Origin of the sequence: Ruminococcus sp. FMBCY1 (assembly GCF_023921805.1) — a bacterium.
Classification (GTDB): domain Bacteria; phylum Bacillota; class Clostridia; order Oscillospirales; family Acutalibacteraceae; genus Ruminococcoides; species Ruminococcoides intestinale_A.
Genome location: NZ_CP074197.1, coordinates 2,129,690 through 2,187,360 on the forward strand (window position 1 = coordinate 2,129,690; position 57,671 = coordinate 2,187,360).

The following is a 57,671-nucleotide window of genomic DNA, read 5'->3' on the forward strand; positions in this document are numbered from 1 at the left end:
ACGGTGTACTCTCCAATTATGATTTCAAGGCGAATATCAGTGGTGTAACATTTTCCACAAGCGGAAACAAACTTACGGTGTCAATGGATAAAGCACCGAGTAAGGAATTTACTATTACCGCAAGTAAGAAAAACGGTGTCCGCAGAGGTGTCATCGTATGGTCTGAGGGAAAGCACGGTCAAAATTCAAGTGTGCAGGATGTTGTTACTTACGCACAGGAAGTCAGCGACCCTGTAAGCGGATATGTAAAGATGAAAGTCAGCTACGGTTCTTGTCAGATTGTGAAAACATCTGAGGACGGAAAGGTTGACGGTATCAATTTCACTATTTCAGGCAACGGAGTAAATCAGACAGTTACCACAGCAAACGGTGGTAAGTTCCAGATTGACAACCTTATGCCGGGCGTATATACGGTAACAGAGCAATCTATCGACAAATATGTACCGCAAGAGGTTCACAGAGTAACCGTTGTTGCCGGTCAGGTAGCAACAGTAAACTTCAATAATGTTCTCAAAAGAGGTAATCTTCAGGTCATTAAATCATCGGAAGATAATCTTGTTGAGGGTGTGAAATTCCACCTTTACGGTACTTCCCTTGCAGGTATTGCTGTTGATGAATATGCGGTTACTGACAAAAATGGTGTAGCAACATTCAAAGATGTGCTTATCAGCGGAAGCACACCATATACGCTCGAAGAAGTGGACACAGAAATCCGTTATGTCGTTCCTGAAAAGCAGACTGCACCGATTAAATGGAACGAGGTTACAAATCGAGACTTTACCAATATTCTTAAAAAGTTCAGCGTTACAGTAACAAAGAGTGACCGAGAAAAAGGCACTGCTCAGGGCGACGCAAAACTCTCCGGTGCTGTTTACGGAATTTATAAAGGCGACACACTTGTGGATAAGTATGTGACAGACAGCGAGGGGCAGTTCACAACAAAGGAATATGTCTGCGACATCGATTGGACAATCAGAGAAATCACACCGAGCGAGGGTTATCTCCTTGATAAGACAATCCACAAGGTGGGTGCAGAGCCAAAACTCTTTACGATTGAACACAATCTTGTGGCAAATGACGTGACAGAGCAGGTTATGAAAGGCAATATCGCTATCATCAAACATGCCGATGATGGGGAAACCAAGATTGAGACACCGGAAAACGGTGCTGAATTTGAAGTGTATCTGAAATCTTCTGGCTCATTTGAAAAAGCCGACAAAGATGAAAGAGATACTATTGTTTGCGATGAAAACGGATTTGCTCAGACAAAGGATATGCCGTATGGTGTATATACCGTTCATCAGACCAAAGGTTGGGAAGGTCGTGAGCTTATGAAAGACTTTGATGTTTTCATTTCTCAGGACGGTCAGACTTACCGTTATCTCATCAACAATGCCAACTTTGAGTCATATATCAAGGTCGTAAAGGTTGATGCAGAAACAGGCAAGACAATTCCGTATGCAGGTGCAGGCTTCCAAATCTATGACCCTGCCGGTAACAAAGTAAGTATGACATTTACTTATCCTACACCGACAACCATCGACACATTCTATACCGACGCAGACGGTCAGCTTGTTACACCTGAAAAACTGGACTATGGCAAGGGATATTCACTTGTTGAGGTTCAGGCTCCGTATGGATATGTACTCGACAGTACTCCTGTTTCTTTTGATGTGACAGAAGAAAATTCCACACAGGAAGGCGGTATCACATTGATTAAGGTGGATAAGCCGAATATGGCACAGAAAGGTACGATTTCCGTTGAGAAAACCGGCGAAGTATTCTTTGGTGTCAATGTATCCGGCGAGGAAGATAAAGATGTGATTTATCAGCCGGTGTATAAGGTCAAAGGACTTGCAGGTGCGGTTTATGAAATCACTGCCGACGAAGATGTTATCACACCGGACGGTACACTTCGTTATCACAAGGGCGATGTAGTAGATACTGTAACAACCGATGAGGACGGAACAGCTAAAAGTAAGGAACTCTATCTCGGTAAATATACGGTAGTAGAAACCAAAGCACCGACAGGTATGGTCATCAACAAAGAAAAGCATTCGGTGGAACTCACTTATGCCGGACAGGATGTAGCGGTAACTGAAACTGCAACCAGCTTCGTAAACGAGCGACAGAAAGTGAAGATTTCTCTTGAAAAAATCTTAGAGCAGGACGAAACCTTTGGTATCGGCAAGAATGATGAAATCAAAAACATCAGTTTCGGACTCTATGCAAAAGAAGATGTTGTATCTTCAAGCGGCACAGTTATTCCGGCTGACGGATTGATTGAGATTATCACGCTTGATGAAAACGGAGCAGCGACTGCAAATACAGACCTTCCATTTGGCAGCTACTATGTCAAGGAAATTGCTACGGACGAACATTATATCCTCTCCGACACACAGTATCCGTTCACATTCGAGTATGCCGGTCAGGACACCGAAACGGTTGAAATCAAGGTAAATGACGGTAAGCCGATTGAGAACAAACTCATTTACGGTTCTGTATCTGGTAAGAAGATTGACGAGAACGGAGAAGCACTGGGCGGTGCTTTAATCGGCATTTTCAAAGCAGATGAAACCGAGTATACAAAAGAACACGCTATTATGACTGCCACATCTGAAAAGGACGGCAGTTTTTCTTTTGCCAAAGTTCCTTACGGAAAATGGATTGTAAGAGAGATTGAAGCTCCTGAAGGCTTTGTGCTTGATGATACTTCTTACGAAGTAAATATCGGGGAGAATGAGCAGGTCATCGAAGTGGAAATTACCGACGAGTATATTTACGGTAATATTGAACTTACCAAAGTGGACGCTGATTATCCGGATAACAAACTGACAGGTGCAACTTTTGATGTGTATAAGGATGTTAATGGCGACGGTAAACTGGACGATGGCGATGAACTTATCGGAAATCTTGAAGAAACCGCAACCGGTATCTATGAGATGAAAGAAATTCTCTACGGTAAATATCTTGTACAAGAAACCAAAGCACCGGAGGGATTTGTGCTTGATAAGGGCGTTTACTCCGTATTCATTGAAAAAGATGAAACCACCTACAAGGTAGAAAACAAAGCGGGAGTCGGCTTTATCAACGAAGCGATGAAAGGCAGCCTGAAAATCAAAAAGACATCTTCCGACGGTAATGTGGAAGGATTTACTTTCAGAGTGACAGGTGTAAACGGTTATGACAGCACCTTTACAACCGATAAGAATGGCGAAATCTCCATAGATGGACTTCGTATCGGAGAATACACAGTGTCCGAGGTCAGCGACAATGTATCTGCCGGATATATTTTACCTGCCGATAAGAAAGTGACCGTAAAGGTCGGCGAAACGGTAGAAATCGAGATGCATAACGAACTTCGTGACACACCGAAAACCGGTGATGACAAAAAGACCGGTCTTTGGGTAGCACTTGCAGGTGCTTCTGCACTCGGTATTGTTGCAACGGTTGTTGCTTCCAAGAGAAAGAAGAAAAAGGAGGGCAATGAATAATGGACGCAAAGACAATCGTAGCAGTTGTTTTGGTCGCCTTTATTATCGGCGGCTTTATCTTCTTACAGATTAAAAACAGAAAGAAATAAGAAACAAAATGGTGGGCGGAGCGTAAAAAACTCCGTCCATTTACTTTATGGAGGTGCTTTATGAATAAGCAGAGAACGGTTGACAGCAAGGTGCTTGCAATCCTCAGAGAATGCCCTGAAACAAGGTATGACGATATGCAGCTTATCCTCTGCTATTACAACCGATACAGTTATTTGAAAGTCGGCGACTTATCTCTTGAGAATATAGTCAACAACTATAAGGGCTACGGTTTACCGTGCTTTGAAACTATCCGCAGGTCAAGACAGAGGGTGCAGTCTTTGTTCCCGGAACTTTCCAGACAGTGCAGTGGCTGCGACAGCAGTATTCGTGTAGTCATAAAAATTGAATAAGGAGGACGGAAAGATGAGCAAACCGACATTTCAACAGAAAACAAAGCTAATGGCGAAATTGTTTGATTCCGGCTGTAATACAGAAAAGAAACTACAACAGCTTGATATGGAGAGTATTTTGAAGATTCCGGGTATCACGATACCGGATATGGCACTCATCATCGAACTTCAGAAAGAAACCAAAGCCAACAAGTTGTTCTCGTATTTGGGAGGTGGAACGGATGAGCAGTCAGGAACATAAAGAAAACAGTATCCGCTTTATTGACAGTGGATACAACGAAAAATTTCGTGTAAATGACGGAGAGAAAATCCTGATTCACACAAGAAACGGAACAACACTGGAGCGTGAGTGTAAATATATCGACGACTATCACACACAAATCGGCTCGGATGTTTTCCATATCTGTGAATTTGCAGAGCTGTGTGAAAGAAACGGTCATACCGTTGAACCAGCCGGAAAGGAAAAGATAAAACCGGCAAAAAGCAAAGAAAAAGAACGATAAGGAGGTGCAAAGTAGTGTCAAGAAAATATGAACTCATATCCGAACTCTATGACAGAACCTGTAAGACGGTTGTTTCCAATCCGCAGAACTGGCAGAATTTCTTGCGGTCTGCGTGCAGAAACTACAAGCTGCGATATGATGAGCAGTTGCTTATCTATGCACAGCGACCGGACGCTACGGCGGTTCTTGAAATCGAGCGTTGGAACAGGAGTTTTGGACGATGGGTAAATAAAGGTGCAAGAGGCATTGCGGTATTTGCCGATGAAAACAGAGCAAGACAAAGACTTACCCACTACTTCGATATTTCCGATACTCACGAGAGCAGATATTCCCGTCCTGTTCCGCTTTGGGATATGAGGGACGAATACACTGACGATGTTATTGAAACGCTTGCAAGCACATTCGGAGAACTGGATAACAAAGTCACTTTGGGCGAAGCAGTTATGAGTGCCGCACAAAATGCCGCCGAAGATAATTTGCCGGATTATCTTAATGACCTCATCTATGCTTCCGAGGACAGTTTCCTTGAAGGACTTGACGAAACGATGATTGCAAGTCTGTATAAAAAAGTTGTAACAAACAGCGTGGCATATATGATGATGACAAGGCTTGGAATTGATACCGGCGAATATTTTGAAGCCGATGATTTTCGAGATGTTACCAATTTCAATACGCAGGATACGATGAACGCTCTGGGATTTGCCACAAGCGATATTGCAGAGATGGGGCTTTCGGAAATCTCAAAAACAGTGATGGCACTGAACCGTCAAAATCGCATAATTGAAGCAAACAGGCAACCGGAATACAATAAAGACATCAAAGACGAAAGGAGCAGCGATTATGAACGAGATAACATACACGATGGTCGGGGATTACAATCTTCCGAACCTGACTCTGCCCGAACAGCCGGAGGTCATTCAGGGCAAATGGTCGCAGATGAGGAGAACTTATCTGAAAGAACACCACAAGGTTCAGTATTACAATCTCCTGACGAAAGGGATACTGAGCAGTCATCTGTCGGAAGTCCAGCAGAGGGCGACCGAGTTGGAGGAGACGCTTATCAGGCAGATGGCACAGCAAGAGGGGCTGACGGAGCAGATGAAAGCGGACGATATGATGAATTGGATTCGCTTGATGAACAACATCAGGAACTCGGCACAGGAAGTCGTGAAAGCACAGGTAATATTCATTTAGAGTATTATGACAGAAGCAACGAGGACAAGAGCCTGCCGTTTTTCGGCAGAGATGATACTATAAGAGAAATACTCGGTACTACACCGCATTTGTTGGCTTCTCTCGAAGATATTAAAGACTTCTATGAGAGAAATACCGATAGCGATACCCGTACCGAATATATCAAGAGCATCTTCAATAACGACTATACGGAACTCACATTAGAGGATGGCAGAACCGTAGGTTACAAGACATTTCAAAATGTTTTGCACCTTTGGGAAGGTCATTATGACAGCAGAACTGCACAGAGTTTCTATAACTGGAGCGTGATTGCACAGCACTTTGAAGCAATGCGTCTTTTGGGAGAATTAAATGATAGAATGAAACCACTACCGTCGGCAGACGGACAGATGAGCTTCATATTAGACGGTCAGGCAGAGGAAAACAAAACCTCTGCCTTTACTTTTTCTCAGGAGATTATCGACGCAGTTTTGACTCGTGGAAGCGGTATTCACGAAGGTAAAATGCGTATCTACGAGCAGTTTCAAAAGAGTTTATCTTCAAAAGAAAATGCAGACTTTCTCAAAAACGAATACGGTTGGGGAGGTTCATATCCTGTCATTATCGGTGCAGGTATTGATGAAAACCACGATGGGAAAGGCATAACTCTTTCAAGAGGATTTGGAAACGACGCACCGAAACTCACTCTTAAATGGACACAGGTGGAAAAGCGTATCGGGGAGCTTATCCGTGCAGATAGATACTTAAATCCAAAGGAAAAGGAGCAGTATCCGCAGTGGCTTGAGAAGCAGGAAGCAAGACGGGCAGAAATCGAGGAGCAGAAAAGAAATCGGGAAATTCTTTCTACTGCACCACCGGAAGAAGCTGAGCAGGCAAATGATGACGATATTATCGGTAAGAAAATTGTGATTGATGACCGCCGATTTGTTATTGAAAGCGTCGGTAAAATCAGTGGCGATGTTTCTATGCGTGATGTCACTTTTGAGGACAGCGTAGGCTTACCGATTAACCGTGTGGAGAAGATTGATTATGTCCGCAGTCTGCTTGCAGTGCAAACACAGGAACAGCAATTACCTGATACCCGATATGAATATCATCTTGGAGACACGGTATATATCGGTGCAGCGGAGTATGAAATCTTATCTTTTGATGATGAGAGAGTAATGCTTTATGATACCGAAATGCCATTGTTCAACAAGGAGTTTGAGCGTGCTGAATTTGACCGTAAGGTGCAGGAAAATCCGCTTAATGACCATTTGAGAGTAACGGTATTACCAGCAGCAGAAAAAGCCGATACAGACGAAAATATCACGCATAGTGATACCGAAACCGAACAGAAAACAGATTATGAGGATGCGTTTTTCATTAACAGAGAACAGGAAAGCGTTACTTGGATGTACTTTAATCCGGACAGTAATGCCGGCGGTCAGTATGTTACAAATACGCTTTCTTTTGATGAAATCAGAAAAGCGGCACAAGACAATAAGTCGGCAGATGAGTTCTTTGATTACCTCGGCAGTATCGCAAATCAAACTCTTGCCGATGTAGGTACAGAATGGTTTGAAGAAGCAGATAATGCTTTTAGACAGACACCGGATTTTACCGACTGTACTTCAGCCACAATGGAAGCACTCATTGAAAATGCCGAAAGAAGTGATATGGTAGTAACCAATATCGGCAATGTTCCGATTGAGGATTACAGAGAAATCATTGCAAATCAGAATGGCTTCGACAGCTACGTTGAAATGTATAACGAGGGCATTCGTATCGGCAACGGCTATGATAAAGAGCCTGAACCGATAAAACCGCAGTGGGAGAATAAAAAGAGCAAGGTCAAGAGTTTTGATTTGCACCCGGATATTCCGATGGCAGAGAGAAATACTTTTGATTTGCGTTCCAATCCGGTAGAACCGGCAGGCAAGAAAGAACGCTTCCGCAGAAATATGGAAGCGATAAAAGTTTTGAAAGAGTGTGAGTTTGAAAACAGATTTGCCACACCGGAAGAACAACTTATCTTGTCTAAATATGTCGGCTGGGGAGGTTTGTCCGAAGCCTTTGACGAGAACAATTCTGCTTGGGCAGATGAATTTGTTGAGCTATATACAGCACTGTCTTCCGATGAATATGCCGCCGCAAGAGAAAGCACATTAACCGCCTTTTATACTCCACCCGAAGTTATCGACGCTATATACAAGGCAATGGAACAGATGGGCTTTCGTGAGGGCAATCTGTTAGAACCGTCCTGCGGTATCGGTAATTTTATCGGTATGCTGCCGAATTCAATGGAAAACACAAAGATTTACGGCGTGGAACTTGATAAGATTTCGGCAGGGATTGCTCAGCAACTTTATCAGAAATCATCCATAGCAGCACAGGGATTTGAAGAAGTCAATGTGCCGGATAGTTTCTTTGACGGAGTTGTGGGGAATGTTCCGTTTGGCGATTTCAAGGTGCTTGATAAGAGGTACGATAAGTATAACTTCCTTATTCACGATTATTTCTTTGCCAAGTCTTTGGATAAATTAAGACCCGGCGGTGTGATGGCACTTGTTACGAGCAAAGGCACGATGGATAAAACCAATTCGTCGGTCAGAAAATATATCGCACAAAGAGCCGACCTGTTGGGAGCAATTAGACTTCCAAATGATACTTTCAAAGGCAATGCCGGTACAGAGGTTGTATCGGATATTTTGTTCCTGCAAAAGCGTGACAGGCTCATAGATATAGAGCCTAATTGGGTACAACTTGGCACAACCGATGACGGTATCACGATGAACTCGTACTTTGTGGAACATTCCGAAATGATACTGGGCGAGATGAAAACAGTAAGTGGACGCTTTGGAGAAGAAGTAACTTGTGTACCGTTTGAAAATGCCGATTTATCCGAATTGTTATCGGAAGCGGTAGCAAATATCCACGGAGAAATAAACGATTACGAAGTAACCGACGAGTTGGAGGAAGAAGATAATTCTATCTCTGCCGACCCTACGGTAAGGAATTTTTCTTACACAGTGGTGGACGATAAAATCTATTTCCGTGAGAATTCTCGTATGACTCCGGTGGAGGTGTCGGCAACCGCCGAGAACAGAATCAAGGGTATGATTGCGGTTCGTGACAGCGTTCGCAATCTGATTGAACTTCAAACCGAGGACTATCCGGACGAAGAAATCAAAGCCGAGCAGTCAAAACTCAACAGTCTTTATGACAGTTATACCAAGAAATATGGACTGATTAACAGCAGAGCAAATATCTCTGCTTTCAGTGATGACAGTTCCTTTGCCTTGCTTTCTGCACTTGAAGTCATTAACGAAAACGGAGAACTGGAACGCAAGGCAGATATGTTCTTCAAGCGTACAATTAAGCCGCATAAGCCGGTAGAAAAGGTAGATACCGCCAGTGAAGCACTTGCTGTTTCTATGGGAGAAAAAGCCGGAATTGATATGGAATATATGTCAAAGCTCACAGGTAAAAATGAAGAAACACTCTATCAGGATTTGAAAGGTGTTATCTTCTTAAATCCTCTTCACGGGTACGGGAATGTAACCGAGGCAAAGTATTTGATGGCAGATGAATATCTATCTGGTAATGTCAGGGAGAAACTTATCACAGCAAAAAAATCTGCCGAGGTGTATCCTGAAGATTATAAAATCAATGTGGAAGCATTGGAAAAGGTTCAGCCGAAAGACTTGACTGCAAGTGAAATATCTGTAAGGCTCGGTGCTACTTGGCTACCGCAGGAAGTAATCCAGCAGTTTATGTTTGAGTTCCTTGATACACCGAGATATGCACAGTGGAATATAAAAGTTCACTTCTCTCCCTATACGGGCGAGTGGAATATCGAGGGTAAATCCTATGACCGTTCCAATGTCAAAGCATATAGCACATACGGCACAGGTCGTATCAATGCCTACAAGATAATTGAGGAAACGCTGAACCTGAAAGATGTCCGTATCTTTGACTATATCGAAGATGATGAGGGCAGGAAAAAGGCTGTCCTTAATAAAAAGGAGACGGCAATCGCACAGGCAAAGCAGGAACTTATCAAGCAAGGTTTTCAGGATTGGATATGGGCAGACCCTGACCGCAGAGAAAAGCTGACAAAGATGTATAACGAAAAATTCAACAGCATAAGACCTCGTGAGTATGACGGAAGTCACATCACATTTAGTGGTATGAATCCGGAAATCACATTAAGGGAACACCAGAGAAATGCTGTAGCTCACATTCTTTATGGTGGAAATACCTTACTTGCACACGCAGTCGGGGCAGGCAAGACGTTCGAGATGGTAGCGGCATCGCAGGAGTCGAAAAGACTCGGACTATGTAATAAATCGCTGTTTGTTGTACCGAATCATCTGACGGAACAGTGGGCGGCGGAATACTTGCAACTTTATCCGTCGGCAAATATACTGGTTGCAACGAAGAAAGATTTTGAAACAAAGAACCGTAAAAAGTTCTGTGGCAGAATTGCAACAGGAGATTATGACGCAGTTATCATCGGGCATTCTCAATTTGAGAAAATTCCGATGTCCATTGAAAGGCAGAGGGCAATTCTTGAACAGCAGTTGAATGAATTGACGGAAGGAATTGCAGAACTAAAGCGTAATCGAGGGGAAAACTTCTCTGTCAAACAGCTTGAAAAATCAAGAAAATCCGTCAAGCAAAAGCTACAAAAACTCAACGACCAAAGCAGAAAGGATGATGTTGTAACCTTTGAAGAATTAGGTGTGGACAGGCTTTTTATTGACGAAAGCCATTACTACAAGAACCTTTATCTTTACACAAAAATGCGTAATGTAGGAGGTATCGCACAGACGGAAGCACAGAAATCTTCCGACCTCTTTATGAAGTGCCGATACCTTGATGAGATTACCGGCGGGCGAGGAACTGTATTTGCGACAGGTACGCCTATCTCAAACAGTATGGTAGAACTTTATACCATTCAGCGATACTTGCAATATAATACCCTTGTAAAAAATGGATTACAGCACTTCGATGCTTGGGCTTCCACATTTGGAGAAACGGTAACAGCAATAGAACTTACGCCGGAAGGAACGGGTTACAGAGCGAAAACACGCTTTGCTAAATTCTATAATCTGCCCGAACTTATGGCGATGTTCAAAGAGGTTGCAGACATTAAAACAGCCGATATGCTTAATCTTCCTGTGCCGGAAGCAGAGTATCATAATGTGTCGGTAGAACCGTCCGAAATGCAGAAAGAAATGGTTGCCTCCCTTGCAGAGCGAGCCGAGAAAGTTCGTGGCGGAGGTGTAGATTCAAGCGTAGATAATATGCTTAAAATCACAAACGATGGAAGAAAACTTGCACTTGACCAGCGTATGCTAAATGCTATGCTGCCGGACTTCGAGAACAGCAAAATCAATGCCTGCGTTGATAATGTGTACCGCATATGGGAGGAAAACAAAAATAAAAAGTCAGCACAATTAGTGTTCTGCGACTTATCGACACCAAAGAATGACGGAACATTTTCTGTCTACAATGACATCAGAAAGAAGCTCATAGAGCGAGGTGTTCCCGAAAGCGAAGTCCGATTTATCCACGAAGCAGAAACCGATGTGAAAAAGAAGGAACTGTTTCAGAAAGTTCGTAAAGGAGAGGTCAGAGTGCTAATGGGTTCAACACAAAAGATGGGTGCCGGTACGAATGTTCAGGACAGGCTTATCGCACTTCACGATGTTGATTGTCCTTGGCGACCGGCAGACTTGGAGCAACGCAGTGGTAGAATTATCCGTCAGGGCAATTCAAATCCAAAGGTGGAAATCTATCGTTATGTTACAAAGCAGACCTTTGACGCATATTTGTATCAGCTTGTTGAGGGTAAGCAGAAGTTTGCAAGTCAGATTATGACGAGCAAATCTCCTGTTAGGAGTGCAGAAGATATTGATGAAACCGCACTGTCTTATGCCGAGATTAAAATGCTTGCAACAGGCAATCCATATATCAAGGAAAAGATGGATTTGGACATTCAGGTACAGAAATTGAAGCTTTTAAAATCCAATTTCTTATCTGAAAAGTACAGCCTTGAGGACAAGATAATTAAATATTATCCGCAGCGTATCACTTCTCTTGAAAACCGAATTAACGGTTTGACGGCAGATGTGGAAACTGCAAAACAACACCCGAAACCAACAGATGACCGCTTTGTCGGGATGGAGGTTAAGGGTGTTTTTTATTCCGAAAAAGCAGAAGCCGGCAAAGCAATCATTGCAGCCTGCAAGGAGATGACAAGTCCTGCACCTGTTCCTCTGGGCAGGTATAGAGGATTTGAAACAGAACTTTCTTTTGATACGACGGAGCGTTTTTATTGCGTAACAGTCAAAGGAGAAACCGGCAAACAGGTATCGCTTGGCGATGATGTTTTCGGTAATATCACTCGTATTGATAATGCGGTTGAGCGTTTTGCAGACGACCTTGAAAAAGCAAAGGACAGTCTTGCTGATACGAAAAATCAGTTTGAAACTGCACAAAAAGAAGTCCAAAAACCGTTTGTGCAGGAAGAAGAATTGAAGTCAAAACTTGCCCGTTTGGACGAATTGAATATCTTGCTCAATATGGATAAAAAGGAAAATGAAATTGTGGGCGGCGAGCCTGATGAGGGCGAATCCACCGAGAAGCGAAAGGAGAAGTCGTATGAAAGATAAGAAAGAAATGTGAGGTGGTCAGTATGCCATATATAGCACCGGAAGTCATAACCGAAGCAAAGAGAATGGATTTGCTGACCTATCTTCGCACCTATGAACCGGGCGAACTTGTCCGTTACAGCGGTAACACTTACTGTACCAGAGAACACGACAGTTTGAAGATTTCAAACGGGAAATGGATGTGGTGGTCGAGAGGTATCGGTGGTAAGTCTGCCCTTGACTATCTTATCAAAGTCAAAGGACTTGATTTTGTAGAAGCGGTTGAAACCATTATGGGACAGTGTGCTGTTTCTACTCCGGTCTATGAAAAAGAAAGCCGGAGTTATGAAAATCAGCCGCTTCTTTTACCGCATAAAAGTCCGAGTAACGATGTGGTTACGCAGTATCTCTTCAGTCGGGGGATTGATTATGAAATCATAAATTACTGCCTTGATAAGGAACTTATCATTGAATCACTGCCATATCACAATGTTGTTTTTATTGGTTATGACGAGAAAAAAGAAGCAAAGTATGCCGCATTTCGGGCAACAAACAGCAGTCGTATTATGGGCGACTGCACCGGTAGCAAGAAGCAGTTTTCTTTCAGGCTGACAAATGAAGAAAGCACAGAGGTACACCTGTTTGAATGTGCTATCGACCTGCTATCCTATGCCACATTAGCGAAGATGGCGGGCAGGGATTGGCACAAATTAAACCTTGTTTCTCTCTCCGGCGTGTATTCGCCTAACAGAGAAACAGAGAAATCCAAAGTGCCGGTTACACTTAAAAATCTGCTTGAAGAGAATAAGAACATTAACCGTATCGTGCTTCATTTTGACAATGATATTGCCGGAAGAAAGGCGGCAAATGCACTGAAAATAAAATTAAAAGACAGATACGAAGTCGTTGACGATCCGCCCAAGTGCGGGAAAGATGTCAACGACTTTTTGTGTATCAAATTAGGAATTTCCAAGAAAAATGAAAGGAGTTTTGAGAGATGAGCGAAAAAATAAATGTACTTCTCATTGAACCGGGCAAGTATCCGAAACAGATTGAGATTGAGGATACGCTGGAAGCAATGCAGGAAACCGTAGGCGGGTATATTGAGGAATATATGCCTTTTGACGATGAGATTGCAATCGTATGTAACGAGGAAGGGAAGATGAACGGTGCTGAGTTAAACCGTGCAATTTACTCCGATGATAAAGAAATCCTCGACATTATTGCAGGAAAATTCTTTATCGCATACGCACCGATTGAGTCGGAGAGTTTTCTCAGTATGCCAAAGGATTTGATGAAAAAATATGAGGATAAGTTCCGGTATCCGGAGCGTTTTTATCAGACGGACAAGGGCATTGAAGCGAAAGCATATAAGCCAATTTCAAAAGATATGGAGCGATAAAAAGACAGACGATGGGGCAACCCGGAGAGTCTGTATATTCTTAGCGAGCAGTGTATTTGGATAGCACACTACCAAATACCTCGTTAGGGGTTGCCCCTAATACCCCAAGAGAAAGGAGAACGCTATGCGTGAGATAGCATTGGTAGCCGTCGGTGTAATTGCCGGCGGCTTTACAGGAGTTACTTTTATGTGTCTGTTCCAGATAAATAAGGACAGACATTATATCATCACAAGAAAGGATGGCACAGAAAATGAGGAAAAGAAACATTCAGAAGATTGTTAGGTTCAGTAGAGACGAAGCACAGGATTTGCAGAAGAAGGCAAAAAAGGCTTGCCTGAGTGAAGCGGGACTTATCCGTTTGCTTCTTCGAGGATATGAGCCGAGGGAAAAGCCGGATGAAAGATTTTATGATGTGATGCGTGAGCTTTCTTCTATCGGCAACAACATCAATCAACTTGCAGTTAAAGCAAACGCTCTTGGCTTTGTTGACGCACCGCAGCTTAAAAAGGAAGCGGAGCGTTGGCATAAGTTTCAGGCAGATATTGAGCGTACTTATTTAAGACCCGATAAGAGTGAAATGAAATGGCAGTAAGCAAGTTGTGGGCAGTCAATTCAAGGCTTGGTCAGGTTATTGATTATGCCGCTAATCCTGAAAAGACAGCGGCAGATATTTATACCGAGGAACAATATCAGGCACTTGCAGATGTTCTCTCCTATGCAAAGGACGAAGAAAAAACCGAACGAGAATATTTCGTGGAAGGTATCAACTGTAATCCGACCACTGCCCGTGACCAATTTGTTTCAGTCAAGCAGGCATATGGGAAAGAGGACGGCATACAAGCCTATCACGGATATTTGAGTTTTAAGGAACAAAATATCACACCGGAGCTTGCACAGAAAATCGGAATGGAGTTTGCAAACGAAGTGTGGGGGAAAAGATTTCAAGTTGTTGTTACAACACACCTGAACACCAAACACCTGCATTGCCACTATGTAATTAACTCTGTTTCATTCAAAGACGGCAAGCGATGTCAAGATACCTCGTGGTTTAAGTTCAGAAAAGTTGCCGACCGTATTTGTGAGAAATATGGATTATATTACAATCCGAATCCGAATCGCAGTAAGCAATCCTCTTACTACTATAAGCAGGAACAGGCGGGAATGCCGACCAGATATTCTATGGTGCGAGAAGCCATAGATGAAGCGATTGCCCACAGCACAAATATCAGAAGTCTTGACTACGCACTTACGCAGATGGGACATGAGCATTGTCTAAGCGAGAGCCGGAAGTACTGGACGATTGTACCGAAAGGGTACACGAAACCCATACGACTTAAAAATCTCGGAGAAGATTATACCGAGGAAGCAATCAGGCGTAGGCTTATGGAAAATCAGAGAGTACGCATAGTTCCGTTTGCAAAGCAGACGGTGGTTATCAGGCAGTACCGATTGTCTACAAGAAAAAATAAAATCAAGAAAGTGGGCGGACTGTATGGCTTGTATCTGCATTACTGTTACAGGCTCGGTTATCTGCCAAAATATAAAAAACAGAATACAGCAAGGCTTCACTATCTTTTGAAAGAGGATTTATTGAAGCTGGATAAAATCACAGCAGAGACAAGGCTGCTCGGACGAGAAAATATTTCTACGGACGAGCAGCTTTTCTCATATAAAGAGTCGCTGAAAGGTCAAATTAAAACTTTGAATGACGACAGAACGCACCTGCGAAAAAAAGCAAGAACAAAGATGAGTGACGATGAGCTGTCTAAGGTCAAAGAACAGATTTCGACAGTAAGCGACAAAATTCGGGAACTGAACAAAGAGGTTCGACTCTGTAACGACATTGCCGAGAGGTCAAAGGGTATGGAGCAGAACCTTGAAACAATCAGAGCCGAAGAAGAAAAACAACAGCGAAAGGAGCAAAAGCGAAATGACAAATTCAGGTGACGCAGCCGAACAGGTCGTCAGGTTATCCCTTGAAGGCTTTGAAGTTGCTGCAAGACTTACCGGTTCAGCCGCAAAGAATATCGCAATTCTTCTTGCTTCCGTATTAAAACAGGAAGCAACGCAGGCGAACAAGACCAGAGGAAAAGCCCGTCTTACCAATATGATTAAATCGGGCAAAGAATTGAAAGTGTTTTCTATTCCGAATAAGGACTTGAAGAAATTCACCGAACAGGCAAAACGCTACGGTGTTCTCTATTGTGTTCTCCGAGATAAGAATACAAGGGGAGATAATGTCCCGATTGATATTATCGCACGTGCGGAGGACGCTTCTAAAATTCAGAGAATCGTTGAGAGATTTGAACTCGGTAAGGTGGATAAGGCGGCAATCGTAACAGAATCGCAGAAGGCGGTTGAAAAACGAGAAGCCGTGGAAAAAGATAAGCCGACAAAATCCAAGAATGAAATCATCACGGAGGAAGCTGTACGAAAACCACTTCAGAAAGAGGAAAACGCACAGTCAAACCCCACAACCGCCAAAACGGACAAAAACCCTCCGTCAAGGCAAAACTCAGAGCCGGAAGATATGCAAACTGATAAGGGTATTGCTGTTGACAGACAGAAGAAGCCATCGGTTAAAGAGAAACTTGACCGCTATAAGGCTCAGGCAAAACAGCAAAAAGAAGCAGAACGCAAAGAGCCGGAAACAGATAAGGCAAAGCATCCTTCTGTACCGAAGCAGACGGTACACCAACAGCCAAAAACAAAATCCAAGAAACCGAAAGAGAGGTAATTACAATGACAGAAAATTTTACTCCTGTAAAAGCAGGCGGTCAGCGACCGAGACTTTCCAAAGAGGAATATGCTGAGAAGAAACGAGCCGAGAAAGACGCTGTGTATCAACTTGCGGATGAAGCGGCGAAAGAGATTGTATCTTCGCCGGAAAAATTCAAAGCGTTCCTTGATACACAGAGCCGACTTGACAGATATTCGGCAGTCAACGCACTTCTGATTTACAAGCAATATCCGCAGGCAGTACAGCTTAAAGATTTTGATGACTGGAGCAAAGACAACATTAAAATTACAAAAGGTGCTAAGAGCATATCCATTCTTGAACCGGTGGAATATGCAAAGCGTGACGGTACAACAGGCATTTCCTACAATGTGAAGAAAGTGTTTGATGTGGCACAGACCAATGGGAAACGACCGCCGGCACCGACAGCTAATCGTGACCCGAAAGCACTGATTACCACAATGCTTGATTCCTCGCCTGTGAATGTGGAAGCGACAAACGACCTGCCCTATCCGAATATGGCAGCGTTTTACAACAATGAGGAGCAAACCTTGTATGTAAAACGTGATGTCGGAGACAGCGTAGCGGTTGCTCAGTGCGTAGCACAGGAACTTGGACACGCACAGCTTTCCATCAACAGCGACAGTTACAGTCGTTCCGATATGGGCTTTCAGGCGGTATGTATCGGATATATGCTTTGCAAAAAGTACGGTATTGATACACAAAATTTTGCCATCAACCGTATTCCGGATAAGTTGGCAAACAAAGAGCCGAAGGACATTCGTTTTGAACTATCCAAGACGAGAAATGCGATGACAGATATTCATTCCCGTGTGTCAGATGAACTGTATAAGAAAAAGCAGGCACGCTCAAAAGATTATGAAAGATAAGAGGTACTGATATGGCAAAAGAAGAACTTTACCATATAGCGTTGGATGATTATGAACACGGTATCGTTATCCGTTCTCTTAATGATGAGAAAACAGATTTAATGAACGAGGGGAAATCAACCGATGCTGTGGACGACCTGATTATCAAGGTCGGGACTGCCCCAAAGAAAAAATTCAAGGTTATCGAAAAGGAACGCTCCGGCGATGCGAGATAACGAAAGACAGTCTGCGATTATTCTTTCTGTCATCGGTATTGTTCCGGTTGTGTGGCTGGCACTTCTCTTAGCTCCGTCAGTTAAAGGCGGATTGCCGGAGATATTGCCGAGCCTGATGAATGTATTTAACAATCCGTTTCATATAGAAGTTTGTGAGGACAGTGTGAAAACTGTCCTCATTTTGCTTTTGTGCTATGGAATGGGTATCGGGATATATTTCTCCACACAGAGAAACTACCGCAGGCGGGAGGAACACGGTTCTGCAAAATGGGGCAATGCAAGAGCCGTGGATAAGAAGTACAGACAGTCTCCGTATTCCGATAACAAGCTGATGACGCAGAATGTCCGTATCGGATTGAATGCGAAAAAGCACAGACGAAATCTGAATACACTGGTATGCGGCGGTTCCGGTGCAGGTAAAACAAGATTTTACTGTAAGCCCAACCTTATGCAGTGCAATACCTCTTTTGTAATCCTTGACCCGAAAGGCGAAATCTTGAGAGATACGGGAAAACTTCTTGAGAAAAAAGGATATGAGGTCAGAGTTCTTGACCTTATCTCTATGGAAAAGAGCCACTGTTACAATCCTTTTGTGTATCTTCAGAACGACAACGATGTGCAGAAACTTGTAACTAACTTATTCAAAAGCACCACACCAAAGGGCAGTCAGTCCCAAGACCCGTTTTGGGACACTTCAGCTTCTATGCTCCTTTTGGCGTTGGTGTTTTATTTACGCTATGAAGCACCGGAGGAAGAACAGAACTTTGCAATGGTTATGGAAATGCTCAGAGCCGGTTCGATTGAGGATGAGGAAGATACAAGACCATCTCCTCTCGATGAATTATTTGCAGAGCTTGAGATGAACAATCCCGACCATATTGCTCTCAAGTATTACCGTTCCTATCATTCCGGTTCGGCAAAGACACTGAAATCCATTCAGATAACGCTTGCCGCAAGGCTTGAGAAATTCAATCTTGAAAGTCTTGCTTCTTTAACTTCGGCAGACGAGTTAGACCTGCCCTCTATGGGCGAGAAAAAAGTCGCCTTGTTTGCCCTGATACCCGATAACGACTCCAGTTTCAATTTTCTGGTGTCGATTTTATATACCCAACTGTTTCAGCAGTTATTCTATGCCGCCGACCATATCCACGGAGGTTCGCTTCCCGTTCCCGTCCATTTTCTGATGGACGAATTTGCCAATGTTTCATTGCCGGATGACTTTGACAAGATACTTTCGGTAATGCGTTCCAGAGGTGTGTCAGTCAGTATCATATTACAGAACTTGGCACAGCTTAAAGCCTTGTTTGAAAAGCAATGGGAAAGTATCGTGGGCAACTGCGATGAATTTCTGTATCTTGGCGGCAACGAGCAAAGTACACACAAATATGTGTCGGAACTGCTCGGCAAAGAAACTATCGACACGAACACTTACGGTAAGAGTTCCGGTCGAAGCGGTAACTACTCCACCAACTATCAGATAAGCGGTCGAGAACTTCTCACACCGGATGAAGTGCGTATGCTGGATAACCGATATGCGATTTTATTTATCCGAGGGGAGCGACCAATTATGGATTTTAAGTACGACATCTTGAAGCACCCGAATGTGGCACTGACCACAGACGGAAAAGAGAAACCGTACAAGCACGGAGAAGTAACGATACCGCACTCATCTATTTCCGTTCTTGCCATTGACCCTGATGAGGTTGAGGAAAGCAATTACGGAGAAACCACTTATGAACTTCTGTCCGATGAGGATTTTGAAGTAGATAACAATTTTTAATCACAGGAGGAAATGACAATGAGATTTTTTAAGAGAAACACAGAAAACAAAGCAACCTCTAAACTGCCTATGACCGGAAAGGTTAAGAAAGGCTACCGTGCATATTGTGTGGCGGTACTGGCAATGACCATTGTACTCGGCACAGGTGTTACCGCATTTGCGGCAAACGACCCTATCACGGTTGTAAACAATCTGTCCGATTTCATTTTCGGACTTATCCGTGCAATCGGACTTATCCTGCTCGGCTTCGGTATCGTGCAGGTCGGACTTTCTTTGAAGTCCCACGACCCGTCCCAGAGAGCAAACGGTTTTCTTACTCTTGCCGGAGGTATCATCATTACTTTCGCAAAAGAAATCCTTACTCTTATCACAGGCTAAGAAGCAACAGTTATCACGGGGCATACTCGGCAAAACGGGTATGCTCCCATTTTTACAAGGAGGTGCGAATGAATGAGCGATAACTGGGTAGTTCAAAACCTCGAAAACGCTCTTGAAACTTGGAACGATAAATTAAGCGAGATATGGCAGCTTTTAACCACAACACCGCAGGATTTCAAAGGCGGAAGCATATGGAATGTGATGGTAACAATTAACGGAGCAGTTCAGGCAATCGGGCTTGCACTATTAGTGCTGTTCTTTGTGGTAGGCGTTGTCCGTACCTGTGGCAGCTTTACCGATGTAAAAAAGCCGGAACACGCATTGAAATTGTTTGTTCGCTTTGCCATTGCCAAAGGTGTCATAACCTACGGTATGGAGCTTATGCTTGCTTTATTCAATATCGTTCAAGGTATCATTTCAACCATTATGACATCATCGGGATTTGGGACACCGAATCAAACGACGCTCCCATCCGAAATGGTAACAACCATTGAGGACTGCGGATTCTTTGAAAGCATTCCGCTATGGGCAGTGACTCTGATAGGCGGTCTTTTTATTACGGTGTTGTCATTCATTCTGATAATGACGGTTTACGGCAGATTTTTCAAACTGTATATGTATACGGCATTAGCACCGATACCGCTATCTACCTTTGCCGGAGAACCAACGCAGAATGTGGGCAAGAGTTTTATTAAAAGTTACTGTGCGGTACTGCTTGAGGGTGCGGTTATCGTACTTGCCTGCATAATCTTCTCACTGTTTGCGTCAAGTCCGCCGGTGGTAAACCCGGACGCTGCGGCAGTCACACAGGTATGGTCATATATCGGAGAACTTGTATTTAATATGCTTGTTCTTGTCGGTGCAGTAAAGATGAGTGACCGTATTATCAGAGAAATGATGGGCTTATAACGGAGGTTCAAGAAAATGAAAAACACAAACAGGACAGGTCGGCAGAAATATTTCTCTGCTGACCGTAGATGTAAAGCCTGCGTGTATAACGGCGGTAAAAGAAGGGGCGAGCGTATTTGTCTTACGGATATTTGTGTCGTGCCTTCTAAAATTCGACCGATTCGCAGAGAAAGGAAAAACAAATGAAAACAGTACAGATATATAACTTACACCTCGTTACCGGCGAGGTTGTTCAGGCGGCTGAAGATTTTGAACTTAAAGGGAAGAAAACAATCGTCAGCCTTTTTCAAAGAGCAGATGATGAGGATATTTTTCTCATTACCGATTTGCTCTTAGGTTCTTGCTATATTCCGAAAAAGAATATTGCGTATATTGCAACCGGAGATGTCAGAGTTGATGCCGAACCTGACCGATTTAAAACAAATACTTGCTTGTTAAGGAGAGTGAAGAACTGTGGAAGTGAAGATTAACAGAGAAATACGAAATTACACAGAATCAATGTTTTTCGGACTGTCGCTCAGACAGTTCATTTTTTCTGTACTTGCGTGTGGTGTGGCAGTAGGGTTGTACTTCTTACTCAAACCGCATCTTGGAACAGAAACAGTATCGTGGGTGTGTATTTTGGGAGCAGCACCATTTGCAGCTCTCGGTTTTGTGAAATACAACGGAATGACAGCAGAGAAATTTATCTGGGCGTGGATTAAGTCCGAATTTCTTATGCCCAAGAAGTTGGTCTTTCACTCCACAAACACCTATTTAGAGTTGATGAAACCGAGCATTGAGAAAAAGACAAAGGAGGCTTACAAAAATAATGATTAAGACATTAAACAACATCTTTAAGCAGGATAAGGAAAAATTCGTTGTGCCGAAGGGTGTGCAGGACTGTATTCCGGTTACTGCCATCTATGACGACGGTGTTTTCAGAGTGGGCAAAGATAAGTATTCCAAATCTTTTAAGTTTACGGATATTAACTATGCGGTTGCCAGCCGAGAAGATAAGGAAGCGATGTTCCTTGAGTATTCGGAACTGCTTAACTCTCTTGACAGTGGAGCAACAACAAAGCTCACTATCAACAACAGACGACTGAACCGTTTGGACTTTGAGAAAACAATCCTTATTCCTGAAACCGGAGATGAACTTGATGAGTATCGAGAGGAATACAATAAAATGCTTCTTGATAAGGCGACGGGAGCAAATTCAACGGTGCAGGATAAGTATGTGACCATCTCCATCAACAAAAAGAATGTAGACGACGCAAGAACTTATTTTGCCCGTGTAGGTGCGGATTTGATTTCACACTTTTCACGACTTGGCAGTAAGTGCGTGGAACTTGAAACAGATGAGCGACTTCGCATTATTCACGATTTCTTCCGTGTGGGAGAGGAAACCTCGTATCACTTTGATGTTAAGGAAACCCGAAAGAAAGGACACGATTTCAAGGACTATATTTGTCCGGACTCTTTAGAATTTGAAAGTGATTATTTCAAAATCGGCAATCGTTATGGCAGAGTTATCTTTTTACGTGAATATGCGTCCTATATCAAGGACAGTATGGTGGCGGAACTTACGGATATGAACCGAAATCTGATGATGTCCATTGATATTGTACCTGTTCCTACCGATGAAGCAGTCAGAGAAGCCGAAAACAGATTGCTCGGTGTAGAAACCAACATCACGAACTGGCAGAGAAAGCAGAATATGAACAACAACTTTTCGGCTACCGTTCCCTATGATATGGAACAGCAGAAAAAGGAAATGAAGGAATTCCTTGACGACCTTACTACTCGTGACCAGAGAATGATGTTTGCTGTGCTTACGATGGTGCATACGGCGGATAGTAAAGAACAACTTGATAATGATACAGAAGCGTTGCTCACAACAGCGAGAAAGCATCTTTGTCAGTTTGCGGTTCTTAAATTTCAGCAGATGGACGGACTCAATACCGTTATGCCATACGGTACAAGGAAAATTGATACCTTCAGAACCCTTACAACCGAGAGCCTTGCAGTGTTTATTCCGTTCAGAGTTCAGGATATTTACCACGAGAACGGTATTTACTACGGTCAGAATATTATCAGTAAAAATATGATAATTGCCGACCGAAAACAGCTTCTTAACGGTAATTCCTTTATCCTCGGTGTATCCGGTGGTGGTAAGTCCTTTGCGGCTAAGGGGGAGATTGAAAATATTATCCTTTCTTCTGACGCCGATGTAATCATCATCGACCCTGAGAGGGAGTATTCCCATCTTGTAAATGCACTTGGTGGCGAGATTATCAATATCTCCGCAACATCGAATAACCATATCAATGCAATGGATATGAACAAGGACTATGGCGACGGAGCAAATCCTGTTATCTTGAAATCCGAGTTTATTATGTCCCTTTGCGAACAGCTTATCGGCGGTACAAATCTCGGAGCAAAGCAGAAGTCCATTATTGACCGTTGCACTGCAAGCGTTTACCGCACATATCAGCAGAATGATTACACCGGTCAGGTTCCGACCTTGCAGGATTTCAGAGATGAACTTCTCAAACAGGATGAGCCGGAAGCAAAGGAAATCGCTCTTGCTATTGAGTTGTTTACCCACGGTTCGCTGAACACATTTGCAAAGCAGACAAATGTAGACACTCACAATCGACTTATCTGTTATGACATTCTCGACCTTGGTAAGCAGCTTATGCCAATCGGTATGCTTGTCGTCCTCGATAGCATTTTGAACCGAATCACACAGAACCGAGCAAAGGGTAAGCATACCTTTATCTTCATTGATGAGATTTACCTCTTGTTCCAGCACGAGTATTCTGCAAACTTCCTCTTTACACTCTGGAAGCGTGTAAGAAAGTACGGTGCATACGCAACCGGTATCACGCAGAATGTGGACGACCTTTTGCAGAGCCATACTGCAAGAACAATGCTTGCGAACAGCGAGTTTATCATTATGCTCAATCAGGCTTCTACCGACAGACTGGAACTTGCAAAGCTTTTGAATATCTCCGACCTTCAGCTTTCGTATATCACAAATGTTGACGCAGGACACGGACTTATCAAGGTTGGCAGTTCTCTTGTACCGTTTGCAAACAAGTTCCCGAAGAATACGAAGTTGTACCGCTTGATGACGACGAAGCCCGGTGAAGGCTTATAAGGAGGTGTTTTCTATGGCAAAAATTCAATTCAGAAACAAAGCACACAGAGATTTCGTCTTTGAAAATCTCGAAAAGTGCAGACACAATGACTGCTATCATCAGGCGTTTTTCTATGTGATGGGCATTTCAGAAGAAACCAGAATGAATATCGGAAAAATGTTTGATTTTAAGAACGATTGCATTGTGCCGGAGGGGATGTATGGTGGCTGGCAGACCAGTGGAACAGTCAAGGTCTGCCACCTTGCCTTTAATCTTTGGAACGGTTTTACGGAGGAGGGAAAAGAAAACCTTTTCACACCGGATGAATTATTCTGTTGCGGATATGCTCCCTACTTTATGGAGGGTATCAAACTCAGGTATCCCGAATATTGTAGAGATTTGACTCCGTCCAAACGAAAAGATATGGAAAGGTAAAGGTATAAAACGATGAATAAGAAATTAAGAATTGCGGTTATATCGCTATTAAGCGTTGTACTTGCTGTGAGTGTTGGCTTCTTGGTCAAAGACTACTGCGACTCAAAAAAACAGGCAGAACTCTATGATAACTTGATTGAAGCCATCGAGGATACAGATGATATGGAAGATGCAATGTCCTATTCCGAAGATAAGGACTTTCTGCCGGACTATCAGGAACTGTATATGCAGAACAACGATATGGTCGGTTGGATAAAAGTTGAGGATACAAAAATCAACTATCCGGTTATGCAGTCAAAAGACAATCCGAATTTCTATCTAAGACACGGATTTGATAAAGGCTACACAGTTTATGGTTGCCCGTATGTGCAGGAAAACTGCGATGTGGACGCTCCGTCAGATAACCTTGTTATCTACGGTCATCATATGAACGACAAGTCGATGTTCGCCGGATTGATGAAGTATGCCGATAAATCTTTTTGGGAAAAGCATAAAACTATTCAGTTTGATACACTGACCGAGAAAGGCAAATACGAAGTAGTGGCTGCTTTCAAGACAGAAGTATATACAGACAGTCCAAATAGCTTCAGATACTATGATTTTGTCAATGCAGATACGGCAGATGATTTCAATGCGTATATTGCTAAGTGCAAGGAACTTGCTATATATGATACAGGAGTCAATGCAGAATATGGAGATAAATTGATTACGCTTTCTACCTGCGAATATTCCCGTAACAACGGAAGAATGGTTGTCGTGGCAAAGAAAGTGGCTGAGTAAGGAGGGATAAGCCTTGTATGATTAGTTTAATAAATTTAGCGGTGTTGTTTGTAGCTAAGGTTGCGGACAACGCCCTTAGTACAACAAAAACAATATTGGTACAGAGAAGTCGGTGGATACTTGCAGGCATTGCGGTTATCATATCCGACTTTATTTATTTTTGGATAACGAAAAGAGTTGTTTCTGCGAATAACGAGATTGCGATGCTCGTTGTTGCCGTTGCAGGTGGTGTGGGTTGTTCTCTCGCCTGCTTTATCAATGAGAAAATGTCAAAGGACAGAACCTATGTGAATGTGATTATGTCCGATGACCTTGAAGAAATGAAGCATTTACGAGATTTTCTAGCACAGCACCACATCACAAATGTTGCAAGCGACAGCTACACTCTTGACTGGAACGCAAAGACAATCTCTATTACCGCTTATCCAGAAACAAAAGCAGAAAGCCGATTGATTAACGAGTATATTGCCGACAGTTCGACAAAATTCAAGAGAGTGATTCAACCGGCTTAGGAAGGAGGTTTGATGTGGCTGATATTAAAACAAGAGATACGGTCAAAGGTACAATAAAGACTTTGGATAAAGCTGCCGTTGCCGGTCAGAAAATGAAACAGGCATATATCGCCACAAAAGACAAAGCAGAACATTCGGTAAATACAAATGAGAATACTGCGGAAGAATATGCTGCTGATAAGACGGAAGCCGAAATTGATGAAATTGCACATAAAGGTGCGTATGCTTTTAATAAAGCAGGGCGAAAAGGTGTTCAGGAAACAAAGAAGAATATCCAATCTGCCAAAGACGGCATTCAACGCTTCAAACAGCAGAGAGCCGAAAAATCAATAAACGTTCAGAGAGCGCAAGGAAGAACTACAACGGTTGGCAGTTCTTCAGCGCAGACGCAGACATCATCGGCAATCAAAACGCTTAAAAAGCCGGAGAAAATGGTCAAACAGTCGGCTACTTCCGCAGGAAAGAAGAACATCAAACTTGCTAGTAAGGAAGCGGCGAAAACAACGCAGAGGTCAGTTAAGACTGCCGAGCATACCGCAAAGGCAAGCATTAAGACCAGTCAGCAGACAGCAAAAGCCGCACAGAAAACAGCACAAGCCACCGTTAAGGCTTCACAGAAAGCGGCACAGGCAGCAAAGGCGACAGCGAAAGCAACTGCAAATGCTGTGAAAGCCGCAGCAAAAGCGACTATTGCCACAGTAAAGGCAATCATAGCCGGTACGAAAGCATTGGTTGCTGCCATTGCCGCAGGCGGTTGGATAGCAGTTGTAATTATTATGATTGTTGTCCTACTTGGAAGTGCTGTTGCAATGTTTGGTGGCGGAAGTGAAAGCAATACTTATACGCAAGTAAGTGCAGAGGTGGAAGCATACGACCCATTGATACGACAGTATGCAAAACAATATGGTATTCCCGAATATGTGGAATTGATTAAGGCTGTGATGATGCAGGAAAGCGGCGGTCGGGGACTTGACCCCATGCAGGCAGCAGAGGGCAGTTTCAATACGAAGTATCCACACGAACCTAATGGAATTAAAGACCCTGAATATTCTATCCAGTGTGGAGTTCAGGAATTGAAAGCAGCTCTTACCTCGGCAGAGGTGGAAAGTCCGATTGATATGGAGCGTATCAAACTTGCTTTGCAAGGCTACAACTTTGGTAATGGATATATTTCGTGGGCAAAATCGAAGTATGGCGGATATTCTTATGCCAATGCAGTGGAGTTTTCCACTCAGCAGGCACAAAGACTTGGTTGGGACAGTTATGGAGATACCCAATATCCGGCTCATGTTCTGAGATACTATCCATACGGACGAGCCTTTACTGCCGGTAGCAATCAGGCGATTGTTGAGGTTGCTCTTACTCAGATTGGCAATGAGGGCGGACAACCTTACTGGAGTTGGTATGGCTTTGACAGTCGAGTAGAATGGTGTGCTTGCTTTGTATCTTGGTGTGCCGACCAGTGCGGTTATATTGATAGCGGACTTATTCCGAAATTTGCGGGTTGTATTGACGGTGCAAATTGGTTCAAGTCAAACAACAGATGGAACGACCGAAACTATGAACCGAAAGCCGGAGATATTATCTTCTTTGACTGGGAGGACGATGGTACAACAGACCACGTTGGTATCGTAGAGAAATGCGAGAATGGCACAGTTTATACCGTAGAGGGTAACTCAGGCGACGCTTGCAGACAAAGACAATACACAGTCGGAAGCAGAAATATTTACGGTTACGGTATTCCGGCGTATTAAAAATTCCAGACGGTGTCTGGAAAATCGAAAAGATGGCTGCTCGCTTGAGTAGCCATCGGGTACATTATGAGAAATCGGTTGTTTCTCTGTTGTTTAGGAAAATATGATGTGTGTGATAAGTAAAACTGAAAAGCATATCGGCATTTTCTTTACTGCCGTCTAAAAAGGAAATATCATCGGCAAGGATAAAAAGAATTGCTAATAACTTCTTGATATATCCAGTGTAGCAGGCATAATCTACATAAATCTTGGCGGCATATCCCTCGGCAAATTCTATCAGGTCAGCGTCAATTTCAAAACTGTTGGATAGCTCGTAAACGGTCTTGATGAATTTGTCTTTGTCAGCAATTCGCTCTTTACTTGGAACACTTCTGCGGTTCTTCTGTATAAATTTCAAAAAATCATTAGCTTCTGAAAAAGTGGGAGTGATTGCGTTGCAAGTTTCCAAATCTGTTTTGTAATCCTCAAATTTCTCTTTTTCAAACCGATTACTGAATATTATCTTTTGTTCGTCCATTCCTTTTTACCCCTAAGTTTATTCTATGGAGATTGTTTAACTTGGCTCTTGGGTTGTGATTTGTCTTTCGCCATTAACAATCGTGAATTACTACTTTTATAGTATAACATAAAAATAGTTGAGAATCATCACTAATAGTTGGTTTGACTTCCTTTGAGTGCGTGTGATTTGAAATCGACTTAATCTATACTGTTAGTTATGGAAACACACTAAGGGAGGTGATGTGATGAAGCTCGATACAATCGGCAAGAATATAAGAAAGTTCCGACTTGCGAAGAAATTACGCCAAGAAGATTTGGCTGAGAAAACAGATTTGACAACAAATTATATTGGTATGGTTGAGCGTGGAGAGAAAATTCCGTCACTCGAAACTTTCATAAAGATAGTAAATGCTTTAGGTGTATCATCGGATATGGTTCTTACAGATGTTCTGGAAACGGGATATACAGTCAAGAACTCAATGCTGAATGAGAAGCTTGAAAAACTTGCTCCTGAAGATAGAAACAGAATTTATGAAGTCATAGATACACTTGTGAAGCAGTCAAAGCAAATACTTCCATAAAACACAGAAGTTCGTCCTAATCGACGAGCTTTCTTTTTTTCAGTATAAAAAATTTCTGCTATCGACAAATTTTTCGGGACTTCGACAGAGAGAATATGCTATAACAACAACTGTCAGTGATAGACACATACTAATAGACATAGGAGGAAGTAGAAATGAACGACATTTTCAGAGAAATAGCGAAAGAAAATGGAACAACCGAAAAAGCAGTAAAAGAGGAAATGCATTTTGCCATTCGGGAAGCAATGAAAAGTGCTGAACCGGAAGCAATAGCTTTTTGGAAAGCGGTTGCACCGGACGGAAAAGAGCCGGCGATAGAAAAGGTCATAGCAATGATTGCTTTGAACGTTAATAATAGAATGTATAATTGAGGTGCTTCGGCATCTCTTTTTTATTATTATTTAAAAGAGTTGCATTAGGTGTTTGTAAAAAGTGACACCTTGATAGATAAAAGTTGCGAATAAATCTCTATATCTTGAAAAAATAGATTGTTCATAGTATAATATTAAATGAGTAACTGTAACCAAAAGGAACGGAGAATACGAAGGAGCGTTACAGATGAGAATAAGCTACAACAAACTTCAAAAACTTATGATTGATAATCAAATGAAAAGACAAGATTTAATGCGTGCTGCGGAAATTTCATCGTCTGTTGCAACAAAATTAAATAAGAATGAAACAGTATCCCTTGATGTGCTTATGAGAATTTGTAAAGTATTTCATTGCGATATTGGGGATATATGCGAAGTTATTTTGGATGAGTGAATTAAGGAGGTCTGGATATGGCAGGCAATGGTAAGCGTAATATGTTTAACGAGGCTACTCGTGTGCAAATGCCGGCAATGGTTCATCTCACGAGAATTGGATACACCTATTTTGGAAAGATAACCGAAGATATGGCTGGGACTATTTATGACCCGGATACGAATATCTTAATCAATGTTTTCAAGGAACAATTTGTTAAACTCAATCCCGAACATAAGGGAGAAGCAGAACAGATTTTGAAAATGATAAGGCAGAAACTGGATAACGACGACCTCGGACACAGCTTTTATAAAAGACTTTCTTCAGTTTCGCCAATCAGATTGGTGGATTTTGAAAATCCTAAGAATAATACATACCATTTTACTGCTGAATTTACCTGTAAGCGTGACCAAGATGAATTCAGACCGGATATTACTTTGTTTATAAACGGATTGCCACTTGTTTTTGTAGAAGTTAAGAAGCCGAATAATCACGGCGGTATGGTTGCAGAAAGCAAGAGAATGAATAATCAGAGATTTCCGAACAAGAAGTTTAGGAGATTTTTGAATATTACGCAGTTAATGATTTTTTCAAATAATATGGAATATGACACAATGGGCGGCATTGTTCCTGTTCAGGGTGCGTTTTACTGTACAACAGCGAGACAATCTGCACCATTTAATTGCTTCAGAGAAGAAAATCCAACCAACTTAGATATTGCACCATATAATAAAGAATTTCCATATAAGGATACAGATAAAGAAGTAGAACGCAAAATCTTATCTGATTTCAACTGTCAGGTTATTCATAATACACCTGAATACCAGACAAATTTGGATACATATACACCGACAAACCGTGTACTTACTTCTATGTGCAGTCCTGAAAGGCTACTTTTCATTTTGAAGTATGGCATTACTTATGTCCGTTTTCAAAAAGAGGTTGACGGAAAGATTGAGGTTACAGACCAAAAACATATAATGCGTTATCAGCAGATGTTTGCTGCCTTGATTGTCAGACAAAAAATTGATGAAGGTGTAACTTCCGGTGTGATATGGCATACACAGGGAAGCGGCAAAACAGCCTTGTCTTACAATCTCACATATGTTCTCTCAGATTACTTCAGTAAGCACGAGAAGGTGGCGAAGTTCTATTTTATTGTTGACCGATTGGATTTATTGAAACAGGCATCTGATGAGTTTGAAGCTCGTGGATTGGTTGTCAAAACTGCAAATTCCCGAGCTGAACTTATGGAACAATTTCGCACCAATCAGGCACAGGAGGGAAACTCCGGCAAGCCGGAAATAACAGTTGTTAATATTCAACGATTTGAAGAAGATAGAAAAAAAGTTGACTTACCTGCATACGCAACAAATTTGCAGAGAGTTTTCATTATAGATGAAGCACACAGAGGATATAAGCCGGAAGGCTCATTCTTAGCAAATCTTCTTGATGCAGATAAGAATGCCATTAAGATTGCGTTGACCGGAACTCCGTTGCTAAAAGAGGAACGAGAGTCGTGGAGAGTATTCGGAAACTATCTGCACACTTATTATTATGATAAATCTATCTTAGATGGATATACGCTGAAAATCATTCGAGAAGATATAGAAACTCAATATAAAGAGCGTCTTTCGGAAATCTATGAGAAACTTGAAACATTGATTGAAAAGAAAGATGTTAAGAAAAATCAGATTGTTGAACACGATAATTATGTTAAAGAACTGCTCCGGTATATTATCACTGATTTGAAACGATTTAGACAAATTCAAGGAGATAATACTCTGGGCGGAATGATTATCTGCGAAACAAGTGAGCAGGCAAGAAAACTATTTGCTTATTTTGATGAAATCCAAAACGAACTTAATAAAACAGCTTCCTTAAAGAGCAATTTGAAAGCAGGACTTATTCTGTATGACAGTGATGATAAAGATACGAGAGATACTATTGTCAATAACTTCAAGAAAAATATGACGGTAGATATTCTTATTGTCTTTAATATGCTGCTTACCGGATTTGACGCACCAAGATTGAAAAGACTGTATTTTGGAAGAAAGTTAAAAGACCACAATCTTTTGCAGGCAATCACAAGAGTGAATAGACCATATAAGGATAACCGCTACGGATATGTAATTGATTTTGCTGATATTAAGCGTAATTTTGATGAAACCAATGCAGCCTATTTGAAAGAACTTAATCGCTTCAACGACCCAAATGAAGTTGGAAAAGGTAATGAAATGGATACGTTTAAGCAGGTTATTGAAGACCCGCAGGAACTTATTCAGCAAATGCAGGAAGTGCAGCAGGTTCTTTTCAATTACACGACCGATAATGCAGAAGCGTTTAGTACCGAAATATCTACGATTGAGGATAAGCAAGAACTGCTGAAACTTAAAAAGATTTTGATTGCGGCTCGTGATTGTTGTAATTTGGTAAGAACTTTTGGCGATGATGAGCTGAAAGAAACTTTTGCAAGAATGGAACTGACAAAGTTGCCTTCTCTTATTTCAGAAGTTCAGCACCATATCGACAATATAAATCAAAAGGAACTCTTTGCAAGCGACGATACAACGAAATTGCTTGTAAATGAAGCTATGGAAGATATTACTTTCAACTTCAGTAAAATCAGCGAAGAAGAATTAAAAATTGTCGGTGGCAAAGAAAATGTTACTGAGAAATACAGAAAGACAGTTCGTGCTTTTACCCAGAATATTGACCCCGATGACCCAGAGTTTATGACATTGCAGGAAGCATTTTTGCTTCGCTTTAAGGAACACGGTTTTGAACCGAAAAGCATAACTGAGATTGAGGAACAGGGAAAAGAACTGGAGGAAATTCTAAAAAAATTGGATGAACTTCAGAAAAAGAATAATGTATTGCTCCGTAAATATAATGGCGACGCAAAATTTGCAAGAGTTCATAAGAGAATCCGAGAAGAAAATCTTGCTCGTAAAGCAGCTAATAAACAACCGATTGTTTCGGAATATGACGCATCAATTATGGATGTTTTGAAGTCTATTAAGTCTGATATAGACCAAAAGGTCTATGACCGAAACGACATATTGAAGAAAGACGCATATTTTGAACAAACGGTTATGACACAAATCAAATTAGGCATTGATAGGCTTGGTATAGCGAGTGCTCGTGATGACAGAAAATTTATTCAAAGTAGAATAACGAAGCAGTATCTAGACCAGTATAATCAAACTTATTCAGTTGCATAAAGGAGAACACGATGGCAGAAACAAAAACCATAAAAGAAAAAACCGTAGAGCTGATAGACGCATTGAAAGCGACTTGTCAGACTTATGGTATGGGAAACGACGGTAATGAATACAAGATTATTACACAGGTTTTCCTTTATAAATTTCTTAACGATAAATTCGGATATGAGGTAAAGAAAGTAAGTCCTGCTTTAAAGAATGCAGAAAAGTGGGAACTTACTTATGCTGAAATGTCAGAAGATGACAGGCTTGATATTTTTGATACATTATCATCGGATATTCCACGTTTATATCCGGAACATTTGATTGCAAATCTTTGGAATCAGCAGGCAAAGGGCGATTTCGACCTGATTTTTGACAGCACAATGACAGACATAGCGGATAAGAATATAGATATATTTTCTACGCAAACTGCGCAGAATACAAAGATTCCGCTTTTTGAAAAACTGACGCAATATGTAACTGATGATGCTGCAAGAGCACCGTTTGCCCGTGCATTGGTAGATAAGCTTGTTAATTTCTCTTTTGAGGAAGCATTTGAGCAGCATTACGATTTCTTTGCAGATATATTTGAATATTTGATTAAAGACTATAATACCGCAGGCGGCGGAAAGTATGCAGAGTATTATACTCCACACGCTATCGCAACGATTATGGCAAGATTACTTGTTGGTAAAGCAACTGATTTGCACAATATAGAATGTTACGACCCGTCGGCAGGGACAGGAACACTTTTGATGGCTCTTGCTCATCAAATTGGAGAAGATAAGTGTACGATTTTTGCACAGGATATTTCACAGCGAAGCAATAAGATGTTAAAACTTAATCTTATTCTGAATGGTCTGGTATCTTCTCTTGACCACGCTATTCAGGGAGATACGCTTGTTGCTCCGTATCACAAGAGCGACAACGGTACAGAACTCAGAACTTTTGACTATGTAGTATCCAACCCTCCGTTCAAAATGGACTTTTCAGATACAAGAGAGCGAATTGCTGCAATGCCAGTTCGCTTTTGGGCTGGTGTTCCGAAAGTTCCGGCGAAGAAAAAAGAGAGTATGGCGATTTACACCCTTTTTATTCAGCACGTTCTTAATTCCCTTAAAGCAAAAGGAAAAGGTGCGATTGTTGTACCTACCGGTTTTGTAACAGCGAAATCCGGTGTCGAAAAGAAGATATTACAGCATATTGTAGATGAACATATCGTGTATGGCTGTATCAGTATGCCATCAAATGTATTTGCAAATACCGGTACGAATGTGTCTGTCCTGTTCTTTGATAATTCCAAAGAAACAGAAAAAGTTGTGCTGATAGACGCTTCAAAACTTGGCGAGGAATACAAAGACGGAAACAATCAGAAACGCAGACTTCGTGATTTTGAAATTGATAAAATCGTAGATACTTTCCTTAATAAAGAAGTTGTTGATGATTTCTCTGTTGCAGTCACTTATGATGAAATCAAGGAAAAGAAGTATTCCCTTTCTGCCGGACAGTATTTTGATGTAAAAATCGAATATGTGGAATTATCGCAGGACGAATTTAATGCTCGTATGACAGCATATGCAGACAAGTTGCAGGAATATTTCACAGAGGGAGACAAACTGAAAACAGAGATTATGGAGCAGTTGAAGAAGGTGAAGTATGAATAAAGTTAAGCTGGGAGAAATACTAAAAATTAAACACGGATTTGCGTTCAAGAGTGAAAACTATGTTGATGAGAGCGAGTATGCACTTGTCACACTTGCGAATATTTCATCAACAAATAACTTCCAATTCAACAAAGATAAGACAACATTTTATGGGGCTTCATTTCCAAATGACTTTATCTTGAAAGAGGACGATTTAATTATGCCGCTCACAGAACAGGTTGTTGGATTATTTGGAAATACTGCATTTGTACCTAAAATGCAAGGAATAACTTTTGTACTTAATCAGCGTGTTGGAAAGGTTGTTCCTGTTGATGACAAGGCGGATAAATATTATCTTCATTATTTATTGGCTACGAATTTAGTGAAAGACCAACTTGAATTCAGAGCCAGCGGGACAAGGCAAAGGAATATATCACCCGATGATGTTTATGATGTTGAAGTGTTCTTACCGGATATTACTACTCAAAGGAAAATTGGCAAATGTTTGTATGATATAGAGAAAAAAGTGAATTTGAATAATGCGATAAACGATAATTTACCGTATCAGTCACTAATGGTGGCTTGACCGTTCATTAACATAGGCAGAAGCCAGTCACGGAGTGTAATCAGTGCCTGATTTTCTCTCGTATTCTCAGAAATAATATTGAACATAGGATTTACCTGCTCATTAAAGGTTTTGAGTTTCTCAAAATCCGGAATATAAATAGGTCGGTCTTTCAATAATGGTTTTTGTAAATGCTTTAATCCTGTTCCTTGAAAGAATTTTTGGTTAAGTTCAGGCTTTATTGATACCAAAAGCAGATACAAATAATCTGACATATTGTTATTGGTAGAAATACACCAAGTATCCGTGGAATAAGCTGCTTCGCCAACATAGAATTTGACATCGGCATTACCTCCGGTATTCAAAAAGCAATTTCGTCCATTTATAAATGGTATATCCCATTTCAAAATAGCCGAGCCACTTGTAAAAAACGGATATTCTCCGGTAGATTGCTTTGCTTCGCCTACCTGAACAGATGATTTATCTGCTTCTATGAGTATATCTTTTAGCTTACCATTAGGCTTTTTGGAGAAAAATGTGTGCATATAAATGTCGTAAGCCATTGAAGCTAAATTATCGTTTAACATACATCCCATAACTCTTGTGGGTGGCGAGAGTTAAATCAGGGGACTACCCACTCCGTAGTCGTTCTCTAAGTTAAATAAAAGGAGAATTGACTAATGAAACAAAATTTAATTACAGATGTTGTTCAGGCTATGTTACCTTTCTTGAATAACGCACAGACAGAACGCTTGCAAGAGGTATTGCAACATACACTTTTTGATTATGAGGTAACAAAAAATGAAAGTGAAAAAGAAATCTCGGAGCAGGACTATATGGAGCTGTTCCTGTCGGCAAAGCGAATTGAGGGCTGTTCCGAGAAATCTCTTAAATACTACAAAGCAACTATCGAAATGATGATTGCAACCGTCGGCAAAAGCGTAAAGCACATTGAAACTGACGACATAAGGCGATACCTGACCGAGTATCAGGAAAAGAAAAAATCAAGCAAGGTTACGATTGATAATATCCGCCGTATTCTTTCAAGCTTCTTTTCGTGGCTTGAGGACGAGGACTATATATTGAAAAGTCCTGTCAGGCGAATACATAAGGTCAAAACCGGCACGAACATTAAAGAAACATACTCCGATGAAGCGTTGGAGCTTATGAGAGATAACTGCACCGAGCCGAGAGATTTGGCAATGATTGATATGCTGGCTTCAACGGGTATGCGTGTCGGAGAAATGGTGTTGCTCAACAGAAATGATATTGATTTTAACGAGCGAGAATGTATCGTGTTCGGTAAAGGCAACAAAGAACGAGTGGTCTATTTTGACGCAAGGACAAAGATACACTTACAGAATTACTTAAACAGCAGAACCGATGATAACCCGGCACTTTTTGTATCGCTGAAAGCACCGCACGAAAGGCTAAAAATCGGCGGTATAGAAACAAGGCTCAGAGAATTTGGAAAGCAATTAGGATTGCACAAGGTACACCCACACAAGTTCAGGCGTACCCTTGCAACTATGGCAATAGACAAAGGAATGCCCATTGAGCAACTGCAACAGCTCTTGGGGCATAGGAAGATAGATACGACCTTGCAGTATGCAATGGTAAAACAAAGCAATGTAAAAATTGCACATAGGAAATATATCGGATAAGGAGAAAAGGATGGTTTACAACGAAAGTAAATATAATAAAAATTGGAAAACTATGAAACTTTCTGATTTAGGTGAATTTGCAAGAGGAAAATCAACACACCGTCCAAGGAACGACAAGAACTTGTTTGAGGGTGGCGGGTATCCATTAGTACAAACAGGTGAAATTAAAGAAGCAAACCTATATATTACGCATCACACTCAAGAATACGGGGAATTTGGGTTACAACAAAGCAAATTATGGGATGCAGAGACTTTGTGCATTACGATTGCGGCTAACATCGCAGAAACAGCATTACTTGCTTATCCTATGTGTTTTCCGGATAGTGTAGTTGGTTTTAAGGCTTATAAAGAAGTTTCATCTGAAAAATTTATGTATTATGTATTTGATTTTATTAGAAATTCAATACAGAATGCAGCTTCAGGAAGTACACAGGATAATATAAATATTGATTATCTAACATCCCTTGATTTTAAGGTGCCTGATAAAATAGCACAAGATAAAATGGTTGAATTATTATCAGCGATTGATGAAAAAATTTTAATGAATAGTAAGATAAACGATAATTTAGCATACCAACTCAAAGATATTTATAATTATTGGTTTAATCAGTTTGATTTTCCTCATAACGACAAACATCAGTATAAGGCTGATGGAGGACTGATGATATGGAATGATAAAATCAAACGTAAGATTCCAGCTGGTTGGGAGATAAAATCATTTGGCGAGTTATGTTCTCTTCGCAACGGTATCAACTACGATAAGAGTGTTGAAGGAGACAAAATGTATAGAATAATAAATGTACGAAATATATCTTCCTCCGACCTCATATTAAATGAAAATGACTTGGATGAAATAAGTCTTCCACAAAAACAAGGCAATAAGTACTGTGTGTCTGAGAACAGTATTATCGTCGCACGAAGTGGTATACCGGGAGCTACAAGAATCCTGCAAAAACCAAGTAGCAATATTATTTTTTGTGGATTTATTATCTGCTGTACTCCTTGTGATGATATATATAAATATTACTTAATGTTCTACCTGAAACAGTTAGAAGGTAGTGCCGCTACCAAAACAGGAGGTTCAATTTTGCAGAATGTGAGTCAAGATACACTAAGTAACTTGCCTGTTCCTATTCCACCACAATCATTGTTGCGAGAGTTTAATCAAATTGTTTCGCAATCTTTGGAGCTTATTCATAGTAATATGCAAGAAAATACACAATTATTGAAACTCCGTGACTGGCTTTTACCTATGCTAATGAACGGTCAAGCTACCATCAGCGACTGATACGGTAAATTATCGTTTAGAACGGAAATCACAGAAAGGAGCATAGAATGATGGCAAAGCAAAAGACCTATATCGCAATCGACCTGAAATCATTCTACGCTTCTGTGGAATGTAAGGAACGAAATCGCGACCCATTGACTACAAATCTTGTGGTTGCGGATAAAAGCAGGACAGAGAAAACTATCTGCCTTGCGGTATCTCCGTCATTAAAAAGTTATGGGATACCCGGTAGACCAAGATTGTTTGAAGTTGTTCAAAAGGTCACGGAAGCAAATAACAACCGCAGATGGAAAGCACCAAACAGAACATTTACCGGTTCTTCCGATGACAAGGCAGAGTTGGATGCAAATCCTACATTGGAGATAGATTATATCGTTGCTCCTCCTCGTATGGCATATTATATGGAGTATAGCACAAGAATTTATAATGTTTATCTCAAATATGTTGCACCAGAGGATATATTTCATTATTCAATCGACGAAGTGTTTATGGATGTGACTGATTATCTGAAAACCTATCGTATGACTGCAAGAGAACTTGCTATGACGATGATACAGGATGTCTTGAAAACAACTGGTATAACTGCAACCGCAGGAATCGGTACGAATATGTATCTCTGCAAGATTGCGATGGATATTGTGGCAAAGCATATCGAGCCAGATAAGAACGGTGTGCGTATTGCTGAACTTGATGAAATGTCATACCGTAAGAAACTATGGAGTCATCGCCCGATAACCGATTTCTGGAGAGTCGGAAATGGTTATGCGAAGAAGTTAGAGGAACACGGACTTTATACAATGGGCGATATTGCAAGATGTTCTATCGGAAAGCCGAATGAACTGTATAACGAGGAATTGCTGTACAAGCTGTTCGGTATCAATGCGGAACTGCTCATAGACCACGCTTGGGGATATGAGCCTTGTACAATGGAGCAGGTCAAAGCATATAAGCCAGAAACAAACAGTGTATCTTCCGGTCAGGTGTTGCATTGCCCTTATGATTATGAAAAGGCAAAGTTGATTGTAAAAGAAATGACCGACCAAATGGTGCTTGATTTGGTGGATAAAGGAGTTGTAACTGACCAACTTGTGTTGACAATCGGCTATGATATTGAAAATTTAAGTAATTCGAACCTAAAAAATCAATACAAAGGCGAGATTACGATTGACCGATATGGACGCAAAGTTCCAAAGCACGCACACGGAACAGCAAATCTGAAGAAAAAGACGTCCTCTACTCGATTGATTACCAATGCTGTGATGGATTTATACGACAGAATAGTTGACGAGAATTTACTTGTCCGCAGGATAACAATAACAGCAAATAAACTTGTAGATGAAAATTCTGTCAAACAGGAAGATGAATATCAGCAGCTTGACCTGTTTACCGATTACGAAGCACTGAAGAAGAAGCAAGCGGAGGAAGAAGAAAAATTGGAACGGGAAAGGCGTATGCAAGAAGCAATGCTTAGTATCAAAAAGAAGTTTGGTAAGAATGCTGTGTTAAAAGGAATGAACCTTGAAGAAGGTGCAACCGCCAAAGACCGAAACGATCAAATCGGCGGTCATAAGGCTTAAACAAATCTAAATATGAAGGAGGAATATTTCAATGAGCTTTTTTGAAAATACTCGTAAGCCACAAGGATTCGGTGGAAAATTGATGACAAAGATGATGAACAGCGGCCACTACAGGCTATCACAATGGGGGTTCTCGAATATCTCTGTAAATCCGGACGCTGAGGTGCTGGATGTTGGCTGCGGAGGTGGTGCAAACATTGCGGTCTGGCTGAGCAAATGCAGGAATGGCCATGTGACAGGATTGGATTATTCGGAGGTTAGTGTGTCAGAATCTGGAAAATTGAACGCTGCCGCTATTCAACAGGAAAAATGCAAGGTTATTCAGGGAGATGTATCTGACATCCCATTTCCAGATGCAAAATTTGATTATGTCTCAGCTTTTGAGACGGTTTACTTCTGGCCAGAATTGAAAAAATGCTTTTCTGAGGTAAATCGTGTTCTGAAAGACGGAGGAACCTTCCTAATTTGTAACGAGAGCGACGGAATGAATGCCTCAGACGATAAATGGACAAAGATAATTGATGGTATGAAGATTTATAATTGTGATCAACTTGTCACCGCTTTAAAAGAAGCAGGTTTTATGGAAATAAAACCATATGCAGATGCCAAAAAGCATTGGCTTTGTATTGTGGCAACAAAATAGATAAATATACAATTTGTAGAATTCAAAAATTTAATGTGAATTGAAATTTGCGTGGAGGAAAAGGTTGAAAGAGTTTTTAAAAGAAACCCATATGCTAGATTTTAATGATTCCAGAATTCAATCACTAATAGAGAATAGAGGCTGGAAGGATCTGGAGCAGTTTGAATGCATTAAAGCCATATATTTATACGTTAGGGATGAGATTTTATTCGGCTACAATATTGATGACAGCATATCTGCATCCAAAGTTTTAAGTGATGGATATGGTCAATGTAATACAAAAGGTACTTTATTTATGGCGTTGCTTAGGGCATGTAAAATACCATGTAGGGTGCATGGGTTTACAATAGATAAGCAATTGCAAAAAGGAGCAATGACAGGAATTGTTTATAAAAATGCTCCGCAGAATGTTTTTCATAGTTGGGTTGAAGTGTACTTAGATGATACATGGTATGAACTTGAAGCATTTATTTTAGATAAGAAATATTTGAATAAGCTGCAAAAAATAAATAGCCAATGTTCTGGTGCATTTTGTGGTTATGGTGTGGCGGTAAAAGATTTTCAGAATCCAGTGATTGATTTTGAAAGAAATAATACTTATATACAAAGTGAAGGAATCAATCAAGATTTTGGAATATATAATTCACCAGATGAGTTACTTACAGAGCATCATCAGGAAATGTCGATAGTAAAAGCATTTGCATACCGTCATTTCGGTAGACATCTCATGAATAAAAATGTTAAGAGAATCAGAGATGCGAAAGTTTAAAAATAATGCTTAGTGGCAAAATCCAGTTTGCCGAGTAAAGGAGGTGCTGCAACAGATGGACAATCATTCTTATGATGATATAATCAATCTTCCACATCCGACATCAAGGAACCATCCTCGTATGTCGCTTCACGACAGAGCAGCACAGTTTGCTCCTTTTGCGGCACTTACAGGACACGATGCAGCTATTAAGGAAACTGCAAGGTTAACGGATGAACGGTTAGAGTTGAGCGATGAGGTCATTATGAAATTGAATGACCAGTTAAATATGATTAGAGATAATATCGGCACAGAACAGGAAGTATCAATAACTTATTTCGTGCCTGATGACAAAAAATCCGGAGGAGCATATCTCACGCATTCCGGTATAGTGAAAAAGATTGATGAATTTGAACGCAAACTGATTATGCAGGATGAAACAGTTATCCCGATTGAACAAATCAGCGAGATACAGGGAGAAATGTTCAGAGGACTATATGAGTCATAGCTTGGAAAGGGCAAACAATGGAAACAAAACCAAGAATATTATACTTAAAGAAAATATTAGAGGAACGAACGGACGAGGAACATCCGCTTTCGACGACGCAGCTAATCAATATATTGGCTGATGAATACGGGTTTTCAGCGCATAGAACTACTGTTACGAAAGACATTGCAGCACTTCAGGAGTTTGGAATGGATATTGTTACTATCCATTCTACTCAAAGCAAATACTTTGTAGCCAATCGTAAGTTTGAATTGCCGGAACTGAAACTGCTGATAGACGCAGTAGAGTCATCGAAGTTCATTACAAAGAAGAAAAGCGAAACTCTGATTGAGAAGATACATACGATGACCAGCCCGGGGCAGGTGGCAAAGTTGAAGCGTAATAACTATGTGGTCAATCGAATTAAGCCGGATAATGAGCAGATATATTACATCATCGACGCTATAAATGACGCCATCAACGCAGGTAAACAGATTTCTTTCCAGTATTATGATTATACCGGATTAAAGAAAAAGGTTCTGAAGAATAAGGGCGAGGTATATAAGCTGAGTCCGTATAAACTTCTCTGGTGTGGGGACTATTATTATGTTCTCGGATATTCTGAGAAGAAAAGCAAGGTTATCAATTTCAGGGTAGACCGTATTGCTTTCAAGCCAGAGATATTGGATAAAGATATTGTTCCTATGCCTGATGATTTTGATATTGAGAATTACACAAAGGAAGTTTTCTTTATGTTTTCAGGCGAAAAAGTCCTTGTGGATTTACGATGTGATAACAGCTTGATGAAAACAATGGTTGACCGTTTCGGCGAGGAAGTAACTACACTTGCTTACGATATGACGTCATTCAGAATACAGACCGAAGTGTCTGCAAGTCCGACTTTCTTCGGTTGGGTGTTTGGCTTTAATGGCAAGGTACAGATACTTGCACCGGAAAGTGTAAAAGAACAGTACAGAAAGATGATTGCACAAGCCGATGAGGATATGCAACAAAGCAGAGATTGAAACGCAGAAAGCGATGTTTTATCTGCAACAAAAGGAAAATTAGGAACATGGATTAGAGTAATATGAGTCCGCTTTGCGAAAAGTAATCAGGGAAACGGAGGACAATTCTATGACAGATAACACAAACAAAGGCTTTTGGGAAAGAATGGCAAGAATATATACTGCATTTATGTCAAAAAACGATACTGCTTATCGGCAAATCTGCAAACTGTCAGAACAGTATATAGACAGTGAGAAGTCTGTCTTGGAATTGGCTTGCGGAACGGGACAGATTACCTTTTTAATGACAGGAAAATCCGGCTCTTGGGAAGCAACAGATTACTCGGAAAATATGATAATAGAAGCTGAAAAACGCAATCAAGGCGAACACAAATGTGAACAGCTCCGCTTTTGTGTGCAGGACGCAACGAATTTGACTTATGAAGATGAAAAATTTGATGTTGTTGTGATTGCCAATGCATTACATATCATGCCACAACCGGAGAAAGCACTAAAAGAAATACACAGAGTTCTGAAAAAAGACGGAATTTTGTTTGCTCCTACCTTTGTTTATGAAAGGGGCTATCCCAAATTGCCGATATGGCTTAAGGAAAAAGCCGGGTTTAAAACCTATCATAAATGGCAAAGCGAAGAACTGAAAGAATATGTCGGTAGCGAAGGCTTTCAGGTTGTTGGAGCGACATTGATAAAAGGCAAACCACTTTCGGAATATGTATTGGTTGGGAAAAAGGAGTGATAACGTGAGAATATTGATTATTGGTGCAGGTGTGCTCGGTTCAAATTTGGCACACTCTATGCGAAAAGGAAATGACATAACCATTCTTGCAAGAGGTATAACCTACCAAAATTTAAAAAACGGTGGACTTGTAATCAAACATAAGTTTGGAAAGAAAACAATAGACTATTTTACTGTTATAGACAAGCTTCAAACAGACGATATTTATGATGCTATTTTTGTTGTATCCAGATTTTCATCTTTAGACAGCATTGTTCCAATGATAAAACGCAACAAAAGCAAAAATATCGTGTTTGTAGGTAACAATATGACCGTTGAGAAATATGAAAATTTGGAGAATAAAAATGTATTGTTTGCATTTTTTAGTGCGGCAGGCAAAAAGTACGACGGCTACATAAATTCCATCTGCCTAAATAAAATTGAAATCGGAAGGACAGACGGCAAGGATGTTAGTGATAAATTTATAACTTCTATATTTGCAGGTACGAAAATAAAAGTGACGATAGATAATAAAATGAATGATTATCTGAAAACACACGCTTGTGCTGTTCTTCCGCTTGTGTTTGCAAGCTATAGAGCAAATGGTAATTTAAAGTTGCTGAAAAAAGATAAAGCGTATTCGTTAGACATTATGGATGCTATCATCGAAGGTTATGATGTGCTGAAAAAAGCAGGCTATGAAATATTGCCCAAAGGGGAATACGAAACCTGTGTAAATAAAAAGAAATTCTGTGCTTGGATGTACAGATTTATGTTTTCTAATTTTATTGGTAAGCTGTGCATATCTGATCACGCAATGAGTGCAAGGGAAGAGTTTATGATGTTGGAAAGTGAATTTGAAAAGTTGAAGAATGAAACCGGAATTGAAACCGAAGCGTATGATAAGCTGAAAGTGGATTTTTTGCATTATACGAGGTAAAGGAGAACGCATATGAAGTACCACATTGAAAAGAACACCGTTCAGGAAACATTGATTATTCCACTTTACGGAAGAAAGAAATGCACAGAAAAATTCCCTCAGCTTTTTAAAGACGAAACGGCTGTACGCTTAATCAAACAAATTGATTATGATTTTTCGGAAGTTGAGAAAAAGGGCGACAGTACGATGCAGGAATTTGGCTTTTTGGAGATTGCTATACGCCAAAACGATTTAGCGTATGAAGTTAAGAAATACTTAAAAAGTCATCCAAACGCCGCAGTTGTAAATCTGGGCTGCGGTTTGGATAACACGGGAAGAAATTGCGATAACGATTCTTGCCGAATTTATAATATAGATTTTCCCGATGTTATAGAAGTCAGAAATTCTCTGTTACCTGCCGGAGAGCGTGAAAAGAATATTGCCGCCGATTTGAAAGATACCTCTTGGTTTAATGAAATTCAAGCCGACGGCGGAGTGATTTTCTTCGCTTCGGGAGTATTTTATTATTTCCTTACAGAAGATGTAAAAGCGTTGTTTTTGGCAATGGCTGAGCATTTTGCACAAGGTCGTATTGTATTTGACACCTGCGGTAAGACAGGTGCCAAGATGATATCAAAGACATGGCTCAAACAAGCAGAAATTAAAGATGTAAACGCATATTTTTCCGTTGGAGATGCTCAAAAGGAAATTGCCCATTGGTCAGACAAATTTGAGGTGTCAAGTAGGGGATATATGCTTGGTTATCAAAGTCTGAATGTGCCGTCGGTCAAAAAAATACATCGCATATTGGCAAAAATCGGCGATAATATGATGAAAATGAAGATTGTTAGAATTGATTTCGAATAATACGGAGGAATGATTTTATGTTTAGACCGATGAGAAGAATAAAACAACAGGTGTCCGATGACGAGTGCAAAAGAGTATGTGAAGCTTGAGTACCGGCTTCCAAATGGGCAAGCGGCTAAGTTTTTGAATGAGGCAAAGACATATCTGGGCAATCAGCTTGAATGTGAATACGGCGGCGATAGATGTTTCGGCGTTGTTGCAGATATGGATGCTAAGATTGCTCGTGGTGAAATGGTTAGGTTCATGGCTGAAAACAGTATTGAAAATCCTGAGGATATTAAGAATTTCGACAGACTTGGTTATTCATTCCGGTCTGATTTATCATCAGATACTGAATATGTTTTTGAACGAAAAATAGAACAATGATTTATATTAAAGATGCTCAGCATGGGCATCTTTAATATAATAATGAGAATTATTACTATTCTGTTGACAATATAATAGTGATGGTATATAATCCTTATTAAGAATAAATCCTAACAAGGAGGACTGATGACAAGTAGGAGAAATACCATTCAAAAAGATCTTGTAAGAAATGCCGTATACGAAATGAGAAGACATGTTACAGCAAATGAAGTGTATGAATTTATAAAAGAAGCATATCCATCAATTGGAAAAGGAACTGTATATAGAAATCTTGATATATTGGTAGAGGAAGGTGCATTAAGAAAGGTTGAAGTTCCGAATGGACCGAACCGATTTGATTTTACATTGAAAAATCATTACCATGTAAGATGTATAAAGTGCGGTGAAATTTTTGATGTGGATATGGATCAAATACCGAATTTGCTGGAAAGAATTCATAACACTCATGGAATTGAATTTGTGGATTACGATATTTCATTTAAAGGCATTTGCCCGAAATGCAGGGAGAAGGTAAAGGAGGAACAGCATGGATAGGAAAGCAATGTATAAGTTGAGTTATGGACTGTTTATATTGACCGCTAAAGAAGCAGAAAAAGATAACGGATGCATCATTAATACAGCCATTCAGGCAGCTTCGGAACCAAACCAGTTAAGTGTCTGTGTAAATAAGGCAAATTATACGCATGATATGATTCAAAGAACCGGAAAATTTACTGTATCAGTCTTAAGTCAGAAGGCACAATTTGAATTGTTCAAACATTTTGGCTTCCAATCAGGAAGAGATACCAATAAGTTTGAAGCATTTGAGCAGTGTGCCAGGGGCACGAATGGTATTTATTATATTACAGAAGGTACAAATGCATACATTTCTGTGACAGTTACTAAAACAGAGGACTTGGGTTCACATACGATGTTTATCGGTGAGATAACCGATATGGAAGTTTTAAGCAATGTTCCTTCAGTAACATATGATTATTATCAGAATAATATTAAGCCTAAGCCACAGGAGGTTGGAAAAACAGAGGACGGTCAGACAATATGGCGTTGCAGAATTTGCGGATATGAATATGTAGGCGAGGAATTACCGGATGACTTTATATGTCCTTTGTGCAAGCACCCGGCATCAGATTTTGAAAAAGTAGTAAAGAAAACGGAGGTAAAAGAGATGGCAGAAAACAAATATGCAGGAACACAGACAGAGAAGAATTTACAGGAGGCATTTGCAGGGGAATCACAGGCAAGAAATAAGTATACCTATTTTGCTTCTGTAGCGAAAAAGGAAGGTTACGAGCAGATGTCAGCATTGTTTTTAAAGACTGCAGATAATGAGAAAGAACATGCAAAGATGTGGTTCAAGGAATTAGCAGGAATTGGTGATACAAAGGAAAACCTGGCGGCAGCGGCAGAAGGCGAAAATTATGAGTGGACAGATATGTATGATGGCTTTGCTAAAACAGCTGAGGAAGAAGGATTCCCTGAGCTTGCAGCAAAATTCAGGGCAGTAGGTGAGATTGAGAAGCACCATGAGGAAAGATATCGTGCACTTCTTAAGAATATTGAAACTGCACAGGTATTTGAAAAGAGCGAAGTTAAGGTATGGGAATGCCGTAACTGCGGACATATTGTGGTAGGAACTAAGGCGCCTGAAGTATGTCCGGTATGTAATCATCCACAGAGCTATTTTGAAGTACATGAAGAGAATTATTAAGGAGATGAGATTATTACGAAGAAGAAAGTGATTAATTCAAAAAAAGCAGTAATGATAGGCTGTGGCTTTGTTGGTTCTGCATCGGTATTTGCTCTGATGCAGAGTAGCTTGTTTACAGAGATTGTCCTTATCGATGCAGATAAGAACAAGGCAGAAGGAGAAGCGATGGATATCAGTCATGGTATTCCATTTGCGAGTCCAATGAAAATATATGCCGGAGATTATGATGATGTGGCTGATGCTGCAATTGTTGTCATATCTGCCGGAGCGGGACAGAAACCGGGAGAGACAAGGCTTGATCTCGTAAATAAAAATGTAGCAATATTTAAGTCAATCATTCCTGAAATAGCAAAGAGAAATTTTGCAGGTATCATGCTTGTAGTTGCGAATCCGGTAGATATCCTGACTCAGGTAGCCATAAAGTTATCAGGACTTCCAGAAAACAGGGTTATTGGATCAGGTACTGTGTTAGATAGTGCCAGATTAAGATATAAGCTTGGTGAGCATTTATCTGTGGACAGCAGGAGTGTTCATGCATTTATAGTAGGTGAGCATGGAGACAGCGAAGTTGTAGCATGGTCATCAGCCAATGTATCTGGTGTTCCATTAAGTGAAATGTGTGAAATGCGTGGACATTACAAGCACAAGGAAAACACGGCAGAAATAGCTACAGCAGTCAAGAACAGTGCTTATGAGATTATAAACAAAAAGCACGCTACATATTATGGAATTGCAATGTCTGTAAAAAGAATCTGCGAAGTGATTATGAGAGATGAAAAATCAATACTTCCTATATCACACATGATTCATGGAGTATATGATATTGACGGAGTATCGTTAAGTATGCCAGCTATTGTAGGTGCAGATGGTATTGAGTCTGATATACCTATTAATTTAAGTGGCGAGGAAGCGTTAAAGCTTAAGGAATCTGCAGATTCATTGAAAAAGATTATGGAGACAATTGAATTATAAATTTTACACATGGAAGGAGAAAAAGGCATGGAAGTAAGGTATTATATTTGTAAGCATTGTGGAAACATTGTTGAAAAGGTAAAGGATAAGGGTGTACCTGTAATTTGTTGCGGAGAACCTATGCAGGAATTAAAAGCCGGAGTGACAGATGCTGCTGCCGAGAAGCATGTACCTGTATATACGGTAGAAGGCAGTCATGTTCATGTCGTGGTCGGAGAGAAAAAACATCCAATGCTTGAAGAGCATTTCATTGAGTGGATTACATTAAATACAAACCAGGGAATATACAGAAAACAGTTAAATCCAGGGCAGGAGCCGGTAGCAGATTTTTGTCTTTGCGATGGTGAACAGGTAGAAGAAGTATATGCATATTGTAACCTGCATGGATTATGGAAATGCTAAAAGCATTTATACATATTAAGGTTACAGAACAACACAAATACAACAGTAATATATGCTGTGTATTAATATATTTATAAGGAGGAACAAACTAATGAAATATGTATGTGACGTTTGCGGATGGGAATATGATGAAGAGGAAGGTTATCCTGAAGGTGGTATTGCACCAGGAACAAAGTGGGAGGATGTTCCGGAAGATTTTGAATGCCCATTATGTAATGTTGGAAAAGATCAGTTTTCAGAAGTTGAATAGAAGCCTAATCTTGTGTTAAATACGGATGGATAAACCAAAACCCTGGTGCGTGAGCAACAGGGTTTTTTATTGCGATATTTTGTGATGATATCACAGAAAATAATCTACCTTTTGCTTATAATGTAGTTAGAAATTAAGTAAGGAGGTAGTCTAAATGAGATTAAAAGATAAAGTTGCAATCATTACGGGCGGAAGCCGTGGTATAGGATTTGCTACAGCTGATAAATTCTTGAAGGAAGGTGCTTCAGTTGTGTTGGCAGCAAGTTCACAGGAATCGGCAGATGTTGCTGTAGATAAATTAAAAGAAAAATATCCCAATGCAATAGTTGCTGGAATTAGTCCAAATCTGGCAAGCATGGAGTCTGTCAGAAAGGCTTTTAAAGAGGCAACTGAAAAATATGGATGTGTCGACATACTGGTAAATAATGCAGGGATTTCAGAAAACACCTCATTTATGGATTATACAGAGGAGACTTTCGATAAAGTCATGGATCTAAATGTAAAAGGAGTATTTAATACTACTCGTGTAGCAACAGAATGTATGGTGGCAAGAGGCAAGGGGGTCATTCTCTCAACTTCTTCCATGGTGAGTATTTCGGGACAGCCAAGTGGGGTTGCTTATCCGGCATCGAAGTTTGCAGTAAACGGATTGACTGTATCATTAGCAAGAGAACTGGGACCTAAAGGTATTCGTGTTAATGCTGTTGCACCTGGGATTACAGAAACTGATATGATGAAAGCTGTGCCAAAGGAAGTTATCGAACCTATGATTGAAAGAATTCCATTGCGTCGTCTTGGACAGCCAGAAGATATTGCCAATGCGTTTGTGTTTCTTGCTTCAGATGAGGCGAGTTACATTACAGGTGTTATATTAAGTGTAGATGGTATGGCAAGAAGTTAATTTAATGTGGTATGGTGATGTAATCACGGAAAACAAATGAAATTAAGACTATAATAAAGCTACAAAAAGAAAAAGATAAGGAGGACTGTAAAATGTCTGCTATTAATATCAATAAAAATAATTTTGAGAACGAAGTACTGAATTCCGATAAAACCGTTCTTTTAGATTTTTGGGCATCTTGGTGTGCACCTTGCCGTATGGTAGTACCTATTGTAGAGGAGATTGCAGGTGAGCGTAGGGATATTAAAGTTGGAAAGATTAATGTAGATGAAGAGCCTGAATTGGCAAATAAGTTCAGTATTATGAGCATTCCGACTTTAGTGGTTATGAAGAATGGGAAGATTGTACAGCAGGTTTCAGGGGCGAGACCTAAGAATGCGATTTTAGAAATGCTTTAGGGAGGTGTACTAATGGGATTTTTTGATCTCTTTAAACAGTCGAATATTAATCAAGGCATAGAAGAATATAAAAGGACTGCTGGTGCAGTTCTGCTGGATGTCCGTACTCCGCAGGAATATCGGGAAGGACATATACCAGAAAGTAAAAATGTGCCGTTGCAGCAACTAGACAATATTATTTCTGTAGCGAAGAATAAGGATATCCCTCTGTTTGTATACTGTTATTCCGGTTCTCGGAGTCGTCAGGCAACTGAGATACTGCAACGAATGGGATACTCTAAAGTAAATAATATCGGTGGCATTGCAGCTTACTCAGGAAAGGTGGAAAAATAAGATGAAGGTAATAATCGTAGGAGGTGTAGCAGGAGGAGCTACAGCCGCAGCAAGAATACGCAGACTGGATGAACATGCAGAAATTACTGCGTTTGAAAGATCCGGATACATATCCTATGCTAATTGTGGGCTTCCATATTATATTGGAGACGTGATCACAGACCCGGAAGAACTTACACTACAGACACCAGAGAGTTTTTTTAAACGCTTCCGTATTAACATGAAAATTCATCATGAAGTTATCTCCATACATCCGGATCGTAAAATTGTTTCAGTGAAAAATTTGGAGAATGATGAGATATTTGAAGAAAACTATGATAAGTTGATTCTTTCTCCAGGTGCAAAGCCAACACAGCCGAGACTTCCCGGAGTAGGTATTGATAAACTTTTTACACTTCGTACCGTAGAAGACACTTTTCGGATAAAGGAATATATAAATAAGAACCATCCAAAATCGGCTGTATTGGCAGGTGGCGGTTTTATTGGTCTGGAACTGGCAGAAAATTTGAGGGAGCTTGGCATGGATGTTACGATTGTCCAGCGGCCTAAGCAGCTGATGAACCCTTTTGACCCGGATATGGCATCCATGATCCATAATGAAATGAGAAAGCATGGGATAAAACTGGTACTGGGCTATACAGTAGAAGGATTTAAAGAAAAAGACAACGGGGTGGAGGTTCTGTTGAAAGATAATCCATCCCTTCAGGCTGATATGGTAGTTCTGGCAATCGGAGTCACACCAGACACAGTATTAGCAAAAGAAGCCGGTCTGGAACTTGGCATCAAGGAAAGTATTGTAGTGAATGACAGAATGGAAACCTCTGTACCGGATATTTATGCTGCAGGTGATGCAGTTCAGGTAAAACATTATGTTACGGGTAATGATGCGCTGATTTCTTTGGCAGGACCAGCCAATAAACAGGGCAGAATCATCGCTGATAATATTTGTGGCGGTGATAGTCGTTATCTGGGCAGTCAGGGAAGCTCCGTTATAAAAGTGTTTGATATGACAGCAGCCACTACAGGTATCAATGAAACAAATGCCAAAAAGTCAGGATTAGAGGTAGATACAGTAATTCTTTCTCCTATGAGTCATGCCGGTTACTATCCTGGCGGAAAAGTGATGACCATGAAGGTGGTTTTCGAAAAAGAGAGCTATCGTTTGCTTGGCGCTCAGATTATTGGATATGAAGGAGTTGATAAACGTATTGATGTGCTGGCAACAGCAATTCATGCGGGGCTGAATGCAACCCAGTTGAAAGATCTGGATCTGGCATATGCACCACCTTATTCTTCTGCCAAGGATCCGGTAAACATGGCTGGATTTATGATAGACAATATTGCAAAAGGGACATTAAAGCAATGGCATTTGGAAGATATGGACAAGATTTCTAAAGATAAAGATGTGGTGTTGCTAGATGTGAGAACTGTAGGTGAATTCAGCAGGGGGCATATTGATGGATTCAAAAACATACCTGTAGATGAACTGAGAGAACGAATTAGTGAAATTGAGAAAGGAAAGCCTGTGTATCTGATATGCCAGAGTGGTCTGCGCAGTTATATTGCGAGCCGTATTCTGGAAGGAAACGGTTATGAAACGTATAATTTCTCTGGCGGATTTCGCTTCTATGATGCAGTGGTCAATGACCGTGCGCTGATTGAAAGGGCATATGCATGTGGTATGGATTATTAAAAAAATAATCACGATATTTTTATAATTTTCTTATAGCATAAAAAGATCCCCCATTTATTAGAATGACTTTCATAATTCTGATAAATGGAGGATTCTTCTTTATATGTTATAGAAAAACAGTTTTATGACCTTTGGAGTGTTTCCAGTCTTTTTGGATCAAGGATTGTAATTTTGCCGCGGGAGAGTTTGACGAGACCCTCGCCTTGAAAGTATCGAAGCATTCGAGTGATAACTTCCCTGTGGGAACCAAGATGATTAGCAATCGTCTCATGAGTGATTTTCAGCTCGTTTGTTCCTTCGATAGAGGCCTCTTCTAAAAGAAATGAAGCAACACGCTTATCCAAACTCTTCCACATAATCTGTTCAATCAGCCACATGACATCAGAAAAACGGGTAGCCATTAACTCATTGGTATAGTTTGCGACAGGAGCAGATTCTTTCATGATGCCCTTATAAATTTCAGCAGGGATGATCCAAAGATCCGTATCTTTTTCTGCTTCAATGGTTACTTCAAATTGAATAGACCGCATGATACATGAAGCGGATAAAAGACACATATCCATATCGAACAGACGGTAAAGTGTAATCTCCCGTCCTTCATCTGAAAGTATGTAAGTTCGAAGCTGTCCAGATTTAACCAGTAATAATCCGGTACAATCCATGTTCCCGTTGTGAATGATTGTTCCTTTTTTCACATGCTGTGTGATCAAATTGTCTGAAATTAGTTTTTTCTGTGCTGTATTTAAGTCATTCCATAGTGGAAAATAATTTTCGAAGCTCATAATAGTTATCTCCTTTATGAACATAGTATACTTGCTTTTTTAAGATGTGTCAATTATGTAACTGGCATATGCCATAAATAGAAATAAAAAGAAGTGTAATAAAGTAAATTATCTTTTCTGTGATATCATCACTGAAGTAAGACTTTTTATGAGGTATATTAAGTTCAAACAGGAGAAGGAATTGAAAAATATGACATCAATAAATAAAGAAAAGTTTGGACAATTAATTCATAAAGAAAAACCGGTTTTGGTTGATTTCTGGGCACCTTGGTGTGGTTATTGCCGTAGAATTGGAGCGGCTTATGAAAAAATAAGTGAAGAATACAGCGATATTCTTATTGCTGGAAAAGTAAATATTGATGAAGAACCACAGATTGCAGAAGCTGAAAAGATTGAGATAATTCCTACGCTGGTTTTATATCGAGATGGAAAGGCAATAGATTCTATTGTTGCACCTGAATCAAAAATAATGATAGAGAAATTTATTAATGAAGCATTGGAAAAATAAAAGGAGGACTGCTGTATGAATGAAAATCATGTTTACGATATGATTATCGTGGGGGGAGGACCTGGAGGGTATACTTCAGCATTATACGCAGCCAGAGCAGGATTTGATACAATTGTTTTAGAAAAATTATCTGCAGGTGGTCAGATGTCATTGACCTGGCAGATTGATAACTATCCTGGTTTTGAAAATGGAATTGACGGATTTTCATTGGCAGAGAAAATGCAAAAACAGGCGGAAAAATTTGGCGCTAAAAGTGAATATGCTGAAGTTTTTAATATGGATTTAACAGGAAAGCTTAAGAGAGTAGAAACTAGTTCGGGAATTTATATTGGGAAAACAGTAGTGATTGCTACTGGAGCAAATCCAAGAGAACTTGGTCTCGCTAAAGAAAAAGAATTGATAGGTCATGGGGTTGCTTATTGTGCCTCCTGTGATGGTATGTTTTATAAAGATAAGATCGTGGTGGTTGTTGGTGGTGGAAATTCTGCTGTATCAGATGCTGTTCTTTTAAGTCGAATTGCTAAGAAAGTCATCATTGTTCATCGAAGAGATACATTACGTGCAACGAAAATCTACCATGACCAGCTGATGAAAACTGAAAATATAGAGTTTAGATGGAACAATACAGTAAATGAACTGATTTATGGAGAACGATTGACTGGTGTGCGGTTGAAAGATACAGTTACAGGAGAAGAAAACATTATAGAATGTGACGGCCTGTTTGTGAGTATAGGAAGAAAACCGACAACAGATTTTTTAGATAATCAGATAGAACTGGATAATAAAGGATATCTTGTAGCAGGTGAAAATACTGAGACGAGTATTCCAGGTGTTTATGCTGTAGGAGATGTCAGAACAAAGTTACTTCGTCAGATAGTAACAGCTGTGGCAGATGGTGCTATGGCAGTACATATGGCAGAAAAATATATGGGGAAAATGTAAAGTGAACTCCGCCTTTTAGTATAGGAATTGTTTTGTTAAGTTAAATAATGAAACAGAAAATAGTCATTTTGATAGACCATATTTACTATAAATAATCAGAATTTGAAAACTGTTCATCAGTATAACCTAAAATAAGACTTTGTCCTGCTGTCAACACAGGTGTTTTATTTTTATTGTCATACTCTGTGCTTTCAACAATATAGGCTTGTGGTTGCTCGTATTTGAATATTTCTCAGAGTTTACGCTGTTCCAAAGAATAATGGAAATCGAAGTAATGCAAAGACCGTCAGATCTCATTCGAGAATTGACGGTCTTTACATTTTTCTGTTATATCTGAGAAAGTCGTTTCTATGTTCCTGTTTCCTAAAATTGTAGCCTTGTGAATTGAGAGTATCAACTTTCAAAGCGACAAGATTTATGTCGGAGTGCATACAGCGAGCAATTTGCTGAATATCATACCCCTGTTTAATATATTCAATAATCGTATCGTCCGGTAAAGAAGCCTGAGCTGCAAAGACATTGGCTTCGTATTCCATCCGGTTTTCACGCATATCAAAGATATTAAATTCTTTGAATCCTCCGGCTGAAACTGCTTCTTGGCGATGAAGAACATCGTGTCCGATTTCGTGCCATAATACGATTTGTTCAATAACCGGGTGCAAACCGTTCTGAAGAAAGATAAATCGATTCTTCAAGATTACCTTGTATGCTCCACGCTGTTTCGTAAAATCTCGATAGAGAATATGTATCCCAAGCTCATCAGCGACTTTATATGGATTACGAGTGCCACATCGTTTGATGAGCCGGTTCACTATCTTGACAATCTCATCCTGCGTATTATATCCCAAACGGCTCACCTCCCTTGCAGTGCCATTATAACAGATATATTATCCATTTGCTTAAATGACAAAGTGAAGTTAGGGTAAATATACCCTTTTTACAACAAAAAGCCAAATAAGCGGTTTTATGTGGCTTTTAAGAGGATATATACCCTCAAAAAGCCGAAATTTAATATATCTCACTGTCTTTTTTGCATGGCAAAGCAGACAGATTGAAATCTCGTTTTGTCAAAGTGAACGCAACCTGCCTTAGCTTAAAAATATGTTGCGGTCACCATCTGCAATTGTTTAAAGTTACCGTTTCAGCAGTGCCGGTGTTAAGTTCACTTCGTCTGCCGGTACGGTATGTAATCCCATCAGCTCCATCAACCGAAGTCTGCTCTTGTCGGTGGTGGCTTCGTAGGGGGATTTGTTGCCGAGAGATTCTCGGCGAATACTGTTAATATTGTTGGCAAGAAGAAGCATATCTTCCTGCGTGTATGGATTTAACGTCTTGCCCTTTGGCAGAACATAACGGATAAATTCGTGGTTCTTCTCAATCTGTGGCTTTTGCCAGGATGCCTGAGGGTCACAGTAAAAGACCTTGGTTCTCTTCTTACCATCCTCGGTAGTTTCTAAATCTCTTGTATGCTTGAACTCGCTGCCGTTATCGGTGAGAATTACAGGAAAGACTTTGCGGAATTCTTCAAGTCCTAAAAGGCCTGTCAGCATATCAAATTGTTCCACTACGGTATCGGCTTTGCCGTCACGCATAAGAAACATCAGCATCATATTGGTGTTACAGAAATGCAGTGTCAAAAGGCGTTTCCCTTGTTCACGACATCCCTTTACTGTATCCATTTGAATTATGGGTGTATCGGGATGTTTTTCCATATATTTCAGGTAATCATCATAGCCTCGGTTTTTGCGGAATTCTTGGTTCAAAAAGCCTTCGGACACTTCTTTTTTCTTCCGTCTTGGCTTGTATGCCACCTTTCGTCTGAGGTCAATGTTTCCTACGCTTAAAACACCTTGGTCGATGTAACGGTAAAGAGTTCTTTGTGAAATACCAAGTTCATCGCCGTGTTCCGACCATATATGTGTCAGTGGTTGCCCTTTCAAAATTAACGGTGAAACCAATTTATCAAGTTTTTCAAGGTCTTCACCACGGGTTTGTATCTTGCTTCTGGAGTTGGAATATCTCCGCTTTGCCATTGCATCTGCTTGCTGAGCATTGTAGTAAGCTCTATCTGCTTTGCATTTTCTTCTCCGCACACAAACATTGCAAACATACGGCGGTTTGAAAAGTACAACGCAAGGGGTATTGTTGTATCTTGTGCAAAGTTCTCTGCAATCGTATTCACGGCAAGTCACACACCGCCTTGAGCATCCATCCTTTCCGCATAATCCTTTGGTTTTGCACTCTCCTGCATAGTGACAATCCTTTCCACAATGATGCTCTCCCGGTGCAATTGTTCTATTTGCTCGGATTTCCCTTGAAACACATTCCGTAGTTTTTCCTATCTTTTTTGCTATCTTTCCTAAACTTAATTTTTGGTAAATTCCACATTCAATAACTATCCTTTCAGACAATGATAAACGACTCATATTTTCCTGCTTTCCGCAGACAGTAACCATTTTCATTTTACCATACTCTTTTGTCAAGGTGAACCCGTGGTATTTCTCTTTTTTTCCTCAAAAATCCGAACTTCACTTTGGCAATTTAGGATATTATCCATTTTTTTATAAACCATCTGCTGTCCCATAAAACGGACAACGCACAGCGAGAGGTTACTCGTCTTTGCGATACTTTTTCGGTGTGTATTTCTTGTTGTTTTTCTTAGCAATAAGGTACGCTTCCTGAATGGCATCAACCATTTCACGCATGTCTTCGTCAGCCATTTCTCCGCCGGCAAATAAACCGGTTACTTCTGCTAGAAGTTCTTTTGCCTGCTTTGCACCTCTGTGTCCGTAATTATCTTCAACATCTGCAATAAATGCTTCATCTTCCGATAAAAGATAGTTGATATTTACACCGAGAGCTTCGGCAAGTTTCTTATAGCGTTCTGTTCCTCTTGGACGGGAACTGTCATTCTCATAGGAACTGATAACTCTACGAGTAACGCCGATTTTTTTCGCCAACTCATCCTGATTTAATCCGAGTCTGTTTCGTTCGTTCTTAACTTTTTCGCCGAATGTCATCTTGATTGTTCACTCCTTGTCTTAAATTATGTAGTTAAACTTCGTCTACACTCTTGACAAGAGAAGTTTAATTGCGTATAATAGCAAGTAAGAAGTTTAACTACTCATAGTTTATACTAAACTTCTCAAAAAGTCAAGGGGGTTACGCAGAATGGCTCGAAATATTTTACATTGCGATATGAACAACTTCTATGCAAGTGTTGAGTGTATGCTTAACCCTGCTCTGAAAGAATATCCGGTTGCTGTATGCGGTTCTGTTGAAGAACGACACGGAATTGTCCTTGCTAAGAATTATAAAGCAAAGGCATTTGATGTGAAAACCGGAGATACCGTCTGGCAGGCACAACAGAAATGTCGGGATTTGGTTATTGTTCCACCGCATTATGAGGAATATATAAAATACTCAAAACTTGCAAGAAGCGTGTACGAACGATATACAGACCAAGTAGAACCTTATGGTATGGATGAGTGCTGGCTAGATATTACCGGAACAGGTAGTCTTTTCGGCTCTCCGGTGGAAGTTGCAAACAAAATCAGAGAAACGATTAAGTTTGAACTCGGACTTACTATCTCCGTTGGTGTTTCATTTAATAAGATATTTGCAAAACTCGGCTCTGATATGAAGAAGCCAGATGCAGTAACGGTTATACCAAAGGATACTTTCAGAGAAAAGATATGGAAACTCCCATCGGCTGATTTGCTCGGTGTAGGCAGAGCGACACAGCGTACATTAGACAGCTATGGGATTCGTACCATCGGGGCTTTGGCACAGACCGACCCTGAGTTCCTGCGAAGCGTATTAGAAAAAAACGGAGTTGCATTATGGAATTACGCAAATGGCAATGACCTTTCCCTTGTTGCCAAGAAAGACTTCGTATCGCCTATCAAGAGCGTAGGACACGGTATAACGACAGTTGCAGACTTAGAGAAACCGGAGCAGGTGTGGCCCGTGTTACTCGAATTGACCCAAGACATCGGACACAAGCTCCGAGTCCACGGACTGAGTGCCGAGGGAGTTGCCATACACATTAGAGAT

General features: G+C 40.5%; 60 protein-coding genes (2 of these 60 running past the window's edge). 54 read left to right on the top strand and 6 right to left on the bottom strand.

The annotated features are described in order from the left end of the window. From KGF34_RS10525 to KGF34_RS10640, 25 genes are all read left to right on the top strand, one after another. A protein-coding gene (locus KGF34_RS10525; RefSeq protein WP_252558979.1) for a SpaA isopeptide-forming pilin-related protein crosses the window boundary here: on the top strand, positions 1-3,494 show its 3' portion. Its footprint begins 757 nt before the window's first position; 3,494 of the gene's 4,251 nt are visible here — the last part of the coding sequence; its start codon lies off the left edge, out of view; it ends in the stop codon at positions 3,492-3,494. Positions 3,495-3,643: 149 nt separating this feature from the next. Then, a complete protein-coding gene (locus KGF34_RS10530; RefSeq protein ID WP_055288743.1) occupies positions 3,644-3,934 on the top strand; it encodes a hypothetical protein in 291 nt (96 codons plus the stop codon). A gap of 13 nt (positions 3,935-3,947) precedes the next feature. Next, complete coding sequence (locus tag KGF34_RS10535; RefSeq protein ID WP_055288744.1) at positions 3,948-4,175, top strand: hypothetical protein; 228 nt, start codon at positions 3,948-3,950, stop codon at positions 4,173-4,175. Further along, on the top strand, positions 4,156-4,437 hold the full coding sequence (locus tag KGF34_RS10540) for a hypothetical protein (RefSeq protein ID WP_055288745.1): 282 nt from the start codon (positions 4,156-4,158) through the stop codon (positions 4,435-4,437). Before KGF34_RS10535 ends, KGF34_RS10540 begins: the two co-directional genes overlap by 20 nt. 861 nt (positions 4,438-5,298) lie before the next feature. After that, positions 5,299-5,631, top strand: coding sequence for a TnpV protein (locus KGF34_RS11855; RefSeq protein WP_354667461.1), 333 nt, complete (start codon positions 5,299-5,301; stop codon positions 5,629-5,631). Between the two features lie 4,172 nt (positions 5,632-9,803). Further along, the gene (locus tag KGF34_RS11860) at positions 9,804-12,293 is read left to right on the top strand and encodes a DEAD/DEAH box helicase family protein (protein WP_354667462.1); all 2,490 of its coding nucleotides are present in this window, start codon (positions 9,804-9,806) and stop codon (positions 12,291-12,293) included. A gap of 23 nt (positions 12,294-12,316) precedes the next feature. Beyond that, the gene (locus KGF34_RS10550) at positions 12,317-13,273 is read left to right on the top strand and encodes a DUF3991 and TOPRIM domain-containing protein (RefSeq protein ID WP_055288747.1); all 957 of its coding nucleotides are present in this window, start codon (positions 12,317-12,319) and stop codon (positions 13,271-13,273) included. Beyond that, the gene (locus tag KGF34_RS10555; RefSeq protein ID WP_055288748.1) at positions 13,270-13,674 is read left to right on the top strand and encodes a DUF3846 domain-containing protein; all 405 of its coding nucleotides are present in this window, start codon (positions 13,270-13,272) and stop codon (positions 13,672-13,674) included. Before KGF34_RS10550 ends, KGF34_RS10555 begins: the two co-directional genes overlap by 4 nt. A 124-nt stretch (positions 13,675-13,798) precedes the next feature. Beyond that, entirely contained in the window at positions 13,799-13,957 is a 159-nt protein-coding gene (locus tag KGF34_RS10560) for a DUF3789 domain-containing protein (protein ID WP_101069767.1), read from the top strand. Next, positions 13,926-14,267 (top strand): plasmid mobilization relaxosome protein MobC, encoded by a 342-nt coding sequence (mobC, locus tag KGF34_RS10565; RefSeq protein WP_002587802.1) that lies wholly within the window; start codon positions 13,926-13,928, stop codon positions 14,265-14,267. The genes KGF34_RS10560 and mobC overlap by 32 nt, the downstream gene beginning before the upstream one ends. Continuing rightward, positions 14,258-15,622, top strand: a complete 1,365-nt coding sequence (locus KGF34_RS10570) for a relaxase/mobilization nuclease domain-containing protein (protein ID WP_252558983.1) — start codon at positions 14,258-14,260, stop codon at positions 15,620-15,622. Before mobC ends, KGF34_RS10570 begins: the two co-directional genes overlap by 10 nt. Beyond that, positions 15,606-16,412, top strand: coding sequence for a PcfB family protein (locus KGF34_RS10575; RefSeq protein ID WP_055288750.1), 807 nt, complete (start codon positions 15,606-15,608; stop codon positions 16,410-16,412). The genes KGF34_RS10570 and KGF34_RS10575 overlap by 17 nt, the downstream gene beginning before the upstream one ends. 5 nt (positions 16,413-16,417) lie before the next feature. After that, positions 16,418-17,302 carry a hypothetical protein gene (locus KGF34_RS10580; RefSeq protein ID WP_055288751.1) on the top strand — a complete coding sequence of 295 codons (885 nt, stop codon included), beginning with the start codon at positions 16,418-16,420 and terminating at the stop codon, positions 17,300-17,302. 11 nt (positions 17,303-17,313) lie between these two features. Next, on the top strand, positions 17,314-17,517 hold the full coding sequence (locus KGF34_RS10585; RefSeq protein ID WP_002587806.1) for a hypothetical protein: 204 nt from the start codon (positions 17,314-17,316) through the stop codon (positions 17,515-17,517). Continuing rightward, complete coding sequence (locus KGF34_RS10590) at positions 17,507-19,297, top strand: VirD4-like conjugal transfer protein, CD1115 family (RefSeq protein ID WP_055288752.1); 1,791 nt, start codon at positions 17,507-17,509, stop codon at positions 19,295-19,297. The genes KGF34_RS10585 and KGF34_RS10590 overlap by 11 nt, the downstream gene beginning before the upstream one ends. An 18-nt stretch (positions 19,298-19,315) precedes the next feature. Then, a complete protein-coding gene (locus KGF34_RS10595; RefSeq protein ID WP_055288753.1) occupies positions 19,316-19,675 on the top strand; it encodes a hypothetical protein in 360 nt (119 codons plus the stop codon). A 72-nt stretch (positions 19,676-19,747) separates the two neighbouring features. Next, a complete protein-coding gene (locus KGF34_RS10600; protein WP_055157004.1) occupies positions 19,748-20,584 on the top strand; it encodes a hypothetical protein in 837 nt (278 codons plus the stop codon). A gap of 15 nt (positions 20,585-20,599) precedes the next feature. Continuing rightward, positions 20,600-20,770, top strand: coding sequence for a hypothetical protein (locus tag KGF34_RS10605; RefSeq protein ID WP_192869301.1), 171 nt, complete (start codon positions 20,600-20,602; stop codon positions 20,768-20,770). Continuing rightward, positions 20,767-21,054: a hypothetical protein gene (locus tag KGF34_RS10610; RefSeq protein ID WP_252558985.1), complete on the top strand. Its 288-nt coding sequence runs from the start codon at positions 20,767-20,769 to the stop codon at positions 21,052-21,054. Before KGF34_RS10605 ends, KGF34_RS10610 begins: the two co-directional genes overlap by 4 nt. Then, positions 21,038-21,403: a PrgI family protein gene (locus tag KGF34_RS10615; protein ID WP_002587811.1), complete on the top strand. Its 366-nt coding sequence runs from the start codon at positions 21,038-21,040 to the stop codon at positions 21,401-21,403. The genes KGF34_RS10610 and KGF34_RS10615 overlap by 17 nt, the downstream gene beginning before the upstream one ends. Further along, positions 21,396-23,729: a VirB4-like conjugal transfer ATPase, CD1110 family gene (locus KGF34_RS10620; RefSeq protein ID WP_252558987.1), complete on the top strand. Its 2,334-nt coding sequence runs from the start codon at positions 21,396-21,398 to the stop codon at positions 23,727-23,729. The genes KGF34_RS10615 and KGF34_RS10620 overlap by 8 nt, the downstream gene beginning before the upstream one ends. 13 nt (positions 23,730-23,742) lie before the next feature. Next, positions 23,743-24,144: a DUF6075 family protein gene (locus KGF34_RS10625; RefSeq protein ID WP_055288758.1), complete on the top strand. Its 402-nt coding sequence runs from the start codon at positions 23,743-23,745 to the stop codon at positions 24,142-24,144. Positions 24,145-24,156: 12 nt separating this feature from the next. Then, the gene (gene srtB, locus KGF34_RS10630; RefSeq protein ID WP_101069759.1) at positions 24,157-24,924 is read left to right on the top strand and encodes a class B sortase; all 768 of its coding nucleotides are present in this window, start codon (positions 24,157-24,159) and stop codon (positions 24,922-24,924) included. Positions 24,925-24,941: 17 nt separating this feature from the next. Beyond that, positions 24,942-25,436, top strand: coding sequence for a hypothetical protein (locus KGF34_RS10635; protein WP_252558989.1), 495 nt, complete (start codon positions 24,942-24,944; stop codon positions 25,434-25,436). 14 nt (positions 25,437-25,450) lie between these two features. Next, positions 25,451-27,190 carry a lysozyme family protein gene (locus KGF34_RS10640; RefSeq protein WP_252558991.1) on the top strand — a complete coding sequence of 580 codons (1,740 nt, stop codon included), beginning with the start codon at positions 25,451-25,453 and terminating at the stop codon, positions 27,188-27,190. A gap of 64 nt (positions 27,191-27,254) precedes the next feature. On the opposite strand, the gene KGF34_RS10645 is transcribed toward KGF34_RS10640, so the two are convergent. After that, entirely contained in the window at positions 27,255-27,707 is a 453-nt protein-coding gene (locus KGF34_RS10645; RefSeq protein ID WP_252558993.1) for a hypothetical protein, read from the bottom strand. A gap of 226 nt (positions 27,708-27,933) precedes the next feature. On the opposite strand from KGF34_RS10645, the gene KGF34_RS10650 reads away from it, so the two are divergent. The 6 genes from KGF34_RS10650 to KGF34_RS10675 all read left to right on the top strand — a co-directional run bounded on the left by KGF34_RS10650 (position 27,934) and on the right by KGF34_RS10675 (position 34,448). After that, positions 27,934-28,269, top strand: coding sequence for a helix-turn-helix transcriptional regulator (locus KGF34_RS10650; RefSeq protein WP_101069756.1), 336 nt, complete (start codon positions 27,934-27,936; stop codon positions 28,267-28,269). 155 nt (positions 28,270-28,424) lie between these two features. Next, the gene (locus tag KGF34_RS10655; RefSeq protein WP_101069755.1) at positions 28,425-28,640 is read left to right on the top strand and encodes a hypothetical protein; all 216 of its coding nucleotides are present in this window, start codon (positions 28,425-28,427) and stop codon (positions 28,638-28,640) included. Between the two features lie 187 nt (positions 28,641-28,827). Beyond that, entirely contained in the window at positions 28,828-29,034 is a 207-nt protein-coding gene (locus KGF34_RS10660) for a helix-turn-helix transcriptional regulator (protein WP_101069754.1), read from the top strand. A 17-nt stretch (positions 29,035-29,051) separates the two neighbouring features. Then, entirely contained in the window at positions 29,052-32,237 is a 3,186-nt protein-coding gene (locus KGF34_RS10665; protein WP_252558995.1) for an HsdR family type I site-specific deoxyribonuclease, read from the top strand. An 11-nt stretch (positions 32,238-32,248) separates the two neighbouring features. Further along, complete coding sequence (locus KGF34_RS10670) at positions 32,249-33,883, top strand: class I SAM-dependent DNA methyltransferase (protein WP_101069753.1); 1,635 nt, start codon at positions 32,249-32,251, stop codon at positions 33,881-33,883. Continuing rightward, the gene (locus tag KGF34_RS10675) at positions 33,876-34,448 is read left to right on the top strand and encodes a restriction endonuclease subunit S (RefSeq protein WP_101069752.1); all 573 of its coding nucleotides are present in this window, start codon (positions 33,876-33,878) and stop codon (positions 34,446-34,448) included. The genes KGF34_RS10670 and KGF34_RS10675 overlap by 8 nt, the downstream gene beginning before the upstream one ends. Here KGF34_RS10675 and KGF34_RS10680 read toward each other — a convergent pair. Continuing rightward, the gene (locus KGF34_RS10680; protein WP_204840090.1) at positions 34,427-35,014 is read right to left on the bottom strand and encodes a restriction endonuclease subunit S; all 588 of its coding nucleotides are present in this window, start codon (positions 35,012-35,014) and stop codon (positions 34,427-34,429) included. The two genes, KGF34_RS10675 and KGF34_RS10680, sit on opposite strands and share 22 nt — an antisense overlap. 93 nt (positions 35,015-35,107) lie before the next feature. On the opposite strand from KGF34_RS10680, the gene xerA reads away from it, so the two are divergent. The 20 genes from xerA to KGF34_RS10785 all read left to right on the top strand — a co-directional run bounded on the left by xerA (position 35,108) and on the right by KGF34_RS10785 (position 51,383). Then, positions 35,108-36,091 carry a site-specific tyrosine recombinase/integron integrase gene (gene xerA, locus KGF34_RS10685; protein ID WP_101069750.1) on the top strand — a complete coding sequence of 328 codons (984 nt, stop codon included), beginning with the start codon at positions 35,108-35,110 and terminating at the stop codon, positions 36,089-36,091. Positions 36,092-36,101: 10 nt separating this feature from the next. Continuing rightward, positions 36,102-37,379: a restriction endonuclease subunit S gene (locus tag KGF34_RS10690; RefSeq protein ID WP_252558999.1), complete on the top strand. Its 1,278-nt coding sequence runs from the start codon at positions 36,102-36,104 to the stop codon at positions 37,377-37,379. Positions 37,380-37,429: 50 nt separating this feature from the next. Then, positions 37,430-38,956: a DNA methylase gene (locus KGF34_RS10695; RefSeq protein ID WP_252560224.1), complete on the top strand. Its 1,527-nt coding sequence runs from the start codon at positions 37,430-37,432 to the stop codon at positions 38,954-38,956. A 31-nt stretch (positions 38,957-38,987) separates the two neighbouring features. After that, the gene (locus KGF34_RS10700) at positions 38,988-39,599 is read left to right on the top strand and encodes a class I SAM-dependent methyltransferase (protein ID WP_252559001.1); all 612 of its coding nucleotides are present in this window, start codon (positions 38,988-38,990) and stop codon (positions 39,597-39,599) included. 64 nt (positions 39,600-39,663) lie between these two features. Next, the gene (locus KGF34_RS10705) at positions 39,664-40,368 is read left to right on the top strand and encodes a transglutaminase-like domain-containing protein (protein ID WP_101069746.1); all 705 of its coding nucleotides are present in this window, start codon (positions 39,664-39,666) and stop codon (positions 40,366-40,368) included. Between the two features lie 55 nt (positions 40,369-40,423). After that, positions 40,424-40,855 carry a hypothetical protein gene (locus KGF34_RS10710; protein ID WP_186935774.1) on the top strand — a complete coding sequence of 144 codons (432 nt, stop codon included), beginning with the start codon at positions 40,424-40,426 and terminating at the stop codon, positions 40,853-40,855. A gap of 17 nt (positions 40,856-40,872) precedes the next feature. Beyond that, positions 40,873-41,859 (top strand): WYL domain-containing protein, encoded by a 987-nt coding sequence (locus KGF34_RS10715; RefSeq protein ID WP_101069744.1) that lies wholly within the window; start codon positions 40,873-40,875, stop codon positions 41,857-41,859. Between the two features lie 109 nt (positions 41,860-41,968). Beyond that, positions 41,969-42,595, top strand: a complete 627-nt coding sequence (locus KGF34_RS10720; protein ID WP_101069743.1) for a class I SAM-dependent methyltransferase — start codon at positions 41,969-41,971, stop codon at positions 42,593-42,595. 4 nt (positions 42,596-42,599) lie between these two features. Then, the gene (locus KGF34_RS10725; RefSeq protein ID WP_192869299.1) at positions 42,600-43,514 is read left to right on the top strand and encodes a 2-dehydropantoate 2-reductase N-terminal domain-containing protein; all 915 of its coding nucleotides are present in this window, start codon (positions 42,600-42,602) and stop codon (positions 43,512-43,514) included. 12 nt (positions 43,515-43,526) lie between these two features. Continuing rightward, positions 43,527-44,360 carry a class I SAM-dependent methyltransferase gene (locus KGF34_RS10730; protein ID WP_101069741.1) on the top strand — a complete coding sequence of 278 codons (834 nt, stop codon included), beginning with the start codon at positions 43,527-43,529 and terminating at the stop codon, positions 44,358-44,360. Positions 44,361-44,417: 57 nt separating this feature from the next. After that, complete coding sequence (gene yaaA / locus KGF34_RS11785; RefSeq protein ID WP_333780939.1) at positions 44,418-44,726, top strand: peroxide stress protein YaaA; 309 nt, start codon at positions 44,418-44,420, stop codon at positions 44,724-44,726. A 126-nt stretch (positions 44,727-44,852) separates the two neighbouring features. Continuing rightward, the gene (locus KGF34_RS10740; RefSeq protein WP_101069740.1) at positions 44,853-45,260 is read left to right on the top strand and encodes a transcriptional repressor; all 408 of its coding nucleotides are present in this window, start codon (positions 44,853-44,855) and stop codon (positions 45,258-45,260) included. Next, the gene (rbr, locus tag KGF34_RS11790; protein WP_101069739.1) at positions 45,253-46,434 is read left to right on the top strand and encodes a rubrerythrin; all 1,182 of its coding nucleotides are present in this window, start codon (positions 45,253-45,255) and stop codon (positions 46,432-46,434) included. The genes KGF34_RS10740 and rbr overlap by 8 nt, the downstream gene beginning before the upstream one ends. A 27-nt stretch (positions 46,435-46,461) precedes the next feature. Beyond that, positions 46,462-47,406: an L-lactate dehydrogenase gene (locus tag KGF34_RS10755; RefSeq protein WP_101069738.1), complete on the top strand. Its 945-nt coding sequence runs from the start codon at positions 46,462-46,464 to the stop codon at positions 47,404-47,406. Between the two features lie 27 nt (positions 47,407-47,433). After that, a complete protein-coding gene (locus tag KGF34_RS10760; protein WP_252559010.1) occupies positions 47,434-47,808 on the top strand; it encodes a desulfoferrodoxin family protein in 375 nt (124 codons plus the stop codon). Between the two features lie 91 nt (positions 47,809-47,899). Continuing rightward, positions 47,900-48,058 (top strand): rubredoxin, encoded by a 159-nt coding sequence (locus KGF34_RS10765; protein WP_005339874.1) that lies wholly within the window; start codon positions 47,900-47,902, stop codon positions 48,056-48,058. Positions 48,059-48,212: 154 nt separating this feature from the next. After that, the gene (locus KGF34_RS10770) at positions 48,213-48,959 is read left to right on the top strand and encodes a 3-oxoacyl-ACP reductase family protein (protein ID WP_252559012.1); all 747 of its coding nucleotides are present in this window, start codon (positions 48,213-48,215) and stop codon (positions 48,957-48,959) included. Positions 48,960-49,051: 92 nt separating this feature from the next. Continuing rightward, positions 49,052-49,357, top strand: a complete 306-nt coding sequence (trxA, locus tag KGF34_RS10775) for a thioredoxin (RefSeq protein WP_101069734.1) — start codon at positions 49,052-49,054, stop codon at positions 49,355-49,357. A 12-nt stretch (positions 49,358-49,369) separates the two neighbouring features. Beyond that, the gene (locus KGF34_RS10780; protein ID WP_101069733.1) at positions 49,370-49,690 is read left to right on the top strand and encodes a rhodanese-like domain-containing protein; all 321 of its coding nucleotides are present in this window, start codon (positions 49,370-49,372) and stop codon (positions 49,688-49,690) included. Position 49,691: 1 nt separating this feature from the next. Continuing rightward, the gene (locus KGF34_RS10785) at positions 49,692-51,383 is read left to right on the top strand and encodes an FAD-dependent oxidoreductase (RefSeq protein WP_252559014.1); all 1,692 of its coding nucleotides are present in this window, start codon (positions 49,692-49,694) and stop codon (positions 51,381-51,383) included. A 122-nt stretch (positions 51,384-51,505) separates the two neighbouring features. On the opposite strand, the gene KGF34_RS10790 is transcribed toward KGF34_RS10785, so the two are convergent. After that, on the bottom strand, positions 51,506-52,165 hold the full coding sequence (locus tag KGF34_RS10790) for a Crp/Fnr family transcriptional regulator (protein ID WP_242961745.1): 660 nt from the start codon (positions 52,163-52,165) through the stop codon (positions 51,506-51,508). Positions 52,166-52,355: 190 nt separating this feature from the next. On the opposite strand from KGF34_RS10790, the gene KGF34_RS10795 reads away from it, so the two are divergent. Together KGF34_RS10795 and trxB are read left to right on the top strand one after the other, a co-directional pair. Further along, entirely contained in the window at positions 52,356-52,673 is a 318-nt protein-coding gene (locus tag KGF34_RS10795; RefSeq protein WP_242961749.1) for a thioredoxin family protein, read from the top strand. Positions 52,674-52,688: 15 nt separating this feature from the next. Beyond that, positions 52,689-53,615 (top strand): thioredoxin-disulfide reductase, encoded by a 927-nt coding sequence (gene trxB, locus KGF34_RS10800; protein WP_242961744.1) that lies wholly within the window; start codon positions 52,689-52,691, stop codon positions 53,613-53,615. Between the two features lie 314 nt (positions 53,616-53,929). On the opposite strand, the gene KGF34_RS10805 is transcribed toward trxB, so the two are convergent. The 3 genes from KGF34_RS10805 to KGF34_RS10815 form a co-directional block, all read right to left on the bottom strand. Then, the gene (locus KGF34_RS10805) at positions 53,930-54,463 is read right to left on the bottom strand and encodes an ImmA/IrrE family metallo-endopeptidase (protein ID WP_055156982.1); all 534 of its coding nucleotides are present in this window, start codon (positions 54,461-54,463) and stop codon (positions 53,930-53,932) included. Between the two features lie 285 nt (positions 54,464-54,748). Continuing rightward, complete coding sequence (locus KGF34_RS10810) at positions 54,749-56,077, bottom strand: IS30 family transposase (protein ID WP_252559016.1); 1,329 nt, start codon at positions 56,075-56,077, stop codon at positions 54,749-54,751. Between the two features lie 147 nt (positions 56,078-56,224). After that, positions 56,225-56,635 carry a helix-turn-helix transcriptional regulator gene (locus KGF34_RS10815; protein WP_055156980.1) on the bottom strand — a complete coding sequence of 137 codons (411 nt, stop codon included), beginning with the start codon at positions 56,633-56,635 and terminating at the stop codon, positions 56,225-56,227. 151 nt (positions 56,636-56,786) lie between these two features. Here KGF34_RS10815 and KGF34_RS10820 point away from each other — a divergent pair, with 151 nt between their 5' ends. Beyond that, on the top strand, positions 56,787-57,671 hold the 5' portion of the coding sequence (locus tag KGF34_RS10820; protein WP_252559018.1) for a DNA polymerase IV. 351 nt of this gene lie beyond the right edge of the window; 885 of the gene's 1,236 nt are visible here — the first part of the coding sequence; the start codon lies at positions 56,787-56,789; the stop codon falls past the right edge of the window.

Coding starts and splice junctions, on each gene's coding strand:
- KGF34_RS10530 (WP_055288743.1), top strand. CDS start 3,644: ATGAATAAGCAGAGAACGGTTGACAGCAAGGTGCTTGCAATCCTCAGA.
- KGF34_RS10535 (WP_055288744.1), top strand. CDS start 3,948: ATGAGCAAACCGACATTTCAACAGAAAACAAAGCTAATGGCGAAATTG.
- KGF34_RS10540 (WP_055288745.1), top strand. CDS start 4,156: ATGAGCAGTCAGGAACATAAAGAAAACAGTATCCGCTTTATTGACAGT.
- KGF34_RS11855 (WP_354667461.1), top strand. CDS start 5,299: ATGGTCGGGGATTACAATCTTCCGAACCTGACTCTGCCCGAACAGCCG.
- KGF34_RS11860 (WP_354667462.1), top strand. CDS start 9,804: ATGAATCCGGAAATCACATTAAGGGAACACCAGAGAAATGCTGTAGCT.
- KGF34_RS10550 (WP_055288747.1), top strand. CDS start 12,317: ATGCCATATATAGCACCGGAAGTCATAACCGAAGCAAAGAGAATGGAT.
- KGF34_RS10555 (WP_055288748.1), top strand. CDS start 13,270: ATGAGCGAAAAAATAAATGTACTTCTCATTGAACCGGGCAAGTATCCG.
- KGF34_RS10560 (WP_101069767.1), top strand. CDS start 13,799: ATGCGTGAGATAGCATTGGTAGCCGTCGGTGTAATTGCCGGCGGCTTT.
- mobC (WP_002587802.1), top strand. CDS start 13,926: ATGAGGAAAAGAAACATTCAGAAGATTGTTAGGTTCAGTAGAGACGAA.
- KGF34_RS10570 (WP_252558983.1), top strand. CDS start 14,258: ATGGCAGTAAGCAAGTTGTGGGCAGTCAATTCAAGGCTTGGTCAGGTT.
- KGF34_RS10575 (WP_055288750.1), top strand. CDS start 15,606: ATGACAAATTCAGGTGACGCAGCCGAACAGGTCGTCAGGTTATCCCTT.
- KGF34_RS10580 (WP_055288751.1), top strand. CDS start 16,418: ATGACAGAAAATTTTACTCCTGTAAAAGCAGGCGGTCAGCGACCGAGA.
- KGF34_RS10585 (WP_002587806.1), top strand. CDS start 17,314: ATGGCAAAAGAAGAACTTTACCATATAGCGTTGGATGATTATGAACAC.
- KGF34_RS10590 (WP_055288752.1), top strand. CDS start 17,507: ATGCGAGATAACGAAAGACAGTCTGCGATTATTCTTTCTGTCATCGGT.
- KGF34_RS10595 (WP_055288753.1), top strand. CDS start 19,316: ATGAGATTTTTTAAGAGAAACACAGAAAACAAAGCAACCTCTAAACTG.
- KGF34_RS10600 (WP_055157004.1), top strand. CDS start 19,748: ATGAGCGATAACTGGGTAGTTCAAAACCTCGAAAACGCTCTTGAAACT.
- KGF34_RS10605 (WP_192869301.1), top strand. CDS start 20,600: ATGAAAAACACAAACAGGACAGGTCGGCAGAAATATTTCTCTGCTGAC.
- KGF34_RS10610 (WP_252558985.1), top strand. CDS start 20,767: ATGAAAACAGTACAGATATATAACTTACACCTCGTTACCGGCGAGGTT.
- KGF34_RS10620 (WP_252558987.1), top strand. CDS start 21,396: ATGATTAAGACATTAAACAACATCTTTAAGCAGGATAAGGAAAAATTC.
- KGF34_RS10625 (WP_055288758.1), top strand. CDS start 23,743: ATGGCAAAAATTCAATTCAGAAACAAAGCACACAGAGATTTCGTCTTT.
- srtB (WP_101069759.1), top strand. CDS start 24,157: ATGAATAAGAAATTAAGAATTGCGGTTATATCGCTATTAAGCGTTGTA.
- KGF34_RS10635 (WP_252558989.1), top strand. CDS start 24,942: ATGATTAGTTTAATAAATTTAGCGGTGTTGTTTGTAGCTAAGGTTGCG.
- KGF34_RS10645 (WP_252558993.1), bottom strand. CDS start 27,707: ATGGACGAACAAAAGATAATATTCAGTAATCGGTTTGAAAAAGAGAAA.
- KGF34_RS10650 (WP_101069756.1), top strand. CDS start 27,934: ATGAAGCTCGATACAATCGGCAAGAATATAAGAAAGTTCCGACTTGCG.
- KGF34_RS10655 (WP_101069755.1), top strand. CDS start 28,425: ATGAACGACATTTTCAGAGAAATAGCGAAAGAAAATGGAACAACCGAA.
- KGF34_RS10660 (WP_101069754.1), top strand. CDS start 28,828: ATGAGAATAAGCTACAACAAACTTCAAAAACTTATGATTGATAATCAA.
- KGF34_RS10665 (WP_252558995.1), top strand. CDS start 29,052: ATGGCAGGCAATGGTAAGCGTAATATGTTTAACGAGGCTACTCGTGTG.
- KGF34_RS10670 (WP_101069753.1), top strand. CDS start 32,249: ATGGCAGAAACAAAAACCATAAAAGAAAAAACCGTAGAGCTGATAGAC.
- KGF34_RS10675 (WP_101069752.1), top strand. CDS start 33,876: ATGAATAAAGTTAAGCTGGGAGAAATACTAAAAATTAAACACGGATTT.
- KGF34_RS10680 (WP_204840090.1), bottom strand. CDS start 35,014: ATGTTAAACGATAATTTAGCTTCAATGGCTTACGACATTTATATGCAC.
- xerA (WP_101069750.1), top strand. CDS start 35,108: ATGAAACAAAATTTAATTACAGATGTTGTTCAGGCTATGTTACCTTTC.
- KGF34_RS10690 (WP_252558999.1), top strand. CDS start 36,102: ATGGTTTACAACGAAAGTAAATATAATAAAAATTGGAAAACTATGAAA.
- KGF34_RS10695 (WP_252560224.1), top strand. CDS start 37,430: ATGGCAAAGCAAAAGACCTATATCGCAATCGACCTGAAATCATTCTAC.
- KGF34_RS10700 (WP_252559001.1), top strand. CDS start 38,988: ATGAGCTTTTTTGAAAATACTCGTAAGCCACAAGGATTCGGTGGAAAA.
- KGF34_RS10710 (WP_186935774.1), top strand. CDS start 40,424: ATGGACAATCATTCTTATGATGATATAATCAATCTTCCACATCCGACA.
- KGF34_RS10715 (WP_101069744.1), top strand. CDS start 40,873: ATGGAAACAAAACCAAGAATATTATACTTAAAGAAAATATTAGAGGAA.
- KGF34_RS10720 (WP_101069743.1), top strand. CDS start 41,969: ATGACAGATAACACAAACAAAGGCTTTTGGGAAAGAATGGCAAGAATA.
- KGF34_RS10730 (WP_101069741.1), top strand. CDS start 43,527: ATGAAGTACCACATTGAAAAGAACACCGTTCAGGAAACATTGATTATT.
- yaaA (WP_333780939.1), top strand. CDS start 44,418: ATGACGAGTGCAAAAGAGTATGTGAAGCTTGAGTACCGGCTTCCAAAT.
- KGF34_RS10740 (WP_101069740.1), top strand. CDS start 44,853: ATGACAAGTAGGAGAAATACCATTCAAAAAGATCTTGTAAGAAATGCC.
- rbr (WP_101069739.1), top strand. CDS start 45,253: ATGGATAGGAAAGCAATGTATAAGTTGAGTTATGGACTGTTTATATTG.
- KGF34_RS10760 (WP_252559010.1), top strand. CDS start 47,434: ATGGAAGTAAGGTATTATATTTGTAAGCATTGTGGAAACATTGTTGAA.
- KGF34_RS10765 (WP_005339874.1), top strand. CDS start 47,900: ATGAAATATGTATGTGACGTTTGCGGATGGGAATATGATGAAGAGGAA.
- KGF34_RS10770 (WP_252559012.1), top strand. CDS start 48,213: ATGAGATTAAAAGATAAAGTTGCAATCATTACGGGCGGAAGCCGTGGT.
- trxA (WP_101069734.1), top strand. CDS start 49,052: ATGTCTGCTATTAATATCAATAAAAATAATTTTGAGAACGAAGTACTG.
- KGF34_RS10780 (WP_101069733.1), top strand. CDS start 49,370: ATGGGATTTTTTGATCTCTTTAAACAGTCGAATATTAATCAAGGCATA.
- KGF34_RS10785 (WP_252559014.1), top strand. CDS start 49,692: ATGAAGGTAATAATCGTAGGAGGTGTAGCAGGAGGAGCTACAGCCGCA.
- KGF34_RS10790 (WP_242961745.1), bottom strand. CDS start 52,165: ATGAGCTTCGAAAATTATTTTCCACTATGGAATGACTTAAATACAGCA.
- KGF34_RS10795 (WP_242961749.1), top strand. CDS start 52,356: ATGACATCAATAAATAAAGAAAAGTTTGGACAATTAATTCATAAAGAA.
- trxB (WP_242961744.1), top strand. CDS start 52,689: ATGAATGAAAATCATGTTTACGATATGATTATCGTGGGGGGAGGACCT.
- KGF34_RS10810 (WP_252559016.1), bottom strand. CDS start 56,077: ATGAAAATGGTTACTGTCTGCGGAAAGCAGGAAAATATGAGTCGTTTA.
- KGF34_RS10815 (WP_055156980.1), bottom strand. CDS start 56,635: ATGACATTCGGCGAAAAAGTTAAGAACGAACGAAACAGACTCGGATTA.